The sequence below is a fragment of the Pantoea sp. X-Soil-YNGN-785 genome (assembly GCF_059730585.1).
This window is the reverse complement of the sequence record NZ_AP035943.1, coordinates 568,654-626,110: the sequence shown is the minus strand read 5'-3', so window position 1 is coordinate 626,110 and position 57,457 is coordinate 568,654. Positions and strand designations below refer to the sequence as shown.

50 protein-coding genes and 8 pseudogenes (2 of these 58 running past the window's edge) are annotated in these 57,457 nt (G+C 49.9%); 28 read left to right on the top strand and 30 right to left on the bottom strand.

Annotation, left to right across the window (positions count from 1 at the left end; genetic code table 11):
- Positions 1-597: the 3' portion of a LysR family transcriptional regulator gene (locus tag AC6I8E_RS21580; protein ID WP_497824820.1), read on the top strand. Its footprint begins 312 nt before the window's first position; only the last 597 of its 909 coding nucleotides appear in the window; its start codon lies off the left edge, out of view; its stop codon occupies positions 595-597.
- A gap of 120 nt (positions 598-717) precedes the next feature.
- Here AC6I8E_RS21580 and eptA read toward each other — a convergent pair whose 3' ends face one another.
- A complete protein-coding gene (eptA, locus tag AC6I8E_RS21575; protein WP_312215982.1) occupies positions 718-2,367 on the bottom strand; it encodes a phosphoethanolamine transferase EptA in 1,650 nt (549 codons plus the stop codon).
- 351 nt (positions 2,368-2,718) lie between these two features.
- On the opposite strand from eptA, the gene AC6I8E_RS21570 reads away from it, so the two are divergent.
- Positions 2,719-3,024 (top strand): hypothetical protein, encoded by a 306-nt coding sequence (locus AC6I8E_RS21570; RefSeq protein WP_371265376.1) that lies wholly within the window; start codon positions 2,719-2,721, stop codon positions 3,022-3,024.
- A 105-nt stretch (positions 3,025-3,129) separates the two neighbouring features.
- On the opposite strand, the gene AC6I8E_RS21565 is transcribed toward AC6I8E_RS21570, so the two are convergent.
- The 5 genes from AC6I8E_RS21565 to AC6I8E_RS21545 form a co-directional block, all read right to left on the bottom strand.
- On the bottom strand, positions 3,130-4,443 hold the full coding sequence (locus AC6I8E_RS21565; RefSeq protein WP_497824819.1) for an NAD(P)/FAD-dependent oxidoreductase: 1,314 nt from the start codon (positions 4,441-4,443) through the stop codon (positions 3,130-3,132).
- Between the two features lie 188 nt (positions 4,444-4,631).
- Positions 4,632-5,249 carry a dTMP kinase gene (locus AC6I8E_RS21560; RefSeq protein ID WP_013196017.1) on the bottom strand — a complete coding sequence of 206 codons (618 nt, stop codon included), beginning with the start codon at positions 5,247-5,249 and terminating at the stop codon, positions 4,632-4,634.
- Between the two features lie 364 nt (positions 5,250-5,613).
- On the bottom strand, positions 5,614-6,300 hold the full coding sequence (locus tag AC6I8E_RS21555) for a hypothetical protein (RefSeq protein WP_313677464.1): 687 nt from the start codon (positions 6,298-6,300) through the stop codon (positions 5,614-5,616).
- Between the two features lie 192 nt (positions 6,301-6,492).
- Positions 6,493-7,023 (bottom strand): GDYXXLXY domain-containing protein, encoded by a 531-nt coding sequence (locus AC6I8E_RS21550; RefSeq protein ID WP_013196020.1) that lies wholly within the window; start codon positions 7,021-7,023, stop codon positions 6,493-6,495.
- Positions 7,016-9,226 (bottom strand): DUF4401 domain-containing protein, encoded by a 2,211-nt coding sequence (locus tag AC6I8E_RS21545; RefSeq protein ID WP_497824818.1) that lies wholly within the window; start codon positions 9,224-9,226, stop codon positions 7,016-7,018. The genes AC6I8E_RS21550 and AC6I8E_RS21545 overlap by 8 nt, the downstream gene beginning before the upstream one ends.
- A gap of 381 nt (positions 9,227-9,607) precedes the next feature.
- On the opposite strand from AC6I8E_RS21545, the gene AC6I8E_RS21540 reads away from it, so the two are divergent.
- Complete coding sequence (locus AC6I8E_RS21540; RefSeq protein ID WP_312215974.1) at positions 9,608-10,966, top strand: esterase-like activity of phytase family protein; 1,359 nt, start codon at positions 9,608-9,610, stop codon at positions 10,964-10,966.
- Between the two features lie 199 nt (positions 10,967-11,165).
- Here AC6I8E_RS21540 and AC6I8E_RS21535 read toward each other — a convergent pair whose 3' ends face one another.
- The 3 genes from AC6I8E_RS21535 to AC6I8E_RS21525 all read right to left on the bottom strand — a co-directional run bounded on the left by AC6I8E_RS21535 (position 11,166) and on the right by AC6I8E_RS21525 (position 13,734).
- Positions 11,166-11,729 (bottom strand): TetR/AcrR family transcriptional regulator, encoded by a 564-nt coding sequence (locus AC6I8E_RS21535; RefSeq protein WP_312215972.1) that lies wholly within the window; start codon positions 11,727-11,729, stop codon positions 11,166-11,168.
- 248 nt (positions 11,730-11,977) lie between these two features.
- The gene (locus AC6I8E_RS21530) at positions 11,978-12,679 is read right to left on the bottom strand and encodes a glutathione S-transferase family protein (RefSeq protein ID WP_312215970.1); all 702 of its coding nucleotides are present in this window, start codon (positions 12,677-12,679) and stop codon (positions 11,978-11,980) included.
- A gap of 440 nt (positions 12,680-13,119) precedes the next feature.
- A complete protein-coding gene (locus AC6I8E_RS21525; RefSeq protein WP_312215968.1) occupies positions 13,120-13,734 on the bottom strand; it encodes a protein phosphatase CheZ in 615 nt (204 codons plus the stop codon).
- A gap of 452 nt (positions 13,735-14,186) precedes the next feature.
- Here AC6I8E_RS21525 and AC6I8E_RS21520 point away from each other — a divergent pair, with 452 nt between their 5' ends.
- A complete protein-coding gene (locus AC6I8E_RS21520) occupies positions 14,187-14,612 on the top strand; it encodes a VOC family protein (protein WP_095707993.1) in 426 nt (141 codons plus the stop codon).
- A 192-nt stretch (positions 14,613-14,804) separates the two neighbouring features.
- Here the strand turns inward: AC6I8E_RS21520 and AC6I8E_RS21515 are convergent, their stop codons facing one another.
- The 4 genes from AC6I8E_RS21515 to AC6I8E_RS21500 all read right to left on the bottom strand — a co-directional run bounded on the left by AC6I8E_RS21515 (position 14,805) and on the right by AC6I8E_RS21500 (position 17,004).
- Complete coding sequence (locus AC6I8E_RS21515) at positions 14,805-15,317, bottom strand: GrpB family protein (protein WP_147788973.1); 513 nt, start codon at positions 15,315-15,317, stop codon at positions 14,805-14,807.
- Between the two features lie 31 nt (positions 15,318-15,348).
- A complete protein-coding gene (locus AC6I8E_RS21510; protein WP_312215965.1) occupies positions 15,349-15,594 on the bottom strand; it encodes a hypothetical protein in 246 nt (81 codons plus the stop codon).
- Between the two features lie 375 nt (positions 15,595-15,969).
- On the bottom strand, positions 15,970-16,299 hold the full coding sequence (locus tag AC6I8E_RS21505) for a GNAT family N-acetyltransferase (RefSeq protein ID WP_497824910.1): 330 nt from the start codon (positions 16,297-16,299) through the stop codon (positions 15,970-15,972).
- 402 nt (positions 16,300-16,701) lie between these two features.
- Positions 16,702-17,004: a beta-xylosidase family glycoside hydrolase gene (locus AC6I8E_RS21500; RefSeq protein ID WP_312216303.1), complete on the bottom strand. Its 303-nt coding sequence runs from the start codon at positions 17,002-17,004 to the stop codon at positions 16,702-16,704.
- Between the two features lie 22 nt (positions 17,005-17,026).
- Between AC6I8E_RS21500 and AC6I8E_RS21495 the strand changes: the two are divergent.
- From AC6I8E_RS21495 to AC6I8E_RS21460, 8 genes and pseudogenes are all read left to right on the top strand, one after another.
- Positions 17,027-17,164 (top strand): annotated as a pseudogene (locus tag AC6I8E_RS21495) (peptidase); the annotation flags it as partial.
- A 2-nt stretch (positions 17,165-17,166) separates the two neighbouring features.
- Positions 17,167-18,429, top strand: coding sequence for a translesion error-prone DNA polymerase V subunit UmuC (gene umuC / locus AC6I8E_RS21490; protein ID WP_312215962.1), 1,263 nt, complete (start codon positions 17,167-17,169; stop codon positions 18,427-18,429).
- Between the two features lie 89 nt (positions 18,430-18,518).
- Positions 18,519-18,746, top strand: a complete 228-nt coding sequence (locus AC6I8E_RS21485; RefSeq protein ID WP_312215961.1) for an EexN family lipoprotein — start codon at positions 18,519-18,521, stop codon at positions 18,744-18,746.
- Positions 18,747-18,889: 143 nt separating this feature from the next.
- Positions 18,890-19,375 carry a DUF2778 domain-containing protein gene (locus AC6I8E_RS21480; protein WP_187496589.1) on the top strand — a complete coding sequence of 162 codons (486 nt, stop codon included), beginning with the start codon at positions 18,890-18,892 and terminating at the stop codon, positions 19,373-19,375.
- Positions 19,376-19,377: 2 nt separating this feature from the next.
- Complete coding sequence (locus tag AC6I8E_RS21475; RefSeq protein ID WP_312215959.1) at positions 19,378-19,605, top strand: hypothetical protein; 228 nt, start codon at positions 19,378-19,380, stop codon at positions 19,603-19,605.
- A 650-nt stretch (positions 19,606-20,255) separates the two neighbouring features.
- Positions 20,256-20,990, top strand: a complete 735-nt coding sequence (locus AC6I8E_RS21470; protein WP_110411984.1) for an SDR family oxidoreductase — start codon at positions 20,256-20,258, stop codon at positions 20,988-20,990.
- Between the two features lie 181 nt (positions 20,991-21,171).
- Positions 21,172-21,381, top strand: a complete 210-nt coding sequence (locus AC6I8E_RS21465) for a DUF6434 domain-containing protein (protein ID WP_110332056.1) — start codon at positions 21,172-21,174, stop codon at positions 21,379-21,381.
- Between the two features lie 143 nt (positions 21,382-21,524).
- Positions 21,525-22,442: an arginase family protein gene (locus AC6I8E_RS21460; protein ID WP_312215955.1), complete on the top strand. Its 918-nt coding sequence runs from the start codon at positions 21,525-21,527 to the stop codon at positions 22,440-22,442.
- A 169-nt stretch (positions 22,443-22,611) separates the two neighbouring features.
- Here AC6I8E_RS21460 and AC6I8E_RS21455 read toward each other — a convergent pair whose 3' ends face one another.
- Positions 22,612-23,361 (bottom strand): alpha/beta fold hydrolase, encoded by a 750-nt coding sequence (locus tag AC6I8E_RS21455; RefSeq protein ID WP_497824817.1) that lies wholly within the window; start codon positions 23,359-23,361, stop codon positions 22,612-22,614.
- Positions 23,362-23,612: 251 nt separating this feature from the next.
- Complete coding sequence (locus AC6I8E_RS21450) at positions 23,613-24,158, bottom strand: cysteine hydrolase family protein (RefSeq protein ID WP_312215952.1); 546 nt, start codon at positions 24,156-24,158, stop codon at positions 23,613-23,615.
- Positions 24,159-24,666: 508 nt separating this feature from the next.
- On the opposite strand from AC6I8E_RS21450, the gene AC6I8E_RS21445 reads away from it, so the two are divergent.
- Positions 24,667-25,407 (top strand): SDR family oxidoreductase, encoded by a 741-nt coding sequence (locus AC6I8E_RS21445; protein WP_312215950.1) that lies wholly within the window; start codon positions 24,667-24,669, stop codon positions 25,405-25,407.
- A gap of 264 nt (positions 25,408-25,671) precedes the next feature.
- On the opposite strand, the gene AC6I8E_RS21440 is transcribed toward AC6I8E_RS21445, so the two are convergent.
- Entirely contained in the window at positions 25,672-26,811 is a 1,140-nt protein-coding gene (locus AC6I8E_RS21440; RefSeq protein WP_497824816.1) for an MFS transporter, read from the bottom strand.
- Between the two features lie 48 nt (positions 26,812-26,859).
- Positions 26,860-27,783, bottom strand: a complete 924-nt coding sequence (locus AC6I8E_RS21435) for an aKG-HExxH-type peptide beta-hydroxylase (RefSeq protein WP_312215947.1) — start codon at positions 27,781-27,783, stop codon at positions 26,860-26,862.
- Positions 27,784-28,512: 729 nt separating this feature from the next.
- Between AC6I8E_RS21435 and AC6I8E_RS21430 the strand changes: the two genes are divergently transcribed.
- Both AC6I8E_RS21430 and AC6I8E_RS21425 read left to right on the top strand, forming a co-directional pair.
- Positions 28,513-29,115 carry a LysE family translocator gene (locus AC6I8E_RS21430; protein ID WP_312215945.1) on the top strand — a complete coding sequence of 201 codons (603 nt, stop codon included), beginning with the start codon at positions 28,513-28,515 and terminating at the stop codon, positions 29,113-29,115.
- Between the two features lie 340 nt (positions 29,116-29,455).
- A pseudogene (locus tag AC6I8E_RS21425) lies at positions 29,456-30,398 on the top strand (alpha/beta hydrolase).
- Between the two features lie 490 nt (positions 30,399-30,888).
- Here the strand turns inward: AC6I8E_RS21425 and AC6I8E_RS21420 are convergent.
- Positions 30,889-31,911 (bottom strand): annotated as a pseudogene (locus tag AC6I8E_RS21420) (alpha/beta hydrolase).
- 496 nt (positions 31,912-32,407) lie between these two features.
- Complete coding sequence (locus AC6I8E_RS21415) at positions 32,408-33,154, bottom strand: SDR family oxidoreductase (protein ID WP_095707997.1); 747 nt, start codon at positions 33,152-33,154, stop codon at positions 32,408-32,410.
- Positions 33,155-33,290: 136 nt separating this feature from the next.
- Between AC6I8E_RS21415 and AC6I8E_RS21410 the strand changes: the two genes are divergently transcribed.
- Positions 33,291-34,193, top strand: a complete 903-nt coding sequence (locus AC6I8E_RS21410) for a LysR family transcriptional regulator (RefSeq protein ID WP_497824815.1) — start codon at positions 33,291-33,293, stop codon at positions 34,191-34,193.
- Between the two features lie 247 nt (positions 34,194-34,440).
- Here AC6I8E_RS21410 and AC6I8E_RS21405 read toward each other — a convergent pair whose 3' ends face one another.
- Both AC6I8E_RS21405 and AC6I8E_RS21400 read right to left on the bottom strand, forming a co-directional pair.
- Entirely contained in the window at positions 34,441-34,767 is a 327-nt protein-coding gene (locus AC6I8E_RS21405; protein WP_041456454.1) for a gamma-glutamylcyclotransferase family protein, read from the bottom strand.
- Positions 34,768-34,892: 125 nt separating this feature from the next.
- A pseudogene (locus tag AC6I8E_RS21400) lies at positions 34,893-35,496 on the bottom strand (tyrosine-type recombinase/integrase).
- A 465-nt stretch (positions 35,497-35,961) separates the two neighbouring features.
- On the opposite strand from AC6I8E_RS21400, the gene AC6I8E_RS21395 reads away from it, so the two are divergent.
- Complete coding sequence (locus tag AC6I8E_RS21395; RefSeq protein WP_095707998.1) at positions 35,962-36,411, top strand: GNAT family N-acetyltransferase; 450 nt, start codon at positions 35,962-35,964, stop codon at positions 36,409-36,411.
- Positions 36,412-36,513: 102 nt separating this feature from the next.
- On the opposite strand, the gene AC6I8E_RS21390 is transcribed toward AC6I8E_RS21395, so the two are convergent.
- The gene (locus tag AC6I8E_RS21390; protein WP_497824814.1) at positions 36,514-38,067 is read right to left on the bottom strand and encodes an MFS transporter; all 1,554 of its coding nucleotides are present in this window, start codon (positions 38,065-38,067) and stop codon (positions 36,514-36,516) included.
- Positions 38,068-38,186: 119 nt separating this feature from the next.
- Between AC6I8E_RS21390 and AC6I8E_RS21385 the strand changes: the two genes are divergently transcribed.
- Positions 38,187-39,077 (top strand): LysR family transcriptional regulator, encoded by an 891-nt coding sequence (locus AC6I8E_RS21385; protein ID WP_497824813.1) that lies wholly within the window; start codon positions 38,187-38,189, stop codon positions 39,075-39,077.
- 230 nt (positions 39,078-39,307) lie between these two features.
- Positions 39,308-39,910, top strand: a complete 603-nt coding sequence (locus tag AC6I8E_RS21380) for a LysE family translocator (RefSeq protein WP_201251480.1) — start codon at positions 39,308-39,310, stop codon at positions 39,908-39,910.
- Positions 39,911-40,108: 198 nt separating this feature from the next.
- Here AC6I8E_RS21380 and AC6I8E_RS21375 read toward each other — a convergent pair.
- Positions 40,109-40,933, bottom strand: a pseudogene (locus AC6I8E_RS21375) (LysR substrate-binding domain-containing protein); the annotation flags it as partial.
- Positions 40,934-41,118: 185 nt separating this feature from the next.
- Here AC6I8E_RS21375 and AC6I8E_RS21370 point away from each other — a divergent pair.
- The 3 genes and pseudogenes from AC6I8E_RS21370 to AC6I8E_RS21360 all read left to right on the top strand — a co-directional run bounded on the left by AC6I8E_RS21370 (position 41,119) and on the right by AC6I8E_RS21360 (position 44,733).
- Positions 41,119-43,138, top strand: a pseudogene (locus AC6I8E_RS21370) (TonB-dependent receptor).
- Between the two features lie 14 nt (positions 43,139-43,152).
- Positions 43,153-44,157, top strand: a complete 1,005-nt coding sequence (locus AC6I8E_RS21365; RefSeq protein ID WP_497824812.1) for an ABC transporter substrate-binding protein — start codon at positions 43,153-43,155, stop codon at positions 44,155-44,157.
- 258 nt (positions 44,158-44,415) lie between these two features.
- A complete protein-coding gene (locus AC6I8E_RS21360; RefSeq protein ID WP_497824811.1) occupies positions 44,416-44,733 on the top strand; it encodes an NIPSNAP family protein in 318 nt (105 codons plus the stop codon).
- A gap of 855 nt (positions 44,734-45,588) precedes the next feature.
- On the opposite strand, the pseudogene AC6I8E_RS21355 reads toward AC6I8E_RS21360, so the two are convergent.
- Positions 45,589-45,779, bottom strand: a pseudogene (locus tag AC6I8E_RS21355) (con-10 family general stress protein).
- Between the two features lie 645 nt (positions 45,780-46,424).
- Here AC6I8E_RS21355 and AC6I8E_RS21350 point away from each other — a divergent pair.
- Complete coding sequence (locus tag AC6I8E_RS21350; RefSeq protein WP_049788851.1) at positions 46,425-46,763, top strand: hypothetical protein; 339 nt, start codon at positions 46,425-46,427, stop codon at positions 46,761-46,763.
- Positions 46,764-46,804: 41 nt separating this feature from the next.
- Here the strand turns inward: AC6I8E_RS21350 and AC6I8E_RS21345 are convergent, their stop codons facing one another.
- Positions 46,805-46,948, bottom strand: a complete 144-nt coding sequence (locus AC6I8E_RS21345; RefSeq protein WP_197061521.1) for a hypothetical protein — start codon at positions 46,946-46,948, stop codon at positions 46,805-46,807.
- 423 nt (positions 46,949-47,371) lie between these two features.
- Entirely contained in the window at positions 47,372-49,288 is a 1,917-nt protein-coding gene (locus tag AC6I8E_RS21340) for a methyl-accepting chemotaxis protein (protein ID WP_497824810.1), read from the bottom strand.
- Between the two features lie 877 nt (positions 49,289-50,165).
- Here AC6I8E_RS21340 and AC6I8E_RS21335 point away from each other — a divergent pair.
- Positions 50,166-50,417: a hypothetical protein gene (locus tag AC6I8E_RS21335; RefSeq protein ID WP_095708011.1), complete on the top strand. Its 252-nt coding sequence runs from the start codon at positions 50,166-50,168 to the stop codon at positions 50,415-50,417.
- 337 nt (positions 50,418-50,754) lie between these two features.
- Here AC6I8E_RS21335 and AC6I8E_RS21330 read toward each other — a convergent pair.
- From AC6I8E_RS21330 to AC6I8E_RS21315, 4 genes and pseudogenes are all read right to left on the bottom strand, one after another.
- Positions 50,755-51,960: pseudogene (locus AC6I8E_RS21330) on the bottom strand (MFS transporter).
- Positions 51,961-51,964: 4 nt separating this feature from the next.
- Entirely contained in the window at positions 51,965-52,993 is a 1,029-nt protein-coding gene (locus AC6I8E_RS21325) for a zinc-binding dehydrogenase (protein ID WP_497824809.1), read from the bottom strand.
- A 521-nt stretch (positions 52,994-53,514) separates the two neighbouring features.
- Entirely contained in the window at positions 53,515-53,754 is a 240-nt protein-coding gene (locus AC6I8E_RS21320) for an OsmC family protein (protein ID WP_370422796.1), read from the bottom strand.
- Positions 53,755-53,799: 45 nt separating this feature from the next.
- On the bottom strand, positions 53,800-54,576 hold the full coding sequence (locus AC6I8E_RS21315; protein WP_497824808.1) for an SDR family NAD(P)-dependent oxidoreductase: 777 nt from the start codon (positions 54,574-54,576) through the stop codon (positions 53,800-53,802).
- Positions 54,577-54,752: 176 nt separating this feature from the next.
- Here AC6I8E_RS21315 and AC6I8E_RS21310 point away from each other — a divergent pair, with 176 nt between their 5' ends.
- The 4 genes from AC6I8E_RS21310 to AC6I8E_RS21295 form a co-directional block, all read left to right on the top strand.
- Positions 54,753-55,667 (top strand): LysR substrate-binding domain-containing protein, encoded by a 915-nt coding sequence (locus tag AC6I8E_RS21310; RefSeq protein ID WP_147788962.1) that lies wholly within the window; start codon positions 54,753-54,755, stop codon positions 55,665-55,667.
- A 236-nt stretch (positions 55,668-55,903) separates the two neighbouring features.
- Positions 55,904-56,248, top strand: coding sequence for a carboxymuconolactone decarboxylase family protein (locus AC6I8E_RS21305; protein ID WP_147788961.1), 345 nt, complete (start codon positions 55,904-55,906; stop codon positions 56,246-56,248).
- A gap of 40 nt (positions 56,249-56,288) precedes the next feature.
- Positions 56,289-56,972: a cupin domain-containing protein gene (locus tag AC6I8E_RS21300; protein WP_497824807.1), complete on the top strand. Its 684-nt coding sequence runs from the start codon at positions 56,289-56,291 to the stop codon at positions 56,970-56,972.
- Positions 56,969-57,457, top strand: the 5' portion of a protein-coding gene (locus AC6I8E_RS21295) for a flavin monoamine oxidase family protein (protein WP_497824806.1). It continues 606 nt past the right edge of the window; only the first 489 of its 1,095 coding nucleotides appear in the window; the start codon lies at positions 56,969-56,971; its stop codon lies off the right edge, out of view. Before AC6I8E_RS21300 ends, AC6I8E_RS21295 begins: the two co-directional genes overlap by 4 nt.

Genomic DNA, 57,457 nt, shown 5'->3' with positions numbered 1-57,457 from the left:
CTACTGCCGAAACTCATTAATCTGTTTGTCAGGCAGTTTCCTGACGCGGATATCCATATTACGGAAGATAAATCACACACTCTTATTCCGCGGCTTTTATCGGGGTGGCTGGACGTGGTCCTGATACGCCCTCCTGAACAGGTTGATGCCATGCTGACGACGCGTTTCATCGCTAATGAAACCTGCGTGCTCGCTGTTCCGGCCCATCACCGGCTTGTTGATTATCCCGAGGTCACTATCCGTGATTTTTGTCATGAGCCGGTGATCATGCCAGAAAGGCGTACCCGGCCTCACAGCCATGATCTCACGATGAATGTGTTCAAAGCGGGTGGCTGCACACCTGTCATTGCACAGTATGCTGAAGAGAAACAGACCATCCTGAGCTTTGTTGCCGCCGGTCTGGGCATTGCTCTGGTGCCGTCATCCTATAAAAATATGAATGCTGACGGGGTTAAGTATCTTACTCTTTCGCCAGCCATTGACATTGAGGGGCTTCCGCTCAGTGCGATGTGGCATCAGGGAAACAATAATCTTTATGTCAGCGCCCTGCTGGATATGCTCGCTGATAACCTCGACGCGCTGACACGTGAACTGTAAATATCGATTATTTTCAGGAATAAATTACCGGATCAGATAATTTATTTTTACCTGAGCGATGTACAGTTTTACTGATAGCATCCAGCCAGATAAAAGCCCCAACCAGGGGCTTTATCACTCTTATTTCTCTGCGGGCGTATTGCGGCATGTCGCCAGTAAATCGTCTGCTGCAACATATTCGCGGGTCTGAACGCCGGTCATGCCCAGCATGGTTGAAAAAAGATTATCCTGAGAATATTTTTGCGAAGTCGCCAGCCGGTTCAGGCATGTATAGTCAACGGCATAACGCTGCTGGTAATCGGGTGACAGCCAGATCAGCAGCGGCACGCGGGTCTGAAATTCAGGTGCGATAGCATAGGGCAGGCCATGCAGATAGACGCCTTTCTCGCCCAGTGACTCACCATGATCTGACAGATAAACCAGACTGGTCGTAAACTTCTCCTGATGGGCTTTGAGTAATTCAATCGCTTTATCGACAATATAGTCCGCATAGAGAATGGTATTGTCGTACGTATTAATCAGTTGCTCCTGAGAGCACTCCTGTATCTGTTTCGTCTCACAGGTTGGCGTAAATTTACTAAAGGCTGGCGGATAACGATGATTATAGGTCGGGCCGTGGCTGCCAATCGTATGCAGTACAATAACGCCATTACCCTGAAGCTGTTTGATATAGGTCTCAAGGCCATGGAAAAGCACTTCGTCATAGCACTCGCCTTTGATGCACATTCCCGGAAGATTCAGCGCTGTCATATCCCGATTAGGCACGCGGTCGCAGGCTCCTTTGCATCCACCATCATTCTCATGCCACAAGACGCTCAGGCCCGCCCGCTGAATGATATCCAGCAACCCCTCCTGATGAGTGGCCAGCGCATCATCGTAGTGTCTGCGCGGCATATTTGAGAACATGCAGGGGACAGAGACTGCCGTAGAGGTGCCACAGGATGCGACGTCAGGGAAGTAGACAACGTCTTCTTCTGCCAGCAAAGGGTTGGTGGGGCGTGGGTAACCGCCCAGAGAAAAATTAGCGGTGCGGGACGTTTCCCCTACGACCAGAATCGTCAGGTTCTTTTTCGGGCCGTTAAGCATTTGGGGGCGTTGATGGGCATCTTCACCTATTTTCACCAGAGGAAGATTCGCCCGCTCGCGATGATTATAGTAAGAGAGCGAGGCCGCAATAAAATTAGAAGGGCTCAGGGATTTCAATAGCTGGTGGTTATTACGAATCAGTGATGCATAGTCTTTATAAAAAAACATCGCTATCAGCGCTATTAATGCAACTGAAATAACCAGGCTTAACCCGCGCTGAAGTAATCCCTTCCACACTGGTACCGACTTTTTAAAAGCAGGCCAGAAGGCGAGTGCGGCCATAAAGAAGCCGGTAAAGAAAATGACTACTATCATCTTAGGCGTCAGCAGTGCCAGGCTTTCAGCGGGTGTGGTGTCCACCATATTGGTAATCATTGAACGATCAAGAACGATGCCATAGTGCTGAATAAAGTACTGGGCTATGGCAGCGACAATGATAAACAGCGCAATGGTTATCCTGTCCAGCCAGAAAAAGGAGGCCAGCGTCACCACACTATTTATCACACTAAAAGCGACAATCGGCATGGAAAGGAAAAAAAGCATACTGCTCATCCCGTCCGGCACAATAAGTGACCATGCCTGTTTGTAAAAAGCGAAATTGAGGAAAACAGCGATATAAAGTGAGAATAGCAATATGAACGCGACGCGGGGCAATACGGGCTGACTGACATTAAATCGTGGCATAAAGGTATTCCATAACCTTGCGGAAATAAGCCAATAAAGTTCTTTCTGAAATAATCAGCAAGCGTTAATAAAATTTATATGCCAGCAACTCTGAGCTGAGGAGTTGATGATTGTGATAATGTAAATAACTGCTTTAAAACATCTGTTTAATATCGTTAATAACCTGATGGATTGACGATAGGCTCATTTTCACTCCTGTTAATGTTAAGTAAAAATGAACTTTTTGCTACACTTTGTGCGGTTTATGTAGTTAATTTGTGATGCCGATCACGCCGGTTCGTTTAAGAAAACGCGATTTCAAACCTGACAGGGTCGCGTTGCTTAACGATTGGACAGCTGCAATGGCTCTGAATGAGGACCGGAATTTATAGAGAAAATAGCGTCAGTGCCTGTTTATTCTTTTTCCCCCAGTCCGACAACGACATCTGGATGCCGCCTATTCTGCAGGTGATAAAAGAAGAGGGCGTCAGAGTAGTGGTCTATACCGGCTATGGCGAAAGCGCGATCATTCCAGTATTGTTCCGTGAATTAAAAGAGGCGGATATCATGCTGGAAGGTAATACAGACGAAGGCTATATCTGGCTTGGGACAGGCATTGGCAACATTCGTCGTGTTAAACGTGTCGTGGAAGTCCTAAATGATTTATCCATTCAATAAACCGATTTGAAGTGAAACGAAATCATTAAGAACTAAATTTAACGAAAAGGCGGGCCTGAATAAATATCCTCATAAGCGGTCTGTTCAGGCCCGTTTGTATAAAAATCAAACTTCCTTACGGACCAGATATCGCTCTTTCATCAGCGACAGGGCAATGCCGATATCCAGTGCTGGCGAGGGGGGCATGACATTGGCTTTGCCCAGCGACAGCATATCTGCAATATGCGGATTATCCTGTTTCATCATGAAATCCGCCAGCAGCGTGCCTGCCACGGTCTGCTTTGAAATGCCTGCGCCGTTACAGCCGCCTGCCGTGCAGAGAAACTTGTTCAGCATACCCCATTCCGGCGCGCCGTTACGCGTGACGCTGATGGTGCCAGACCAGGTGTGGGTGATCTTCACACTGCCCAGCGTCGGATAGACTTTCTTAAATAAGTGCTCATGCAGCCGGGCCGCCTCATAAGTTCGTGCCGCATTTACCTGACCCCTGAGCGCGGGTATGACATGCTGGCGAATCAGGAAACGGCGATCTGAGGTAAAACGGAAGGTCGCTCCGGCAATGGCATTAACCGGCGTGAGTCCCCAGCTCTGCATCGGGGGCAGGGTAGCCAGTTGTTCGTCCATCAGCGGATCGGTGATGCTGGCGAAGGTAGCCATAGCAGCCTGACGCGAAAGCCCCGGACGCAGCTCCGGCGATAGTGCATTGGTAGCCAGCATCACTTTTGGCGTTTTGATCACCCCAAATGGTGTAAGCACTTCAGCCATGCTGCCGTAACGGATCCCCAGCACGGGTGTGTTATCGAAGCGCTGAACCTTCTCAGGTAAACACGCGTTCAGGCCGGCAATCAGCTGCGCCGGATTAACCAACACGCAGCCCGGTGTATAAATCCCTTTGCTGTAAAAGCGCGTACCGAGTTTCTGGTACAGCTCCTCGCTGTCTGACATCTGCCACGGCTCGTTCATCAGATCGAGATGGCTGGCATACTCCTTTAAAATAGCGTCATTACCAGGTTCAGCCTGACAGTGATATTTGCCGACCCGTTCCCAGTCGCACTTAAGATGATGCTGAGAAATAACCTGCTCCAGCTGACGAATGCCTTCCTGAAGCAAATTCCGGTATGCGTTTGCCTTCTTTAATTCGGCAGTTGAACTGCCAATATTATGCGGCAGGCCGATAACGAAGCCGGAATTACGTGCCGATGCGCTTTGCTGTGTGCTATGAGCTTCGACGATGATGATTTTCAGGTTGGGATTGATTTCCGCGAGACGGCGCGCAAAGGCGACACCTGCAAATCCTGCCCCGACGATGACCCAGTCTGCAGTGATATCGCCCTGCAACGCTGGCTGTGGCGAAAAACTGTGCTCACCCGCAGGCCAGCCCGGTTGGTTATGATTGAATGGTATTGATGCGTAGCGCAATTCCCTGTGCCTTATATGAAAAATAAAGCAATTTTATAGGGGAAAGCGGTATGCCTGTGCCAGCGGTAATCTGACTAATCTTGATTTCAGACAAGTAAAATAAAGGGTTTTTTCTGTACAACCCAATGCGCGCGGATTTGCGGAGGAAAGAGGATTACGCGCCCACAGAGTTATATGTTTTCTATTCTTCAGGACCGATAAAGCACGCTGTTAATTTCAGCCACCACCTGCATCGTTGCCTCTTCAATGCTCCCTTCATTGCGGCATAAAAACCAGCCTTTATCAGCAACTTCCTGCTCAAACGCGCGGGTGCAGGCGATATGTTCTTCAAGGCGGTGAATTACCGTACTTCCCAGGCCACGCGATCGTGCTGCGGCTCTTTCCCAGGATACCTCGGGCGCAGTGACCACTCCGACATGCAGATCTGGCGCGCGGACGTTGTGCGCACGGTTTAGCTGCAGAATCTCTGTAAAAGAAACCATCCGGCGAAACGCGGCATCCGATGGATACCAGCGATCCATCAGGATAACGCTGTCCTGTGGCTGTTTAGCCAGTACGTTCTGTGAAATCCAGGCGCGGCTGACAGCAAAGCGCTGACAGATTTCCCATTCCAGATCTGCCGAGGGATCTCTGGCGAGCCGGTTAACCAGTGCCATGGATTCCGCCCTGAAAGGATCGCTCTTTTTTTCGCTGAGTCGGATCACTTTCATATTATCTGCCCTCAGCACTTGCGTAATGGCCTCCAGAAGCGTGGTTTTACCGGCTCCCTTGGGGCCATCCAGAGAAACAAACAGCTGACGACTCATGCCCGGAATGACGATTGAGTCAGGATTTCAGTAAAAGGTACATTCGCTAAAAGCATGTTATTTCCTGGTGTGATAAGCGGGTATTTTCCTGAGCCGTCGGCCCTGGTTGCGAGAACAAAATCGAGGAGTATTCACAGACAAGAATGTAACGGCTCTGCCTGGCAGGCTTTATCATCCTCTTTGCGTGTTCATGAATTAAAACCTGCGTCCTGTAGTTTACGGGAACAGCCAGGTAAACGAAAAGATCCTGATTTAGCCTGCTGACGGAGGGTTTGAGAGAAAAACGGACCTGAACCTATGCGGCTATAAGTAAGCTCACACAGATGCAGGCCAAAAATCGTTTCTGACAGGGAATCACATCGCATCAGTTAACCCGTAATGGGTAACATTTTGTCCAGTTGTAGTTGATCTTTGCCAGCGTCAGCTCTCCGGCGACCTCCCCAAAATTAACGGCCTGACGTTCCAGAAAATAGTGACGTAAGGTTGCGGGTAAAAAAGCCGCGTTGTAACGCAGCAGGGTGCTGTGCCAGAAGGGGGGCGGTAATAGGCTGCCCGAATGACGCATCATCAGCTCATTTTTCCAGTCAGAGTTGAGCACCTTTTCGCAGAATGACTGGCGCATGGTTACAGCAGGACTTTCAGGGATCCCTGCGAGCAACAACTGACCGGGCAACGCAACGAGCCGGAGATTCCTGATAACGATTTTCTTCGCCTCAAATCCGGTCCAGATAGCCGTCAGCTGATCCACTTTTTCGGGCAACGGCGCGTTTTCGTGATAGAGCGGCAGGGTCAGAGGTAAGAAGGTAAAATGAAAACCGTCTGCTGGCAGAACATCGGCCAGCGGATCATCTTGGGTAAGTTGCTGCAGTTCACGCAGCAGACGTGAGACATCTGAGGACACAGACGGCTGTATGCCTGCTGCGAGAGCGAGTTTTACCGGATCGTAGTAGTTACCTTGCCTGATATCGCCAATGCCTGCATTTTCCCTCCACATCGCAACGGTATTCTCATTTGCAGAACGGTAAATGTTGTGCAGATTCATCGATTCCATAACAGACCTTTTGCCATTTAAATCTGTTTGTCGCTAAGGATATTTCTGACTGACGCTTCAGGCTACCTGATTAATCCGATGGCCGCAGACCTGCGAAGGCATCGTGATGCGCTGCTACAGAAATCCTTTCAGTAAGAATATTTAGTCCGGCTGTCAGTCTGATCTGTGGACATCAGCTTGCGTCTTGCATAGCTAAGGCTGAATCACCTTTCCCTGCTCATTAAGCAGATCTGTCAGAAGAGCTGTGCCATCGTTCCCCACGCGGAATGCCCCGTAGCGTGCCTGCGCGAAACGCTCGCCATGACCTTCCTGAAAGAAATAAGCGTTGGTGCCGACGGTCAGCGATCCGGAGTGTTGATGGTATTTCACCCGTAGCTGATTCGTCTGTAGCGGCTCACCCTGATCAAACCGGGCCTGAGTTGCATGACGCTGCGCATCGAGATCCACAATCAAGGTCCTGCTGGTGGGCAGGCATGGCGATGACCGGGTCGCGCCGCAGGCCACCGCCTGTTGATACAGTGTCTGCTCCAGCGATCGGGTGAGGGCATAATTCAGGGCCATGTAATCACCCTGCATCAGGGATCGCGGGTCAACTGGCGCAAGGGGTAAAATCATGATCGCGCCCTGTTTAAGCAACTGCTCTTTTTGCCAGATGCTGATATTAACGGTCACCAGCGCCAGCGCTATCACTGCGCCTGCCAGCCATCGGCTCTTATTACGCATTCTCACTCGCACCTCCGATTTGTGCGGGTAACACTTTTGTGACGCCCCACGCCAGCCCCAGCAAAACCAGACCGCCAGCCAGCAGTAACAGCGCTTTATGCAGCAGTAGCACTTCCAGGAAGTAATACCAGCCAATGACATAGAGCACCAGGAACCCGCCACTGACCACCAGCAATCCCGGACTTCCCAGATAACGCGCCATCAGAATTAACCATAAGCCCAGCCCGATACCTGGGGCATAAAGGGCGGCAGCCCCGCAGATAAGGGTGGCGGGCAGCGTGATTATCGAAAACAGCGGCTGACCGCTTCTTTTCTGACTGAGCGCACTCAGCACTACACCTGCCGCAATACCGGTGCCTGTCGCAGACTGAAGCATAGAAAACTGTGCAGAAGACCAGAAGAAATCCATGAGAACCGCCGCGTTTATTCCGGGGAAACTCAGCAGCATCAGACCCGTCGGGATGCCATACAGCAGCGGATGTACGGCTTCAGCATAGGATCCTGCCAGTAATTCCAGCTGATGGCTGACAATCCACAGCCACAAAAACATCACCGCTCCCACCAGCAGGGAAACAGCAACGCGGCCTGCCGTTGGCGACAGGTAGTGCAGGGAAAGTAAATAGCCTGCCAGCACCAGAAAAAAAGTCAGGGCAGTGATGGCCATAAAGCGGTAAGTGCGGTCAGGCATCGCCACCGCCATCGCTGTAAGAATCGGTAATGCGCACAGTGAGCTCAGCATCATAAAGCTGACGTCATTGCTCTGGATTTGTAACACAACGCCGAAAACCAGACCGCACGTCGCCGCAATAGCCCATGCCAGCCCGAGGTGATACTTACCGTCACGATCGCTGCGTAACAGGCCGCGGGCAATCACGGCGAGGACCAGTGAAGGCAGGATAAGGGTGACAGCATTCTGGTCATCGAGCAGGTCGGTGGAATAGAGCACCAGCGCCATCAGTAACAGAGTAATGATCGCGGCGACCCAGCCTCCGACGCTCAGCGCCAGCCTCAGATACCAGGGCAGGTCCGACGCGTGACCACGTTGCTTAATCTCCCTGATCTGTGCGTCGCTCAGCAGGCCCTGCTGACGAAAGGCGTCTGTCAGTAAGGTCAGCCTGGCCGGAGCCAGATCGAACGGCCCCTTTTCAGCCAGTTTGCGCTGCCACTTCAGCAGGATCGAACCATTTGCCGCTACCCAGAAAATCATCAGGACGCCGGTCAGATACAGGTCAGCCGTAACATAGGCCACCAGGAATAACTGCATGATCAGCGCGCAGCCCACAACCGTCAGGCTGGCGATGCCCAGCGTCAGCATGCAGAGATCCACATGGCGATAACGGTACAGGTAATAGCCTGCCAGCAGGGTAACCACCCAGCCGCCCGTGACAAACGTAAAGTGGTTAGCGCCGTGCCCGTCAGAGATATTCCCGGCCACGATGGTGGTCAGCAACAGCAGTAAAAATCCGGCCATGACGCGTGAGAACCAGCGGCTTGCCAGCCAGCTCTCAGGGTGATGCGTTATTGCCCGCCAGGCCAGAACTTCCCTGATAATCAGGCAGGCTGCCAGCAGCGCCAGATAGCCGTGCAGCACTGTCGTCGGGAGCCAGAAGAAGCTGTCAGACACGGCAAGGTCCAGCAGTGACGTGGGCAACGTGGTGGTGTAATAGAGCTGGAACGCCAGGTTAGCGACCAGCCAGCTGCAAAACCACAGGCTGTTTTGCCGGGCAATCAGCGCCAGCGGCAGAAGAACGCATAACCAGGCCCGGAAGAGCTCCCAGCTATCCGCACCCGTCTGATAAATCTGCCCGTAAAGCGCAAACAGGGCACCGAAACTTAATCCTGCTGCCAGCAATGCGCTGCGTGCCAGCGTGCTGTACCAGCGCCACCAGACCACTACCGCCAGCGCGACGATCAGCAGTTCGGCCAGGGCAAATTTCGCCATCTTCGGCATCCAGGCCCAGTTCCAGGCAATAAAAAACACCGACCCGGCAACCAGTGACAGTAATCCCAGAAAGCAAAGTACCGGGATAAGAAACTGACGCCACTGCGCATCTGAGGGTCTGATACCACAGAAAGCAAAGATGCGCTGGCAGGTCTCCGGGCTCAGGCTTCCTGTTTTGACCAGATGCCCGATTTGACGGCAAAGATATGCTGCCGTTCGTGATGGCATCCCGGTTATCTTATCGGCCGTAATCTCCCTCATATTTTCCCTGCCTCTGTTTGCGGTATGACTTTAATGATGACGTTAACCACGGTTCTTCCCTGTGATGGCGCTTTGATGAGCGGCAGATAATTTTGTTGAACAAATGTAAACATCTTTTCCGGGATATAACAGCGTAAATCAAAGGCGGGGAGTGAACGCTGCGCGATCTGTCGCATTGTTATGATCGTGAGCATCGTTAACCAGAAGTACCTCCGTTTACTGATGTCCTGACACGGACCATTTTGTCTGAACAGACAGTTTCATCTCTCTTAATTAACGGGACAATAATCACTCTGTTAACCGCCAGTGTTTCCCGGTGATTTCATTTTTCTGTCATTTTTATTCTCTAGGCTCGTGTCTTTCCTTAACGGATATAAAAATATGAAAATAAAAGCGATTTCTCTGGTTATCGGTTGCGCACTCTCTTTATCAACATTAGCGGCACAGCCAAAGGTCGAACGCTACATCGTCAGTTTCCCCGAAGGAACGCGCGTGAGCTACAACGGTACGTTCGCCAGCGCATTTCCTCAGGGTTTGCCGGTGGGTATCGGTTCCGGTTTGCTGTTTACCGGTAAGCAGGGGGATGCGCTGACCTTTGTTACCGTCACCGATCGCGGACCCAATGCCGACTCGCCTGATGTGGGAAAGAAAGAGGCAAAAATTTTCGTCACGCCGGACTTCGCCCCGCTGCTGATGAATATTCGGGTGCAGAACGGCAAAGCTGAGGCCACAGATGCCCGACCGCTGCATGACGATAAGGGCAACGTTAACGGATTGCCGTTACAGGATGGCGTCATCGGATCAACCAATGAGGTCGCGCTAAGCGATACGCTGAAAGCGCTGCAGGGGGATAACCGTGGTCTGGATACGGAAGGCATCACGCCGGATGGCAAGGGCGGATACTGGCTGTGCGATGAGTATGGCCCGTTCCTGATTAACGTTGATGAGCGCGGTAAAATCCTGGCGATTCACGGGCCGCAGGCCGCCGAAGGGGAGAAGTCCATTGCGGGCGGTCTGCCGAACATACTCAAATGGCGTCAGCCAAATCGTGGCTTTGAGGGGATCACCCGCATGCCCGATGGGCGTATCATCGCCGCGGTGCAGAGCACGCTGGATATCGACGGTAAAAGTAAAAAGAAGGCGCGCTTTACCCGCCTGCTGAGTTTCGATCCTGTGACCGGGAAAACCGCAATGTATGGATATCCGATCGACAGTGAGGCTTACAGTAAAAACAGTGACGCAAAAATTGGCGATATCGTGGCGATCGACAATCAGCATATCCTGCTAATCGAACAGGGCACCGATAAAAACGATGCGATGCGCAACCTTGTTTATAAGGTGGATCTCAGCCCCGCTACCGAGCTTTCAGCATATGATAAGCCAGGTGAATTTCCCGAGTCTGACGACGAGAAAACGCTGCTGAAACGCGGCATAAAGTTCGCCGCTAAAAAGCTGGTGGTTGATTTACGTCAGCTGGGCTGGCAGCAGGAGAAAGCCGAAGGGCTGGCGCTGATCGACAATAAAACGCTCGCGGTCACTAATGACAATGACTTTGGCGTGAAAGCGGTGATGCAGAATCCGGTTGAAGGTAAGAAGCGTAAGGATTATCGGGTGACGGAGCAGGGGGCGCTTACGGTGGATGACAAGCCGGTTGCCACGACCATCGGGCTGAAGCTGCTGAAGAAACCGGAGTCAGACAGTGAATTGTGGATTATCACACTGGCGGAATCGCTGAAATAAATGCTTTCCTGATCCGAAGCTTCACCCCTTCAGCGCAGGTGATGATGCGACACGGCGTAATACATTTGCTCTTGCCGGTCGCGCATTGAGCCAAAGGCGAGAATCCTGAGTGGAAAAGTACAGGCGCTACCGGGCGCCGCTTCGCATTGGTGCGCATGTAGCAAGCTGGATGTTAGCTGAAGTGAGTTGCTGACAGCGGCTATGCCGGCAGAGGTCCGAAGGCGCGATATGAATCCACCAGTGAATCGAAAAGCGAGATATCGGAGCGACTTCTGGCAATAAGCTGGGCACCGGCAATGGCTGTGAAAATTGCACGTGCTCTGGATTCACTCTCCTCTGATTCGCACACCTTTGCCGCCACCAGAAGCCTGTTCAGCCATGCAATGTTGACATCAGCGAACTTCTGAATCTCTTCGCTCATCTCAGGGGGTAAGGTATCTTTTTCCGCACCCATAAAACTGCCCAGGCAGAGACGATTGTCGGCCTCCAGCGATCTTCGGAATATTTCAGGAAAGCGATGCAGGGCATCAATCGGATAGGGACTTTCTGATTCGATTGTTTCCAGCGCGAGCGCACCGTCCTCCCAGTATCGTCTGGCAACCGCAGTGCCCAGAGCGGCCTTACCTGGAAAATGGTAATAAATACTCGCCGCTTTAATACCCACTTCCTGGGCGAGGTCGCGGAAATTCAGACCATTGTAACCCTGGGACTGGGCAATTTTTTTGGCCGCCAACAAAATGGCTTCCCTGGCGTTGACGCTCATCTTGATGCCTTTGGTATTGGGATAATCTCTTAAACTGGGAACGCTAATTTACAGCAAACGCTTACCGGGTGACAGGCAGATTGTCAGTAAGCGCAGTGAGTTCAATGCGTCCAGGATGCTCAGGCAGATGTCGCTCCATCAGGATTCAGCAAGCGACATCGACAGCCGACGCTTTCCGGAAAACCATGCTCACCGGGAAAGTCAGCAGATAACGATCCCGGTGTACCAGCATTTCCAGTAAGAGCGGATTACCGGGCTGGCGAATCCAGCTCAGGAATGCCGCTATTGCCATCGGCGTAGGCTGCCTGGAAAGCGGGACGTTTAGTCCAGCGCTGCCAGTACGCATCTAAGAACTCAAAACGCTCGTCCAGTGGGGTGGCATTGACCGGGAATTTCGAGAAAGCGATCGCGGTTGCCAGCGTAATGTCTGAGAAGGTAGGAGCATTGCCGCCGAGCAGCCATTCGCGACCGTCTGACAGATGACTATTGACCAGAGCGGCATGAGACAACGCTTCCTTACGACAGTGTTCGCCCCAGGCCTCATTTTTGGTCAGTTCCAACTTGAAGCCGAGCCCGGTGTGCAACACGTGGAATGCGGTAACGATGCGGTACAGGATATGCACCCACACCCGGTTATCCCACATATTATCCAGACCCTGTTCCAGCGCGGTCTCCCCCATAATCCTGCGCCCCGGATATTCCTGATCAAGATAACGAACGATAGCAGCCGTTTCGGAAATATAACTACCGTCAGCCAGTTGAAGGGTAGGCGTCTCGCCCCACGGGTTCATATTCAAATGACGCCAGCCACGCTGTTCTCCTCCAGGAGACATGTCATAGATGGTCTCGGCAAACTGATCAGCGATGCCCTTTTCATGCATGAACAGACGCAGGCGCTGTGGGTTCGGAAAGGCCGAAGGCGAGGTGAAAAGCTGAAGTTTAGCGGTCATGGTCGATCCTGTGGGTTGGTGGCTGAGTTGCCTAACAATCGTTAGGTAGATAAACCTTAGCTGCAAGATCGACCCACGTCAATGCCTACCTAACATTTGTTAGGTAAATATTCTGGCAGTACATCTGGTCGGTGTGACATCTCAACGCAGGCTGAGCTGAAGGTGGGAAGAGGATGACGCAGGAGGGTTGAACGAATGCAGATGACGTGCGTGGAGCGATGCAAACAGGTATTCAGGTGCAGTGCTATTCCGCGAAGGTCATGGGGTGAGGTGGTCGCAGTCAGGTGTACCCATGTAGCCGACGGGTATCGGCATCTTAACGGGTTACGAAAACAGGCGGGCGCTACGAGCGGACGCTTAATAACACATCTGTTTTCAGTAAGAACGCCGGATTACCCTGATATTTATTGTCAGTGCTATCCGGGTTTCTTTCATTCGGTTTACATTCCCAGACTGGCCAGCAGGTCGTCTACATCATCCTGACTGGCAGGGGTTTCTGATGGGGAGGCGGGTTTAGACGGCGCACTGGCCGTGCCATGTGAGCCGGTGTTATCACGGATAACCTGTATCAGCTGCTGCTCAGCCTGATTCAGCACGGCCATCATCGCCTGAACTATCTGTCCGGTGAGATCCTGGAAGCCCTGTGACATCATAATTGCGTGCAACTGCTGTTGTGTCAGACCCGTGATACGAGGAACCTCATCCAGCAAGGCCGCGGTATCCACAGCTAGTGCCTGAGCCTGTTCTTTGTCCGACGGATTCCCGGAAGCGGCATCCCAGCGTTGTGTGAGCTCCTCCGCTTTTTCGCCCAGTTCAGTTTGCAGAGGCTGTGTGATCTCTACGCTGTTGATGACGCCCTCTGCGGCTTCACGGGTCATTGTGACCACATAACCCAGCCTTTCACGGGCGTTCGGGATACTTCCCGCCACATCGGCAATGGTTTTATCAAGGCCCAGCTGTTGCAGACTGTCGCGAAGCTGCCGCAGGATGTAGCCAGCACGTGCCGTAATCTCGGTAATTTCCTGCTGCTTACTATGGGTGTCGAATGGTGACATGGATGCTGTTTCCTGCGTACGAAGTTTCGATACCTGAGGTTATCGGCAGCGTCCGGCGGTTTATTAAATTTCCTGTGATTTTTCCCTCAGAACAGACGTATCAGAATGTTAAGAAGACGCCTCGGCGCGGATGTTGTCAGGTCTGGAAAGGGAAAATGTGGCTGAATATCTGTGTTCACACCGCGGGCTGATATGCCTGGAGCATGATGCCAGCGGTTACGTTTGTTTTGATCGGGAAGCGGACTTCAGTTGTGGTTCTACAGCAGAGAACGTTACCGTCAGCAAAGTCACTTATTGAACAACAGGGGGCATGCCAGCTGCCGCCATTAATAAGGTGCTTTTGATAGCCGGTGCTCTGATTTAAAGCGGAAAGTGGCGTGTCAGGTAAATATTCATTGCTGCTGTGAACGGTATAGTATCTGTTGAGACAAACGGCGAGAGGTTGTAATCAAATGCTGACGTATATCACGATGGGTACAAATGACCTTCAGCGATCCGAGGACTTTTATGACGCTATTTTTAACGTCCTCGGCTATTCGCGACAGCCAGCCTGGACAGAGGGCTGGGCAATGTGGGGAGATGACAATAATCCGGATAAGGGGTTCAGCTTTTGTATTTGCCCTCCCTTTGATGGACATACCGCGACGGCTGGAAACGGAACCATGTTCGCATTCAGTGCAGATAACGCGGAGCTTGTCAGACGCTTTCATGCAGCCGGCCTTCTTGCGGGTGGAGAGAATGAAGGCGCTCCAGGCACACGAACCTTATACGGCCCCGACTTTTATGTTGCCTATCTGCGCGATCCTGACGGGCATAAGCTGGCATGCGTTTGTCGGGGTTATTCTCCTGAAGCGGATAACTACACAGTCGAAGAATAGTTACCCCATTTAATAAAATTTCACGATTTTCAGCGATGACAACTCAGCCGTGAACTCCAGCATTTACGGCGAAAAATCTCAATTAAGTTCACGGCTGGCGCAGTGCGATTCCGGCATAAAGCGGAGATACCAGCAGGGTGAAGTCTGCTGAAGGATAAAAGGGGACATGACATCCTGCAATGAACTCATTCCTTATCGTTCTGACTCAGCCTGGGCCAGACGTAAATGATGTGCTATAAAGTTTGCTTTGAGCGCGCTGTAGCGATGAGCATCGTTCCTGCTGAGTCGTGCTGCCGAGTGTTTCAGCTCAGCATACATCCCTGCGATGTGAGTGTTTTTTCGTAAGTAATCGCGGAAAACAAGATGTCTGGGTACCTGCATATCGCCACTAGCAAATGCATGCACCTGATGACTTCGCTGTTCGCCACCCTTAATGAAATATCTGCGCCCTGACATCCCATTCTCACCGCGGATAACATAACCGGCGTGGGCCATTGCACTATTGTATCTATCCAGTTCATGGATGTCGGAGACTTCCAGCAATATGTCGATAATGGGTTTTGCTGAGAGACCAGTCACGGATGTGCTGCCAATGTGATGGATATCTTTAGCCACACCACCGAGCAGTGTCTTTATCAGTAACCTTTCCGTTTCAAACATCTCAGGCCATTTATCATCGTATGGCACAACTATAACCGTCCGCATAAACACATCTCCTCAGCCCTGAGTATGCAGCTCACCCGTGAACCTCTGTGCCTGCCGCTGGCGTTCCCTGGTGAAAAAACAGCATCCACTGGCCTTCATCTGAACAAATCCAGTAAGAGGAACGTAATGAAGGATGGGTGCCATCAGCGCAAAACGTCCGATAGTGAAGCAGCGCGCTACCGCAGCCCATCTCCGTGAGCCGGAAATCGCTGCTGAGAATAAAGGGTTCATCCTTCTCACTCAGCAGCGCCGTAATGGTCTCTGATCGGTTGACCATTACACCTGATCGGGTGATTTCCCGGAACGCAGGATGAAGAATCAGCTCAAGCCACTCCCAATCGTTTCGCCTGTCACCATGAAGGCTGCACTCAAGTAATCTGAGCTTTTCCAGGAGCATTCTGCTTATCCTCAAATGATCATGGCGGACGTCTGAATGACTACAACAGTACGCCTGCATCTTAACTGCCGATGCAGGCAATTTCTGATGTACATAGTCTCTGCAAAGAGCGAACATCGGGTACGATTATAAGCATTGTGTGAGAATTAACTGGAAGCAGATCAATCTCACCAGGTTAAGTTAAGCAACATAGTAGTGGAAACCTAAACAGGATGTCATTTCATTGAATGTATGAGTCGTTTTCCGAATCTCGTCTCATAAGATATTCGTCATGAAAATACCCTTAGCGTAAAGCGCAGCAGTATCAGTGGCCCAGTTAGTGAAACCGTACGACAGATAGAGTGCATACGCGGCATGATTCGTTGTGACGACGGAAAGCTTTATAGTTCTTACTGAGCTTGCAGCTTTCTGCGCAGCCTCCATTAGCCCTGATGATAGTCCCGAGCCCCTCATCCCGGCACGGACATACATTCCCCAGATAGTAGCGACATGACTCAGCTTTGATGAGGTACTCAAGCTCAAACCAATCAGGCCCTGTATGGTGTTGTGAAGGTCAAATCCACCGAAAACATAATTGGTTCGCAATTTTTTCAGCAAAGAATGGTGCTGGCTTCTGGCTCCAGTCTTCGTAGGACGCGCCAAAAGCGTCCGGATGAAGGAGCAATGCTTCCAGCCTTAATCTTCTGGATCGCTCTCATTAATTCGACGCACCGTAAATGCTTTCACTTAAGGCTCTCTCCGGTCTTAAATTTTCACTTCCACTAGATAGCTCAATTTAACAAGAGTTTTGCACCATGTTTTTATAAATACCACGTCATTAATGTCCGCTAAGAGCGAGAAGCGGACTTTAGTAGCCGCGAATTAAGGGCTTTGTGAGGATGCCCGATGTACCTTTTTATGTGCCCGCCTGAGAGCATCTGTTCAGACCCGCATCAGTACACTATTTTAATGCAGCTGCTCGCGGGCTTAAAGGATTTCGCGGGTACATCAGCTGAGTGGCTCATACAGAAAATAATCGAAATCAGCGTGTACGTTTTCGCCGGTAAAATCCTGACAGCAGAGCCCCACAAAGGTGCCGGTAAAACGTTCATGTCCTCTCTCTTTGTAGTATTCATCTGATAACTTGCTGTACTCGACATAATCTCCGACGCTATGCCAGTTCTGTTCATCGAGAGAATAATAAAAAAAGGCGGCGTCAAGCCTGACATCAACCCTAAGATAAACAGGCTGGTCACTTTCAATGTCGATGCCCGGACCGGCAGGGTGTGAAAAAGTGTTGAGATCGTTAATCAGCAGATTAACCGTCCGCTTACCCGCCCATCAGGCGCTGGATACGGACGAGACTGTAACGCTGCTTGACGTGAGCCAGACGCTCCCGGTGTGGGGTGTGGTTGCCTATGCCCGCACCGATGTAGCCGGAGTTGGATTTAACGGACCTGCAGGAGGTTAGTAATGTTTGCGCTGGCCGATGCCAACAACTTTTACGCCTCATGTGAAACCATATTCAGGCCCGACCTTCGCGGCAAACCGATTGTGGTTGTGTCGAACAATGACGGCTGCGTTATCGCGCGATCGGCAGAAGCAAAGCGTTTAGGCGTCAAAATGGCTGCTCCGCTGTTCCAGAACGAGCTTTATTTCCGGCAGAATGGTGTGCATGTGTTCAGCTCCAATTATGAACTGTACGGCGACATGTCAGCGCGCATGATGGCCATACTGGGTGAGATGGCCGCGGGACAGGAAGTCTATTCCATCGATGAGTCGTTCCTGGACGTTACCGGGATTGATAACCTCATCCCGTTTGAGGCATTCGGGCAGCAGATGCGCGAGCGCATCCGGCGTGAAACCGGGCTGATTATTGGCGTAGGGTTCGGACCAACGAAGACACTGGCCAAACTGGCCAACCATGCGGCAAAGAAGTGGACGCAGACCGGGGGCGTCGTGGATTTGTCCAGCAGAATCCGGCAGCGAAAACTACTGCACCTGACCGACGTCGGTGATATCTGGGGGATTGGCCCGCGCATTACCAAACGCATGCACCAGCTGGGGATCACAACGGCTCTGCAGCTGGCTGACAGCAACATCAGCATGATACGGAAAAACTTTGACGTTATTGTTGAGCGCACTACTCGCGAACTTAATGGTGAGTCCTGCATTGCACTGGAAGATGCCCCGCCACCAAAGCAGCACATTTTAAACTCGCGATCTTTTGGCGAAAGAGTCATAAAACTGGAAGACATGCAGCAGGCAATCGTGCTGTATGCCACACGTGCGGCGGAAAAACTCAGGGAGCAGAATTCGCGCTGCCGACATATCAGTGTTTCCATCGCCACCGCTCGTCACGGTGATGAACCGCAATATTCGAATACCGCCTCTCGCATCTGTGATTATCCGACGAACGATACCCGCGACATCATTGAGTCAGCACTAAGCGGCCTCAGCACCATCTGGCAGGAGGGTTACCGGTATGCGAAAGCTGGCGTCATGCTGGGAGATTTTTATCAGTCAGGTGTTGCGCAGTTTGACATGTTCAGTGAGCAGCAGCCGCGAGCGAACGCAGACGCGCTAATGGCAGCACTGGACGGTATTAATCGATCCGGGAAAGGAAAAGTCTTTTTCGCGAGTCAGGGTGATCGCGACAGTTCATGGCAGATGAAACGTGAAATGCTGTCACCTCGCTACACAACGAGATTAAAAGATATCCCAAAAATAAAGTAACTCAGCTTTCGCAGTTTTAGCTTCGTGCACTCGACCGTGCTGCTTGTCTATAATTGACGTCGCAATTAATTCACTAAAAGGAAGATGTGATGAAAACAGGACTGATTTCACTGGGGTTACTGGCTACCCTGCTTACTGGTTGCGATGCTGGCGCGCAGAGCCTTGAGTGGTATAAGGCGCACGATAAGGAGCGCAATGCAAAAGTTGAAGAGTGCAAAAAAGCGTCCGACCCACGCGGCACCGAGGACTGTCGTAACGCCATTGATGCCACTGTACTCGGCGGTTCCTTTACAAAGAGCCCCGCTAAAAGTTGGTAAATCCGACAAGCCGCCGCAAGGCGGTTTTTTATGCCCTTCCCCTGACGATCCCGCGCTCCATTGACATTGCGTTACCAAAAGGCAACATTTAAATTAAGTATTAATTGGACCTACTATATTCGTACATACAGAATGGAGTTCTCATGTCATATAGCTGCTACTTTCTTCTCAATCGGCGCGAAATGGCCCACCTCAATTGCCCGGGCATTGGTACATTTCCTGCTTTCTCTGGTCAAAAAGAAGGCCGAAATAATCCTGAAAAAACAAACGTCCCCGACATAGGGCCGATTGTTCGTGGCCGCTATTTTATCGTTGAGCGACCTACAGGTGGACGACTGGGGCCGTTCAAAGAACGTTTGTTGAAAGAAGTCTACGGAACGGATCGCTCAACGTGGTTTGGGCTCTATCGTGACGATGGGAAAATTGATGACTACACGTTTGTTCAGGGAGTAAAGCGTGGTAATTTCCGCCTGCACCCGATTGGGCCATTAGGACTGAGTGAAGGCTGCATCACTCTTCAACATCCAATTCAGTTCAATTACATGCGAGACATGTTCCTTAAATCCGGCCCGACGTTGAACATTCCTGGTAGCCAGCTCAAAGCCTATGGAACGATAAAGGTATACTAACGATGCGCATTATTTTACTGGGTTTACTGTTTGTTCTTTGTACGATAGCAATCTCAAAGGCTATAGCTGTCATAGTGCCGGTTACATTTTTCTATGCCATCGCAGGTATTTTCAATATCAGTGGCGATGAAGCAACCATCGACTTTGTACTCACAGCCAATATCATTCTTTCTGTCATTATGTCTTTTGTACTGGTGTGGGCGCTGAAAGGTTTGTTCAAAAAACGTTGAGCATGGCTGTATGAGTATCATTGATCAGGAAAGTGACTCTTCTAAAAATCAGATTCTCTTCCTGTACCATCTCCCTACTCGCGGGGTCACTTTTTGAAGACGTCTCAAACGTTTCCAGCCACCAATAAAAAGAACTAAACCGGTTATGAAAATAGCTGCTGCAATGAATGGGCGTCTCAGCCCCAGTTCACTGATGGCCGGAGTACAAAACAATATGATTATGCCCGTCAGCAACGGCAATGCCGGCCTGCATCCCGTTCTCGCTGGCTCCAGTCTGTACTCAGCGTGGCAGCCCGTGCAGACGGTATAATTATCAGGTACGTGTGTACCACAAAATCCACATTTCATTTCCAGACCTGCTCCTTGTGAAAGTCCGGGCAAGGATACATCAATAAAGTATGGTACTGAGAATCTCTTTAAGTAACTTCAGGCGCTATCTTCCAAAATAAACACATCATGCCTTTGGTCATCTAAGGGGCCGCTTTGTGCCAAAAGCGGACATTGCTAATCCCCTGACACACGCCAAACAGTTTGCAGTGCAGCTTATTTCTGTTCCTCATGTAAAAAGAGCATTAACTGAAAGATGACAATTAACTTCCTCATGTATATCTACATCCACACATAGTCATCAGGAAAAGGGATGAATGAAGATGCTGAGAGGTAAAAGGGCTGTTATTACCGGTGGTGGCGGGGGATTTGGCCAGGCGTTGTGCGTGTGGCTGGCACGAGAGGGCGTCGAGGTAGATTTTTGTGCACGGCGGGCTGAAGATATTCAAAAAACCTGCAGCATCATAACTGCTGAAAGCGGCATTGCAAAAGGGTATATCTGTGATTTAACCCGGCCTGAATCCCTTTCTCAGTTTTCTTCACAGCTGTTAATTTCAGACAAGCCTATAGACATTTTAATCCTGAATGCTGCTCAGTGGTTGTCAGGGAGATTAGACGATCAGCCCGACACAGAAATTATCAATACCGTTAGTTCAGGTCTGACAGGTTCGATTCTACTGACTCAGGCTCTGCTGCCCGGGTTAAGACGTTCAGACAATGCTGATATCGTCTCAATTATATCTTCATGTGGGATCCCGAATTTTACGGATTCAATTGCGCATCCTGCTTTTTTCGCCAGCAAACATGGGCTTAGCGGGTTTATCACCAAACTGTCACAGCAGTTGTCCGAAGAAAACATACGTGTGACCGGGTTGTATCCACCCGATTTCGAACTTACAGGATTAGATACGCTTGTCGACAGTGAATTCAGAATGGGGGAACGTCTGATGAATGGGCGCTCAGTCTGGGAAACAATTCGTTTTGTGCTGACACAGCCACGAAGTTGTCATATAAGCAGTATCTACTTTCAAGGTCCAACTCGCGAAGACCTGGGATAAGAGTGGCTAAAAGCCAATAGAGTTAAACAAACATTCATACTTCCGCTCTTCACTCATAGCGGACCTTGGCCTGCCGTCAGTCCGCTTTGTGCCAGAACCGGACTTTGAGAAATTTCAGCTTCTCTGACTAAAGTGGAGTACTAATTTTTATTTAAAACTACTCATTACGGGAGTTAGAAAGATGGAAACTGATTGGCATAGCTCCTCACTAACACGTTCTACAATCGTTGATAAAAATTACAAAAACACACAAAACGTTCGCCGCTTTATGATCAAAGAGTGTGGAGAGAATTTCCGATTCAATCGTGAATTTATGATCTGGATAAGTAATGCTACCCCTAAGAATTTGGGTGATGTCGTGGATAAGTGGAAACGGCGGTATAAACGTTAAAATACGGATGTCAGCCTCTCACTTATAGCGAACCTTGTGCGTTCTGGCACTGGTTAGCACCCCGAATTTTATCTCGGCGAGAAAGCAGTTTCGTAAGATAGCTTAGTTTCTGTGCTAACCAGATCAGTTAAAAACAGGATTTTATGAAAAAAATAATTCTTGTCCCGTCTAATCTTGGTCTCAACCCGCTTTATGAAGGGCACATACCGGGCACATTCCGCGCGCCAGCAGTTCTCATGCACCACGGACTCGATAAAATGTTTTCCTCTTGTAACTTTGTTACTGTTCCCTGCCCTGAATACAGTCCTAAATGTGAGCCAGGTACTGATATCCTGAACGGCCACAAGCTCAGACAACTTAATCTACAATTGGCTGATGAAGTAGAGGCGGCGCATCATCGCAACTTAAAGCCCGTTGTTATCGGAGGCGACTGCGCCATACTGCCCGGAGCCTTGCTTGGCAGCAGGCGTCAGTTAGGGCAACTTGCCCTTGTGCATATTGACGGCCACAGCGATTTCCGTCATCCCGGAAACTGGAAGCGAGAACCAGGAGCACGACCAGGCGCTGCGGCCGGAATGGATTTGGCACTCGTTACCGGTCGGGGAGAGCCATTACTGACTGCATGGCCCGGTATCGAAGGATCACTGATTCAGGATGACGCAGTGATTCAACTGGGAGAGCGTGAGTCGCTCCTTGAAGATTATGAATGGCCTGACATTGATGGCACTGATATCCGGCGTATAACTATTTTTGACGCGCTTAAGTTGTCTGATCATCATCTCATCAATGTGATATTCGAGCGGCTCAATCTTTTTCCTGAAATGCCCTACTGGATTCATCTTGATATGGATGTCCTGGACAGTTCTGAAATGTCTGCAGTTGATTGTCCCGGCATTCCCGGTTTGTCTTCTGAAACACTTGTAAATGTCTGTCGCGAACTTTTCAAAAATATGCGCTGCTGTGGCATTACAGTGACCATTTATGATCCTGATTTAGATCATGAAGGGACAGCAGCAAAGCTCATTTTGGACATGCTCAGAAGCATAACTAACGATATCTGACCCACTTACAATCAATGCGGTTACTACGTCCGCTTCTCGCTCATAGCGGACCTTAGCCTGCCGTCAGTTCGCTGTGTGCCATGAACAGACCCTCCGTTATCGCCCGCCCCGTGTGTGGTGTAAGGCGGCACAAAGCCCGTGAACCTCAATTGCGGCCTGAATTTTATTGCTATTCATTGGCAAAATTTGACAGTGCATGAGAAAGTGAACCCGGTTGTTCCCATGACATGCAATGCCCACAATCATCAAGGATTACCGTTGAAACCCCTGACTTGTCTAAGTAATCGACATCGTCGTCTGGTAACGACCATGCACCGAAGATAAGTTGTTTGCGCACTGGTAATTTAATAAATCGCTCAAGCCAGTCACCGCCTGCTATCAGACTGGCAGCACCTCGCCAAACCGCCCAAGGTGCATTAACTGCGAGGCTTCCCGCCCAGGGGCCTGATTCGTTTTCAATCATGTGTTGCCAGTGTCTGTTTATGAACTCCTCTTCACTGTGGCTGCATATCTGCCGACTGAAAAAACCACCCCCGGGTCTGAAATTAGGTTCAGATACCACAAGTCCCTCCATGCGGTCTGTGATTAAGTCTGCCGCTTCAATACTGATACTTCCCCCCATACTGTGTCCGTAAATAAAACATTTATTCAGCCCTAAATGCCGTACTAACTCCGCCACCACACTAGCCTGGTCAGTGATTGAATAGCTGTAATCACGGGGCTTTCCACTGTAGCCACAACCAGGCAAATCTATAAGAATCGCACGTCTTTTATTAAAAAGAGGGTCGGTGACGATACGCGGATACTCGTACGAAGAAGCGCATCCTAGTCCGTGCACAAATATCAGGGGTGTTCCGCTGCCAGGTAGATCCTGCCAGCGGACGAGACAGTTTGCAGTGGAGGAAAAGAAAGATTCCATAGAGTTATCAATACTGACTGAGTATAAAAACATCAGTATCTTTGCATTGAAGCCCGCAGACAAGGCTCAGATGCATAGGTTTCAATTATTCAATATCTATTGATGGCCGTGCTTTGACCTGCTCCCTGTTAACGAATACACGGCTATGGAAGTAAAATCTCTAAGTGTAATAACAACTACAGATGTCCGCTTTTCGCTCTTAGCGGACTTTTTGCACTTCAGCCGCCCGGCGGGCGGCTCTCAGTTTTAACTCATTTCTCAGAATAAAATTGCCAGTCCGCGGCTGTCGCAAGCGTCACAAACGGGCCTGCCAGGGTGGCGTTGTGATGGTTGATGATTTCGTTAGCTGCCAAATAGCCGTTATCCATTGTGGTGTGCGCATCTGAAATCAGTACGGTCCTGAACCCCAGCTCAGGCGCTGCACGACAGGTAGTGTCCACACAGAATTCTGTTTTCATCCCGGCGATAACAAGTTGTTTTATTCCGCGCTTGCCAAGCTGCAGCTGAAGGCACGTATCCCGGAAACAATTGGGATATTTTTTGATGAAAACGATATCGAACTCGGCATTTACCCTCATTTCGGGTATCAGTTGTGTTAAGGGACTTTGCTCAGAGAAGGGGGAATCGTCAGGTCCGGTGTGGCGGGCAAAAAATACCGGCACCTGCGCCTTCCTGGCTTTTTGTATAAGCAGGCAAATGTTTGACAAAACTGAGTCTGCGGAATGGGGCAAAGAGGGACCTCGGAATAACCCCTGCTGCATATCGATAACTAAAAGTGCATTTTCAGATGAAATCATGATGTCTCTCAATTCAGTAAGTCATGAACGGAGAGATTTTCTTCCCCGTCCGGTTGGGCGGGGAGTCAGAATCTGTTTTGTCAGAAGTCAGTCACAGATGCGCACACGCCGCCGAAGGTTTCGGTGGTGGTAGCGGTTGTCACTGGCTTAGCTAACTTAATCATTTTCAGACGTGCTCTGTTGAGTTGATAATTAGTAAATACTAAACATCTTTGAACATGCTCTTCATCTTGTAACATCGGAAATCAGGGATTTCAACGGATATGTTTCCTGATTGATGACCTCCCCTGTTGGCATATCACGAACTCACAAAAGACAATACTGGCTTCCGCTATTCGCTCGAAGCAGACCTTCCGCTCAGTCAGATTGTCCACTTTGTGCCAGAAGCGGACGTCCAAGTCGCAATCCATGCATTCCCATGGTTGGTTACTTAATGAAACAGATGACGAATAGTGTTTTGTTTACGTAAGGTAAAAGCTGATTCCGCAGCTAAATAAAGGAAATAAGCATGGGAAGATTTCAGGGTAAACGTATACTGATCACGGGCGGCACCAGTGGCATCGGGCTGGCAGGGGCTCAGCGTATTGTTACAGAAGGTGGCAACGTAGCCATTACAGGGCTTAATGAAGAAAGGCTTGAACGTGCACGCAGCTTGCTTCCTGCGACATCACTTATTTTAAAAAGCGATGCCGCAAGCGAAGCTGACATAAACGTACTGGGTGAAGCTATCAGAGGCTGGGGGTCACTTGATGGATTATGGCTTAATGCCGGCTTTGCAGAGGTAGGCTCTCCGGAGTCTGTAACGGCAGATTCTTTCAATGATATGATGAATGCTAATGTGCGCGGTCCGATGCTACAGCTGGCCGCTCTCTCCAAATCACTTAATTCAGGCGCGTCCGTTCTGGTGACGTCATCCTCATCTGTATATGAAGGAGCGGCGATGACAAGCCTGTATGCAGCGACGAAAGGCGCCGTTATCGCTATGGTCAAAAGCTGGGCATCTGCGTTTGCTGAACGCGGTATCCGCGCCAACACTTTGGTACCAGGTCCGATTCAAACTAACTTCAGGCACTTTATGCCAGAAGAGTCTCGTCAGCAGTTTGAAGATTTTGTGGTAAGCCAGGTTCCTTTGGGTCGTGCAGGAACAGCAGAAGAGGCCGCTGCAGTTGCACTTTTCCTTCTGTCCGATGAAGCATCCTATGTTACCGGCAGCCAGTATGCTGTAGATGGCGGTCTGGCACATTACTGACCGCTTCCCAAAGTCACGAAATTAACTGAAATTAATCGAATATCGTCCGCTGCTCGCTCTTAGCGGACGCTCATCACCTGCAACCAATGCGCGCCTTTGAAACACCCTTCCTGATTGACATCAAATACCACTGCTCACCCGTTCCCCGCCGTGCGCGGGACATTCGGTCTGCTCTTCATGTGCGTGCGCTTTCCGATAGCAGGGCATATCTCACAGGTGCAATTGTGGACAAAAAAATTTCAGCACCAGCGAAAACAGCTTCCATTAAGCGAGCTTATGATCTGCACCTCTGACCAAAACCAAGCTCATAACAAACAGTGTCAGAACAAAAGGGATAAACATGGCGGGATCACCATAAACTGCAGCCGCCAAAGCTGCTCCGGCAGATAATGCAATACTTGAGATACCATCCAGTAATGCAATTTTATTGTCATTTTCGGCAGATGCAATTACGGTATCTATCCCCGCGCCGTAAAACATTTCTAATAGCGTAACGCCAACTACAATCAGCAGCAGTCCGGACAGTTCTGTAAATTGCAGAAACCAAGGTATAAACAATAAAATACAGAATGCCGTCGAAAAAAGAAGAGCATTAATCACACCAAGTTTTTCAGTGAAATACTTATAAACGGGGATTTGACCAAGAATAATGACGCTGGTATTGCATAACATGATGGGCCCAACTAACTCTTTTTTTCCAGACTGGACCAGCTCCAGAGGAACGATTGTCTCAAAAGTGTAATACAGCATGGCAAACACAATGCTAAGGGTTGCTACTACGGCAGACTCCCTGCTAAGCACTCCGGCCAGATGCGGTAATCCAAAAGATTTCCCTGGAGACCTTTTGCACCGGGTTAGGCCAGCGGCCATCAACACACCAACGGTGTAAAGTACGATCAGAATAAGCAGAGCAGGGCGAAACGGAATATGGAAAAAGACCAAGGCACTGATAACCAGTGGCGATACTGCAGCACCAACGTTACTGAGCGTCATTCGGGCTGAAAAACTTTCACTGATATTATCAGAAGTTGCCCGAACATAAATCTTAGAGGCCGTAGAGAAAAATGATGACGCCAGGCCATTCGCCAGCATCACAGCCATACAGATGATAAATCCCTGCCCGGTAAATAGAACTGCTAATGATATGAGTTTAAAAAACAAGGAAAAAAATATCGTATTCTTAACGTCGAGGCGATTAGCAAGAGGAATAATAAGAAAATACGAAAGTGAAAATGACCAAAATTTCATTGTGCCTAGGTACAGAATATCTTTTGCACTTAGGCTATTGCCTGCCAGATAGAGCAGAGCTAGGGGCATCAGAAGTGTAGAACCAATAGAGTTAAACAAAAAGCACAAATTGATATTACGACTTTTACGTTCAAAAAGATGTCGGTAAACTTTCATTTCTAAAGCTCCATTAAAACAAACAGCACCGTCACGGTGCTGTTTGTTTTAGTTCAGTTTCCAGAGCTTGCAGATATCTTCATAGATAGTCTGCCCGGCTTCGGTAAATCGTCCGTGCTCTTTTACTATTTCATATGTATCATTTAGTTTTTTAAACGCGACCGAGAATCTTTCCTTACATTCTTCGACATATTCACTGGTTCCACGCTTAATTATCCTATCGAAAACATAGCAGATTCGCGAAAGAACGAATAATGCATGAAATATTCCGATCATTGGTCTGTTATCCACGCGTAAGGGTGCAACAAACGTATCGTTTGGATTGTTGATAACCAGTTCATCGAATGAATTTATAATATTGAGTGCAGTGTGCCCACACTCATGGGCGAGAATATCAATATAGTAAGGCACGGTATGTTCTTCATGAACATACGTAAACATCATTCCCCACATATAAAAGTTAGTTCCGGAACGCATGAAACGAGAACCGTCACTGGTTTCACGAGTGAGATGTACTGAATGTATAAACGTGTTTATCTCTTCATAGGCATCAGGAACATTTTCTTTAATTACATCAAGAGCTTGAACAACCTTTTCTGCTTCGATTGCAGCAAGGTTTTTGTCATCACAAAAACCGAAACCAAGTTCTTTATCATCATGGATGATCTTTAATATCATTTCCTTGTCAAAAGATTTATCACTTGATGTTAGTGGTGAGACAACAATGCCTTCTGGAACAGGAATTGACTCTATATATTTTAAATATTTTATTGCTGAATCATGATCCTCGGACTCAGCCGACTTAGCGGCAAGATAGTGTGCTGCACACATTTGCCAGGAAAGAGGCGGGGACTTTTTAACACCGTCCAGTTCATAGAAATCTATGAGATAGTCGACAGATTCGTGCAGGCTTTCAGTGAAAAATTTTCTGGCAGCTTTGTGATCATAATCTGGGGAAGCGATATTCAACATAATAATCTCCACAAAAAAATCACGCTCCAGTGAGCGTGATTTTCCAAATCTACTTGTCAGTAATTACTTGCTGAATGACCAGCCAGACAGTGGAGATTTGATTTTCAGCAGTTTTGATGATTCAACTTTTTTCATTTCACTTTCCTTTTAAAATTAAAGTTAACATTCTAAAAACATTCTGTCCCGGAACAATTAACAATTAACAAAAAGTTTCTTACCGCTACAATACCCTCTTTGAAAAAAAGCTAAAAATTCTGCTTTAAAACACTCCCGCCATTTTTAATTCTATAAGCAAGATCCTATCAAGAACTTTATTAGCTTAGTTTTTCACCAGTGGGAATGGATAGGATAGTTTTCCTAATGTTTTTTCACGAAGCCCTGTTTCACCTGCATCTGAAAGATACGATATACGGTCATTTTGTGACCGCCTGTTGTCTGTGCGCGGATACTGCTGCTGCTGCGGTTTAATCCACAGAGTTACTGACCGGATATGCACCAGGGCTGTGGACAGAATGAAATAAGATACCCTCTTAACTTGCAAGCGGAGAGCAGGATTAAAAAGGCCATTTTCGAGGGACAGGGAAAAGTGAAGGTCTGCTTTGAGCGAAAAGCGGACGTCAAAATCATGGCGATGGAGATGGAGATGTTATGCCACATTAGACCTAACATCCCTGTTGCGCAGTGCTTCGACTGGCAACATAGCAAGGCGTCACTTACTATCTTAAATCTATGGATATGAACCTTCTTGGCTTTATGCCAGCGCTTCTCCCTGTAGCACTGTCACCGGGAGCAAGCTTCACTCTTGTTATGAGCAGTGCTATTGCTGGCGGTCGTAAGGGACTGCTCAGAACTCTTGCCGGGACAGCTTTGGGCATATACACCCATGCCGTTCTTATCGGGCTTGGTATAACCGCAGTGATCATATCCTCTCCGGCAACGTTTGCTGTGTTGAAAATTTCAGGGACCGTTTATCTTCTCTGGTTAGGAACAATGCTCATTCGCAGCGGTATAAGGGCAGGCCATCGAGACCTTACTGATACAAAGCATTCGGTAACGCTGAGAGAGGCGTGGATAGCTAACGTCTTAAACCCCAAGGCCATCATTTTTTACCTGACAGTTGTTTCACAGTTCGCAGGAAAAGAGGCGGGCATCAGCAACTATCTGACGCTGGCATCAGTACATATAGCGGTCATGTGCGTGTGGCTTTTAGTTGTCAGTCGAACGCTGGTCTTTTCAGTAAAAAAAACCGATCCCTTATTGCTTAAAAAATACGTCAATATTGCTGGCGGGATACTGCTTATTGCCTTTTCCGTACACGCTTTTGTCCATTAATAAAGCGGCTCACTGCCTCGCTTTAACATAAGAGTTCTTGCCCCCTCTGAAAGGTCCTCAGCACGATTCTGGCTTATGCGGGCCTGATCACTGTCCAAAACACTGAAAACGCCCCTGATGATTTGTGCACGGCCGCATGGCTATGCACTAAAGGTGAATGATGGCCGGTCAAGACCTTGTATAAGGGTCAATACGATCTGTATGTGGCGTTACCAGTAAATGACATACTTTTCACATAAAATTACAGTACAGCGTGGCAGGTAATAGAATCCTCAAAAAGTCTCCACTTATAGTTAGTATGTTGTGATGACAGTTCAAATTTCTCTGAGAAAATCACATGATAAATCGTCGTCGGTTTATTGCATTGTCGGCATCAGCTTTGATGGCCATTCGGACCGGAAACGCTTTGGCCAAAAATCCCCTTGCTCCGGGAGCATTTCCATCAGGGGAGAGACTTTCCGGTAACTGGGACGATATGGGACTATGGCAGGGAGTCCCCCCCGGGGGGGGAGGACCAGCCGGAAATGAGCTGCTTTCTGCCACAGGAGGCGTAAGCAATGTCGTCCGTCCTTCGTTGCGTGTATTCCGGCCAGAGCATCCGTCAGGGAAGGCCGTTCTGATAGCCGCAGGGGGCGGTTATAAACGCATCGAAATGGGAAAGGAAGCCTGGCCTGCTGCCCGGTGGCTGACGCGGCTGGGTTATACCGCTTATGTACTGACTTATCGTTTGCCTGCAGAAGGCTGGCATGACGGCAGTATGGTCGCCCTGCAGGATGCCCAGCGGGCGTTACGGATTGTTCGCAGTCGCGAAAAAAACGTCAGCGTTCTGGGTTTTTCAGCAGGCGGGCACCTGATGGGCATGGCGACGACCCGGATAGATGTCAGATCGTATCCGGAACAGGATGAACTCGACAGGACTCGCGCTTATGCAGACCGTGCAGCACTGATTTATCCAATTATAACTCTTGAGAGACCCTATACCCATACTTCAACGCATAATGTACTGGTGGGGCCACATGCGAGCGAGAAGGAAAATGCTAAGTGGTCCGTACAGAATTTTGTCACTCCACACACCCCCCCCGGTATTCCTGATTCAGGCTGAAGATGATCCCATATCTGATCCACATAACACGCTGATCATGGCGACAGCATGCCAACATGAACATGTGCCCGTGGAGATGTACAGATACGCATCAGGAGGACATGGTTTCGGCATGGGCAGACCCGGAACCCCCACGGTAGAATGGCCGGTGCATTACAGGAGGTGGCTTGGTGAAGTTTAAAAAGCGCTTTGCAAATTCCTTTTTCTGATAAGAGGGGCATGACTTCCCGATTTGCTGTCAAATGCCAAGTAAATGTGGGGCATCAATACGGTCTGTATGTGGCGCTTACCCTCAGTCAATGGTTGCACAACCTTACCTGCACCGTGCTGCCATAGCAGTCGGGCGTAAAGTGGAGCAGGAAGGGGCGACACCGGAAGCCGCACGCGCCGCCGAAGCGGACTGAATGTCCCGCGCACGGCGGGGAACGGGTGAGCAGTTGTGTTTGAGGTCAACCTAAGAGGGTGTTTTGAAGGCGTATAGTGGTTGCAGGTGATGAACGTCCGCTATGAGCGAACAGCAGACGTTTTTTCCGGCGTAATAGTCTTTCGGGATGAAATGTCTGATTTGGGGTTATATCTGTGATTGCCATAACCGCACTGATCTACGGCATGAAGAAGGGTTCAGGAAGAGTAAAACCGGGCTGGTCAGCATTCTGAGCAGCCCGCTAAAACTATTTCAGATGCTCGCGAAGCAGACTACCCGCCTGAGTCAGTGAGGCCTGAACTTCAGGAACTTCGGCGAGAGCATTCAGCAGTCCGTAATCATGTATCATGCCGTTATAACGCACCTGAACCACGTCCACGCCGGCTGCGTTAAGCTTACGGGCGTAAGCTTCCCCTTCATCCCGCAGCACATCGTTCTCTGCCGTCTGTACAAGCGCTGGCGGGAGACCTTTCAGCTGGGTTTCTGAAGCACGGAGCGGTGAAGCGTATATTTCATTACGCTGCGCATCGCTGGTTGTGTAATTATCCCAGAACCATTTCATCATATTCCGGGTCAGGAAGCGCTTTGTCGCATATTTTTCGTAGGAGGCTGTGTCAAATTTTGCATCGGTTACCGGCCAGAACAACACCTGGTAACGCAGGTCAGGTCCGTGTTTTTCTTTTGCCATCAGGCTTACCACTGCCGCCATGTTTCCGCCAACGCTGTTTCCCGCGACCGCGAGGCGCTTACCGTCGACACTGATTTCATCGCCATGTTCAGCGACCCACTTCGTGGCACCGTAGGCCTGGTTTATGGCAACCGGATAGTGTGCTTCCGGACTGGGGGTATAGTTTACAAAGACGGCCACCGCACCGGACGCAAGGACCAGGTCCCGGACCATGCGCTAATGCGTCGGGAAATCTCCCAGAACCCATCCTCCTCCGTGGAAAAACATAAAGGCCGGCAGCTTTCCTGAGGCATTTTCAGGCCTGACGATGGTCAGTTCTACGGGCTTACCATCGACCTGAATGGTTTTGTTTGAGGTTGTCACGCCGGAGAGGTCAACTTTCACTGAAGACTGTGCACCGGACAGAACCTTGCGGGCTTCCTCCGGCGAAAGTTTCTTAATGGGTTTTCCATTACCGCTGTTCAGCTGGTCAACGAAAGACTGCGTGTGATGCTCCAGATGAACATCGTTTGAGGCCGCGCCGGCCGCACTCATAGCCAGAAAAATACTGCTGCTAATCAGGGCAGAGGTCACTTTATTCATGACATATCCTTAACAATTAACTGTATCAGGTCAGTGAAAAACCATCCGTACGAATCCAGATGATGAAACCTGATTATAGTTTAAATGCCAGATACACCCTGAATTTAAGGTTTTTTTTGTTGAAGGCATGAAAATATGGAAAGGATGAACGTCACAGATTAAATGAAAATATTTTATATATTTTGGATTGCGAAGCCAAATTTAGTCAGACCTGAAACTGAAGAATCGCTTGCGTCCAGCTTCAGGGCAGCCACTGCAGTGCCGGGCTGTCAACGTCCGCTTCTGGCACAAAGCGGATATACGTGCTGCAAGCTCCGCTGTGAGCGAAAAGCGGAACTCTGTATTTACCCTCACCACGGGCTTATTACAAAGCTGCACCAGGGTTGATTAACCAGGAGCAGGACATTGGATAGACATCTCAGACGCCAAATAGAATGAAAGCCCGTCGCTATAAAAGGTGACGGGCTTGATTAATAGTAGATATTATTTTTGGGGCTTAAATCAAAACGCCGCCGTCAATGATGATTTCTGAACCAACAGTCCAGGCAGACTCATCAGAGGCGAAGTAAAGCACTGCTTGCGCTACTTCCTGAGGCTTACCAAAACGACCTGCAGGAATGGTTGCAACGATATCTTTCATTACCTGATCATGATATTCGACCGGTATCCCCGCCTTATCGTAAAGCGGTGTGTCAACAGGGCCAGGGCTCACTGCGTTGATACGGACCCCACGGGAAAGCAGCTCATTAGAAAGTGTTTTCGACATGTTCAGTAATGCTGCTTTCGTTGAGCCATACACAGAAGAATTCACGGGGCCTGTGTGAGCATTTACTGATGTATTAAAGACCACCGATGCAGAGCTGGCGAAGACGGGCAGCAGAGCCTGCATCAGGAAGTAAGGGCCTTTGACGTTGATATCATAAATGCGGTCAAACAGCTCCTCTGTCCATAGTTCAATTGGCATATACATCGATATGCCTGCATTCAGGAAAGCGATATCAAGCTCACCAAAGTGTTCCTTTACCGCCTGAGCCAGCGCTTTTTGTGCGGTTACATCAGCGGAATCAGCGCTTACTACTAACACTTCATTACCCAGTTCTGCTTTTGTCTTTGCAATTGAATCCGGGTTTACCCCGGTAACAATAACGCGGGCACCTTCTGCAATAAACAGCTTCGCTGTTTCAAGACCAATACCACTAGTTCCGCCTGTGATCAGTGCGCGCTTACCCTTTAATCTGGACATCTTAAAATCTCCTGCTGGATTTAACGACGGATCAGAGAATGACCGACAGGGAAAAAATATATGCTCATGCAAACTGAGTGATAAGATTGTATATTTGAATATATTTCATGCTTTAAAAGCATAGATGGGCAACAAAATGGATAAACTACTTTTGATGACATGTTTTGTCCGTACTGTTGAAAGAGGCAGCTTTTCCGCTGCTGGCAGGGATTTAGGTTTAGGGCAACCGAACATCAGTCGTCATGTAGCAAACCTCGAAGAACATCTGCAGACCAGATTACTTCACAGATCGACCCGCAAGCTCTCATTAACGCCTGAAGGAGAACGTTATTATCTGGAAGCAAGGCGAATTCTTGAAGCCGTCGAAGAGTCAGATTCTTCTTTCAGAGAAAATGTCAGTCCAACAGGGCTGTTACGCGTTGCCTGCCCTACAGCACTGGCTCATACATTCTTAGTCCCGCACATCCCGGTTTTTTTAGAACGCTACCCTGAGCTGGAACTTGACCTGCAGATTAATGACCGCTATATCAATCTTGTTGATGAAGGGGCTGAACTGGCTATACGCATTGGCCACCTGGAGGACAGTGCTATGCGTGCCCGCAGGCTTGGGATGTTTGTGCGAGTCTGTGTTGCCAGTAACAAATACCTGGCTAAACACGGAACCCCTGATACACCAGAAGATTTAAAAGAACATGATTGTTTGATTTATACCCTGCTGACGACAGGAGCCACCTGGAGATTTCAGGATATCAGTGTTCCTGTTTCTGGCCGGCTCAGGGTCAATTCACCTGAAGCAATACAGAAATTTGTCAATGCAGGGACTGGGATCGCACAGGGTCCGGAATGGTTGTTCAAAGAGGGACTGGAAAATGGCGAATTACAGTTATTGCTGACTGATTACACTGCTTCGCCCGTTCCCATCCAGGCCGTTTATGTTGCCAATCGACTTTTGCCAAAACGGGCGACTGTATTCATGGATTTTGTAGCTGAAATTTTTGAAAAAAATCCCGCCTTCAAGGCTTACAATTCGGTGAAATGAAACTGAGATACCTGAGATAACTTAACCCTCAGTAAAATTCAGTCATTCTCAGGAGGTTTCTCTTAACCTCAAAATCGCCTGGGAAGAGCGCGATGGCACGCGGTTTAACTATGCTCAGGCAGTTCCCAGCGTCCGCTCCTGGCACACAGCAGATTACATGCAGTCAGGCGTCCGCTATGAGCGAGGAGCTGACGTTATAAAAGGGTTTTTAGAGAAGATAGCCCGCTGATTAGCGGACTTAATGCCATTATTTTTTTAACATGTAAATGTATGAACTGGCGGTTTCCCCATCACTCATAGTAACCTTAACAGGCACGCGCTCATATTGACTACCTTCAAATTCATCAAGTACATCCCAGTGATGCTGCAGATTATCTGACGTAAAAAGGAATCCTTGCACGCGATTGCCTGAGTTATCCAGAATAATACCGGGATAGCCCATTTCGGCTGCCCAACCTTCATTGATGAGGGAGCCTGCGACATGCCCTTCGCGCCATGTACCACCTATCTTTTCGAGAATATGAGCGTTAGGACGGCCTGGCCCCAGCGTTCCATAAACAAACAGACTTTCCATGCATCCTCCTGTTGAAAAACAATAATCAGAATATCTCACTATAAATTTTTTTTTCCACAGTTAATGCGAGGCAAATTCATAAATGTCCGCCTCTGGCACAGGGCTGCTGTTGCAGCCCCCACAAATTAAACTTCAATAGACTCAGATATCTCCAGTGCATCATCCACTTCATACCGAGATAACGGACTGTACTTTCGAGTTTTTTGTGACCAAACTGTAGCTGGATCACTCAAAGATTCTTCGTTTTTTTATAGATCAGATATGGCTTGGTTCTTCGCATAGAATGCCTACTGTACAGAGTCCCGTTGAGACCCAGCGTATCAATCCATCCATGAAAAATACGGTTATATTGCCTGGCTGAGATATGCCGTGAAGAACCAATGCGGGACTGGAACAGATAGTCGCTATTACGCAGATGAGCCATTTTGATCCATGCTGCTACAGCCTCTCTTGTTCCCTTAGTCAGTTCAAACTGAACGGGGCTTCCCGTTTTTTTGCTGCAGCACTGTCGCTCGGCCCGAAACAGAGTGCCCACAGGCCACATCAGAAACTTTTAGCTTAATCAGATTACTGTCCCGAAGTGTACTGTCCAGAGCCATGTTAAGCAGAGCTAAATCGCGCACTTTTACTTACAGCTCAAGTCTGATACGGATTTCCCAGATATGAGAGATCTGAAGAAGCCGTTTCTGGCCAATAATACCGTCCTTATTCCAGCGGGGAAGTTGTCATGCTCAATCTCCTTTGGGTTAGGAGATGTGATTATGGTTGTTTCATATGAGCGAACAGCGCACATAAGAGTGATATGTCGGGAAGCATTGAAATGAAAATCAAAAAACGGATGCCATTTCCAGTGAGAGAAAACAATTGCCAGACCTGCAATCAGCCAATGAGTAAAATACCAGACACATTGAATTTAGACTGTGGCGGAGATTGTTTAAGTTGCATGGCCTGGCATGGTGATCCAGACGCAATAAAGGTGGTTGAGAGACTTACTGGCGAAAAAGTTGATGTCTGTGGAAATCGATAACGTTCATGTGAGATTGAAGGTCGCTATGAGCAAGAAGCGGACGTAAAGGCATTTCCGTTCAGGCGATTATGCTGCAAGCTATCTACTCAGCATCATTATTTGAAGGATGACGTTTTTGTCATCATCTGCTTCTGGCCTGACGAATATTATTTGAAAAGGATACTGGCATGATAACAGTAGAGAAATCAGATCCACTTTCTCCAGACTCTCGTCACTTAATCGACAAACTGTCAGCAGAACTCGCCTCTATTACCGGCAATAGTGGCAAAAGCAACTTCACAACAGACTCAATAAATGAGAACAGAGCTTTGTGGGCACTGGCACGGGACAGCAGGGGAAAAGCGATAGGATGCGGAGCTGTTCGACCGTTAACTGAAAATATAGCTGAACTTAAAAGGATGTTTTCGGACCGTAGCTTTCCCGGTATTGGTAACGCCTTGCTTACCTTCCTGGAAGCAACCGCGAAGAGCATGGGATATAACGAACTCTGGCTTGAAACGCGCCATGTTAACCGTAAGGCTGTAAATTTCTATGAGAAAAACGGATACATACGCATAGAGAATTACGGACCATACGTAGGTCGGAAAGAGGCGGTCTGTTTTGCGAAGTCCTTGTAAGGCTGACATAAATTTGTTCAACCTAAGCTCGGCATGCTCCTTGCAGCTTTTAGACCGCGTATCAAAGTCTGCTTCTGGCACAAAGCGGACACAGCACTCATGTCAGTATTCTATGTTATCGTCTCTGGAATCAGTACTGGCCGTAGCTGAATCAAAGGCCTTATGGCCCAGCATGACCCAGACAGTAATCGCACAAACAAACGTTAGTGCAGCCAGGACCTGAAATAGCAATGAATATGCATTGTCATAACTGACCTGGACTACCTCACGCGGCACGCCGGTTAGAAGGGTGATGGCCTGCTGAATATTACCGCCTCCCAGCCAGGATGCTGCAAGGTGAATCTCCTGTGGCGAAAAACCATGCACGGTTTTGTTAAGGTTCAGATCGTTCATCTCAGTGAGAAACGCGGATACTATCGCAAGAGCGATACCCTCTCCTGCAACACGAACGGTGTTGAACAGGCCCGCCGCCATACCTGCCTTTTCAACCGGAACGGAAGAAATGGCCAGTCCATCCATCAGTCCCCACGGTAATCCCGCTCCAGCCCCCGTTATCAGCATCGGGATGAGAAGAAGAGTTGTGCTGTTACCGCGTAACGCGGGACTGAGGAAAAGTAACCCGGCAGAGGCGAGCATCAGCCCTGAGGCTGATAATACTGCCGGCGAAAACCAGCGCGTCAGCAGGGCTGCGAAGTAAGGAACGACCAGCATTGGAGACGTGAGTGCCATAAGATAAATCGCGCTCTGAGACTCGCTAAATCCACTCCCGCCCATAAAATGCAGCGGAATAATGATTAACAGAACAACGTAGCAATAGCAGGTGGCTAACGGCAGCAGCAAGACCCCGACAAAGCGCGGACTTCGGAACAGGTGAATATCCAGGACAGGATTGCTCACGCGCAGGCATCGCACGATAAACCCGCTGAAGAGCAGTACAGAGCTGAGTAATAAAGCGAGTGTGAGAAGTGATAAAAACCCTTGTGTGGGCAGCAGCATAACCGCCGTGGTAAACACCATCAGCGCCGCCGTAAACAACGCCAGACCTGTTTTATCTGAAGGGGACAGACTGCTCTGCTGTGACAGAGGCAAAAACATCATACCGGCGAGCAGCACGCATCCTGAAAGTACAGCAAACAGAATATAGACCCAGCGCCAGGTGAGCGCATCCGTAACGAGCCCAACCGCCAGGGGGCCGAATGCCAGGCCAGCGCCAAAGACGGTGCCCAGCAGGCCGAACATGCGGGTCCGGGCAGCGCCGGTATAGAGCCTGGCCAGCAGAGCGCTTCCGCTGGCCAGTAACATGGCCGCTGCCAGTCCCTGCACACACCTGAGAATACCTGACATCATCAGGTTATTCGTGAGGACGGTGAAAATACTGCTGAGACAGAACAGCACTGCGCCGGCGATAAAAACCGGTTTTCTCCCGATGGCATCTGCCGCTATGCCTGCTGCCAGCAGAAAACTGCCGAACGTCAGCATAAATCCATTCGTAAGCCATGACAGCTCGCCGGGTGAGCCACCCAGCATGCGCTGTATGGCTGGCGTTGTTACCACGCCGCCGGTAAAACTTAACGGCAGAAGCGTAGCCGCCATAAAAATGGTAAGGGCTGCTGCGGTTCTTTGGGTGCGACAGAACGTGCTGGCTGCAAATGTCATGATGTGACCTTAATTATCCGGACAGCTGATGAATGAAAACTGCTGTGATGTTATTGCGGACAAAAGCGCAGATAAATAGACTGCAGTTACCTTCTGAGCAGACATAAAGTTAATAATTAATGGACAGCCTGACTTCTCTTACCTCCTTTGTACGGACAGCTGAAACGCTGAGTTTTGTGGAGGCTGCAAGACTGCTGGGTGTTTCAGCGTCAGCGGTCGGTAAAAACGTTGCCAGACTTGAACATAAACTGGGCGTACGGCTTCTTAATCGCAGCACAAGAAAGGTAAGTCTGACCCCGGAAGGGGCGGCACTACTGGTCAGGTGTAAGCATATTCTTGAGCAGCTTCATGAGGCCGAATCAGAGCTGACGAACAGTGCTGCTGAACCCGTGGGAAAACTTCGGGTTTCCCTGCCCGTAGTAGGCTACAGGCTTCTGCTTCCCGCTCTTTCCGCATTTAACCGACGTTACCCGCAGGTCGAAATGGACCTGGATTTCAGCGACCGTCTGGTGAATATCATTGATGAAGGGTTCGATGTGGCAATACGCAGCGGCGAGCTGGCTGACTCCAGACTGACCGCCAGAAGGCTGGGTGAATTCAGCTTCACTCTCTGCGCCAGTCCAGGCTATCTGGAGGAAAAAGGCGTGCCGGCGTCACCTTCGGAGCTGGCGGCGCACAGGTGCATTCTTTTTCGCTTACCCTCAACAGGTATGCTGCAGCCCTGGGAACTGAACGGTCTCCGCCCCGGGGTTGCGCTAAGCGCTGCGTCGGTTCTGACGGTGAATAATATTGAAGCTGCCATTGGCCTGAGCCTGGCGGGTACGGGCATTAGCTATCTGCCCGACTTTATAGTCCGCGAAGCGCTGGCAGGAGGACAGCTCAAAGAAGTGATGAAAGGGTACTGTACAAAGCAGGGGCATTTCTCCGCCGTGTGGCCATCAGGCCGCTACCTCTCACCCCGAGTCCGCTGCTTTATCGACTTTATTGCTGAGTCGGGTTTATCTGTGTAGGCCGCTCACGTGATGCAGACTATCGGGTTAATAGTCACTTCAGGTGCGAAAATGAGTTTTTATATGTCTGCTTTGGCATAAAACGGACTGACGGCAGGCGAATGTCCGCTATGAGCGAGAAGCGGACGTTTGATACATCACGATTACCTGTTTTGCTTGGCTGAACATTACGATTTTGCGAAATGTCTGGACTGGCAATTTCAAAGAGTGCCAATTAATATCCTGAATCTATGGATGTGAATATTTTTGGCTTTATGCCAGCACTACTCCCTGTTGCATTGTCCCCGGGCGCAAGTTTTACCCTCGTTATGAACAGTGCTCTGGCAGAAGGCCATAAAGGCCTGTTCAGGACTCTCGCTGGAACAGCTCTGGGTATATATACCCATGCTTTTTTTATAGGGTTCGGTATCACGGCTGTGCTCATCTCGTCGCCAGCAGCGTTTACTGTGCTTAAAGTTGCCGGAACTGCCTGGCTGCTTTGGTTAGGTGCTGTACTCATCCGTAGTGGGATAATGGTAAGTTCAGGCGGGTCTACTGATGCAAAGCATTACGTGACTTTAAAAGAAGCCTGGCTGGCTAATCTTCTGAACCCTAAAGCCATACTTTTTTATCTGACAGTGGTTTCACAATTCGCAGGTGTTAAAGGCGGCGTTTGCAACTACCTGATGCTGGCATCCGTTCATATAGCAGTTATGAGCGTCTGGCTTTACGCGCTCGCTCAAACGCTGGTATTCTCATCGAAAAAAATTAATCCATCGACGCTCAAAAAATACGTTAATATTTCCGGCGGTGTGTTGCTCATTGTTTTTTCTCTGCATAATCTCATCCATTAATTCTTCGGCTATAAATTTAATGATCGCTACTGCATTGTTGGCAACTGAGTCCGGCACTGTCTGCTTTGAGCGGTAATCGTATACCTTCAGTTTGCCTGCGGCAGAACACCTTTGCTCAAGTCAAAAATGAACTGGCATGTACAATAGTCATGCTGTGTGTACGGTTACAGCAGACAGGCCTTATTGAGCGAGCCTTGCTCAGGAAATTTTTTTTTCATCAATATTAAGGTATTTCAGGTTCTCCTTAGGAAGCTGAGGTATATGGCGATTAAGCCAGTTCAGCAGTATTTCAACATTCTGCTTTACGGGAGAATTTTCCGGCCACACCAGATAATATCCGTCACCGGTTGCCACCGCCTCCGTGAAAGGAAGTGCTAGCAGACCACTTTTTAATGCCTCGCTGCTCAAAAGCAGGTCACCAACAGAGACGCCATGTTCGCTCAGGGCGGCAAAGTTTCCCTGCTCCAGCGTATCAAATACTTTTTCGCTACTGATGCTGAGCCCCTTGAAACGCCCGGTTCTCTACAGCCACCTCCGCATGTCACGACGGTCCGGGGAGGGATGGATAAGGTCACAGTCAGGAAGAAACTTCCTTGCGCTGACGAGCATCGCAGGAGAACAGGCCGGTATCAGCCGCTCGCTGAAAAGCAGCCTGCTCTCTGTACTCTCCCCAAAATGACCGTTGCCGGGCAGAATTGCACAGTCGTAAGGTTCGCGGCTGAAGTCCACCTCGTCCATATCCATCCAGACGCTGGTTATCTCGATTCCGGGAGTGGTGTGGTTTTCACGGAAATTGTTGAGCACGTCCAGAAGCCATCTCATGCTAAGCGTAGAGGGAGCTTTGAGACGCAAAAACTGACTGTGACTTCTGAAGGCATTACAGGCCCGCTCTATGCTCATGAACCCCTCGGTAGGCTGACCGGCCAGGGTACGACCCGCATCGCTCACTCTTACGCGCGGCCCGTTTCGCCTGAAAAGTTCACAGTCAAACCACGCTTCAAGTGTTCGGATGTACCGGCTAAGGGTCGATTAAATTACAATAATCGTTATATAATCCTCAATACAACGATAAGTGGCTGTGCCTGCCCCGTCGACAGTGTTCTGGAAACTTCATGTTTATTAAACGTCCGACCCTGGTGAAAACAACGTTCACCAGCGCAATGTTATTGTCTGCTTTTCCTGTGTATGCCGCGAACGAACAACCAGCCATGACCGTTAACGCTCTGTCATCCGACGCACCTGCCGAAACCGATAAGAAAGCAACCCTGGGAAACCTGGGTGCCCAGGAAGTTCGTAACACCCCGTGGGTCAGTTCAGACCATTCCCCCCCAGCTTATGAAACGGCAGCAATTTAAAAGTGTGAGCGATCTCTACCGCTACCTGCCTTCCGTTCAGGGAGAGGGGGCTCGTCCTCAGACACGTGGTATGCAGGGAAGCGTTGTTCAGAACAGTATGATTGATGGGCTCAATGTCGTGTCGACCACGGACTATGCAGCCGAACAGTTTGACCATATTGAAGTGCTCAATGGCCTTGCTGGCGCGTTATATGGCCCGGCCAATCCGGCGGGCTTATTCAATTTTGTCAGCAAGCGCGCCAGTGACACACCTCAGAGAAGCTTCACCCTGGGGGCCGGTACAGGCCCGACTCATCAGGTCGCGGGTGATTTCAGTGGTCCGGTGGATGCAAATGACCGGCTACTTTACCGGCTGAATATGCTGGATGATGAGGGCAATGGCTATGTCAGCGGCAGTAAGAAGCGGCGTCAGCTTTTCAGTCTGGGACTGGATGCGACCCTTAGCGACCAGACTGTGCTTGAAACTAATTTCAGCTATTACCATTTTTATGAAAAGGGTCTGCCGGGGAAATTTGCGCTGGGTAAAGGCTTAACATTTCCCGCATCGCCAGACCCGAAAACAGCACACCTGGGGCAATCCTACGCGGTAAATGATAACCACACGCTGACTGCCGGTGTCCATCTGAAGCATGATTTTGATGGCAACTGGCTCGGTGAAGTCGGCGTGCTGCGTCAGATCGCCGATCGCGAATCGACTGCTGTGACTAATACGTTTACCAGTAACCGTGGCGATTACACGACCACGACGTCATCAGCGACAGCCAGCCGCTTCACGATTAACAGTTACATGGCTGACTTAAATGGTGAGGTTGATACTGGTCGTATTCATCATCAGATAGCCACCGGCGTGCGGGGCTTTGTCTGGAAAAATTACAACCCGCGAAATGGTGGCACTTTAACATTGGGCAGCGCTTCGCTGGACAATCCACAGGCGTTCAATGAGCCTGATTATCCTGATTTCACCCATCGCTACCATTCTGCAACAGCCACCCAGCACGCTTTTCTGCTGAGCGATACCCTTCAGTTTTCTCCACAATGGAGCGTACTGTTAGCGGGCAGCGAAAGCCTGCTCAGCTCATCCAGCTATGCCAGAACGGGCCGCCGAAGCAGTAACGCCTCAGACAGTGGCTTTAGCAGCTCTGCCAGCGTGATCTACAAACCAGTCGATCCGCTGACGCTTTACGTGACCTACGCCGACAGCCTGCAGCAGGGCGACACCGCACCCGCTACCGCCAGTAACGCCGGAACAATTCTGGCTCCATACCGGAGTCGCCAGATCGAGACGGGCAGCAAACTGGCTATTGATAAGCTGCTGCTTACTGCCGCGCTGTTTGAGATTAAACGTCCATTCGCTTATACCAACGCCAGCAGAGATTACGGGGTGGATGGTGAGCAGCGTAACCGCGGCGTTGAACTGTTAGCCGATGGGGATGTCACCGATCGTCTGCACCTGTTTGGCGGCATGACCTGGCTGGATCCCCGCCTGGTGAAAACGGCCAGCAGTCAGACTGCTGATAAACAGATCGTGGGTCTGCCACGTTACACGGCCAGCCTGTTCGCGGCCTATGACTTACCGATGTTCAGCGGCACGGATATTCACGGTGGCATTCACAATGTGGGACAGCGCACTACTGATAATCAAAATCAGGGCTGGGTAAGCAGTTACACCACACTGGATATGGGGGCGGCATATCAGACCCGTCTGTTTGAGACCGCTACAACCTTTCGTCTTGATGTTACCAACCTCACGAATCGGCACTACTGGACCAATATAGTGCCGGGCGGTCTGAACGGCTACAGCGGTGCCGGTTATGCCAGCGCCTCTCTGGGGGAACCGCGCATGGTGCAGGTTTCCATGCAACTTAGTTTCTGATGGGGTAGTCAAAAATGAAAAGCCTGCAATGGGCAATACCGCTGCTGATAGTCAGTGCCCTGGCGTCGGCTCAGACAGTAACTGACGACAGTGGAAACCGTGTAGAGATAAATAAACCTGCCCAGAACATTGCCGATGCCTGGTTTGCCCATCACTCTCTGCTCATGACGCTGGGTGCCGGCGATCGCATCGTGGCAACTGTAAACCATCCTGCAGATCGACCATGGATGTTTAAAGTGCAGCCATCGTTAAACCGGGGGCTGCAGGCACATGGCAGGACCTTTAACAGTGAAGCACTGGTAGCGCGAAAAGTTGATACTGTTTTCGTTCCCGCCAGCGACCCTGATGCAGGCTCCTATCGTCAGGCTGGTCTTCCCGTGCTGGCAATGAATTTTGATGATTTTGACTCAATGAAACGCTCGCTCATCACCACGGCTCAGGTGGTCGGCACGCCAGCCGCGGCAGCCCGCGCGCAGGCATACAATCACTATCTGGATAATCAAATTGCAGATATTCAGGCTAAAACGGCGGCACTCACGGACATACAGCGTCCGCGAGTACTGCATATCCAGTCGTTGCATCCGCTGAAAGTGGATGGCCGCAATACCCTGATTGACACCTGGATCCGTCTCGCCGGCGGTCGGAACGTAGCGGCATCTGTTAATGGCAACATGCGGCCTGTTTCTCCGGAGGAAGTCATTCGCTGGAACCCGGATGTGATTATCATCGGAGCCGGAGCGGGAACACTGGCAGACTCAGAATTCGGGACGCTGTTTGCCAGCGTAAAAGCCGTGAAGCAGCACCAGGTCTGGCAGAATCCATCAGGTGTATTTCCATGGGATCGTTATGGTACTGAGGTCGCACTGCAGATCCAGTGGGCGGCAAAAAAGCTGCATCCGGCGCTATTCTCAAAGCGGGATCTGCGCAAAGCCACACAGGAATTTTACCGGACATTTTACGATTATCCGCTCAGCGCAAATGATGCGCAGCGTATCCTGCAGGCTTTGCCTCCTGAATAAGGCAGACAGTTATCAAAGCCAGTACCAGTAGATTTGTCATCTTCGTAATTGATAAATGACACCTGTTTTTACTCAAGCCACATCGAAACCTGTCAGGAGGATAAGCATTACTCCTGACAAATATCAGCCGTGTGTACAGGACTTGCTGCTTTAAGCGAGAAGCGAACAATCAGAATTGATACTATTTTATTGCAGGCGCTGTGATGAGAACTTGAATAGTGTATAAAAACAGCGTGTTATTTCACATGAGGGAAGAGAATGATCACTTGTCACGTCAGATATGTTATTGATCCATATCAATTAAGCGATTTCGAGAATTATGCTTTAAACTGGATGGAAATTGTGGAATCTATGGGTGGCATCCATCATGGGTATTTCCTTCCATCGGAAGGTGCAAATAACATAGCCTACTGTTTGTTTAGCTTTGATAGTCTGGCGCAGTATGAAGAATACAGAATAGCCATTTTAAGTAAGACTGAATGTGTCAAACTTTTCGATGAAGCTAACCAAAAAAAGTTCATCCTTAGCTATGAACGCAGTTTCATGAAGCCGTTGCTATCTGATAAACAGCATTAACCTGTTATAAGATGCTGTGAAATAAATAGACGAGCTAAGCCAGGCGAAACTGCTGAACTCAAATAATATCCGTTTCTGGCACTATGCGGACATGCGTATGGCGTAAGGTCATCGATGAGAGATGAGCGGACATCAAAATGATTACGGCAAGCAAATTCAGCCAAATTAAACGTAACGTAACGTAACAGCCCAGACAGGAATTCCTGGCATGGTCAGCAGACAGGAGTAAACAAAAGGTTTTAAAGGTAAAAAAACCGCCGTTAAGGCGGTTCAAAGAGGATTTCGTGACTTTTTCTTTTATGGTAATCGAGCGGAGCCGCCGCCGATTGGCCTTAATGATAAAAGGCTTCAACAGGACAACAAGCGTAAGCGGGGATTTTATTTTTTCGGCAGACAGTGTTGGATTTTGAGGCACCCAAGCAAAACCATTTCAGCGTCCGGGTACACCGAAGCGATATTTGACCTATCCCGTATATCAGCTCTGCCAGACAGGAAGAGCGCCCACCGCTGACGGCTATGCATGTTCAAAAAAGAAGTAGAATGTTTGCCCGATAAAATAATGGGTGAAGCCGTTATCATGTTGCTTAATGAGGGAGGACCCGTAACCTGCGCTCAGCTGCATCTTAAGCTCCTCTCCTTCATGCCCCTCACAGAGGAAACAGTGCGCGAGGCTGCAATACAGGTCGCTGTCCGAAGTGTCCGGACAGCCATTCTTAAGTGCGAAGGCACAATACGATCGCAAGCGTCAGATATGCTCTGAACTAAGTACAATATATCTCAACTGCCGGGCATTCTGATTTAATCGCATGGCCATGTTCCAACGTTGAAAAGCCCTCCGGATGCAGGCTTTTTTCATCAAACATCAGGAAGCAACTGCGTCTGAACACCTTTTTTTCTTACCAGACCTCCTTTGAGGCCCGCTTCACTGGCTCGCTCAGGGCTATTGTGAAATTCCCTCCGATTAACTGACCACCTTTCCGTCCGGCCTCTGCCGCGCGCTCCGGATTCTCAGCAAAATTACCGGCTCCAACACGTTTTGCTGCCATAAAATCTTCACTTTGGGTTAAGTATTATCATCTTTAAGTATAGGAGCCGCCGTTCTTCTGGCCGTTTTACAGCAATCTTTATGAAGGTATGGAAAGACTGAAAAAAACGTTATTTTCATTAATGTTACAGTGAGGTGCTTTTTGCCTCACGCGAATTTACCCTCCGGATTCAAACCGTGTGGTTTCGAGATTTTTAAATCTTTAAGCGTTTTTTGGATTTCGCATAAAAAAAGATCTGCTTATGGCGCATAAAATTTAATAGCAGACAGCTCAAAAAATCATACATCTTCACCAGCGCCATTCAGCCTTAGACAGCAGACCTCATGCATCCTTCGACTTAATAACATCACACGATGCCATCAATATTTGCTCCTGGCACAATAGAGACTTAATGAGACTCACACGCACAATAGTTGAACTAGCAGAATGCTCATCACCCCTATGGTGGTGGAATAAAAGGTGCGCCCAGGCTGGTGAAACATCGGGCAGACTGGTCCCACTCTGTTACACTCAGGGCAGGTATGATTTCACAGTTTCAGCCAGGTCAGAGCTGCTACTGAAATCAGACAAAGGTTATAGCCGCTCAAGAGCAATACTGCTTGTCCGCCGCGACGGACTTTACCGCCAGGCAACAGGAAGTTTGATATGTTCAGAAGTGAAGAAGAAAAGATCAATATCGTTATTGGCGAAGCAATATTAACACTGCTTGAGGACGAAGATGTCTTCAGCGCTTTCACCCTCTCCCGACAGCTTAAACAGATGCTTGAGGTGGAGACAGAGGCTGCCCGTCGCGAAATCATCAGACAGGCAATCAGGCAGACCAGCAGGCTTCTCGCCACAGCCCTCTGTTTCGGTAGTTGCAGTACTGAAATAAAGCGAGTTCACGCGAGTTTTCTTGCCAGCAGAGTATCGGGCACGGGTGTTTATCCGGTATTTTTATCGCACCGATTACGTTCTGCCTTACTAAGTCAGTGTACCCGGTGACTCAGCATCCGACTCGCCCTTGTGCTGTTTTCCCGCACACGTCAGTCCGTAGTGCTTTTGCTAAGCAGTTCCAGTGCATTTATCAGTTCATCTTTCCCTACCGTGGCTTTCTGGCTGAGCAGCCTGCGGGCCATGCTACCAATGAGATCCAGTGTTTTTTCATTGTAATTCTCGCCCGAATCCATTAATCCTCCGTTAAATGAACCAGCTGTAAATATAGCATTGTGTCAGACGGGGGAAGGTAGCAGTGTCCGTAACGGTGAGCTTATAACTTCATAAGCCCCGAGAATCAAAGAGAGCAGATTTCAGGCAGCGATTCAAGCCTATGACCTGCTCCCCGCAAACGAACATACCATGATACAAGCCTCGTTCGCTTTTGGCACAAAGCGGACGCTATCCGGCCCAATGTCCGCTATGAGCGAATAGCGGACATTCGGAATTGATGGTATACAACAATCAGAGTGGTCAACTGATATCAGTGCTTATTAGTTAACAGGGAGCACATCAGACTGACCCAGCATAAAAAGGCTTCCATCACCTTACCGATACAATTAACGGAAGGATACAGCCAGATGAGGTTAAATCCACATCTGGCTGCCGGATAGATATCAGAAAGTTTCCCAGTTGGTTTCTGATGCCCTGACGGACAACTGAGGTTTTAACACACGCGTAGCCATCTGAACCTTCGGCATCAGTAATGCGGACGCCGGCACACGGAACACGGCAACGGTTCTCTCAAGCTCGAGCGCCTGCTCTTCGAGACTGCTGGCCGCTGCGGATGACTCCTCTACCAGCGCAGCGTTCTGCTGGGTTGTCGTATCCATTTCTGTCATAGCCTGCGCAATCTGAGTAATCCCGCGGTTCTGTTCGTCCGACGCAGCGGCGATTTCGCCCATGATGTCCCTGACCTGCGACACGGACCTGACGATATCCTCCATGGTACTGCCGGCTCGGTTAACCAGCTCGGTACCGTTACTCACCCTGCTCAGAGACTCACTTATCAGTGTCTCAATTTCTTTTGCAGCCAGAGAACTGCGCTGGGCAAGGTTGCGGACTTCACCGGCAACCACGGCGAATCCACGTCCTTGTTCGCCGGCCCGTGCCGCCTCTACCGCGGCATTAAGCGCCAGAATATTTGTCTGGAAAGCGATACCGTTTATGACGGAGATGATCTCACCGATTTTACCTGAACTCTGACTTATTCCGCCCATTGTGCTAATCACATCACTGATGATATGCCCGCCGCGACTGGCATTGTGTGACGCGTCGGTGGCCAGCTGGCTGGCGTGATGAGCGTTCTCCGCATTCTGCTTAACCGTGGATGTCAGTTCTTCCATGCTGGCCGCAGTCTCAACCACGGCAGCAGACTGCTGTTCTGTTCGTGATGAAAGATCGGTGTTACCCGCCGCAATTTCAGAGGAGGCGCGGGCGACGTTATTCACACCGTCCCTGACCCGGGAGATGATATCTCGCAGGCTCTGGTTCATGGTGCCCACAGCAGTCATCAGTTCGCCAAGCTCATCGGTGCGGGAGCTGGTGATTTCTGACGTCAGGTCTCCTTCAGCAATACGCTTTGCAGAAGAAAGCGTTTCTCTCAGAGGGATGGTGATGCTTCGCGTCATTCTCCAGGCAATAACGAGGCTGAGAATAATACAGGCAAGGGTGGCAAAACCAATCTGCCAGAGTGCGGTTTGAATATACTTCTGAGCCAGCTCTGACTGAAAGAACGCGAGGCCTGTAATTGAGTTATTCAGTTTGCCTGCTGCTGCAGTCATTTCATCTGAGGCCAGGCTTTCAGCCCGCACTGAAAGAAGATAATTATTTAACAGGACGGAACCCGATAGTGTTTTTTGGTCTACTTCCGCCAATATTGCAGCGAGTGCATTGTCAGAAGCGCCCTTAAGCTGGTTAACAAGCGGAGAAATCGTGTCGCTGATCCCAGTGAATTTATCCAGCGCGGCAGAATCCGGCTTTCTGATAAAGGACTGGACATTAAATGCAGCCTGCTGTGTTTTGAAGCTGAGAGAAAGCAGGGGCGCAGCAAGTTCAGCTGAGACAGAAGCCTGACTGGAAGCCAGTTTTTCAGCCAGTGAAGCCAGGTCCAACGTTTGTATTTGACTCAGCGCGAGTGCGGCCCTTTCATTGCTCTCAAGAAAGGCCCGACGTTTTTCCTGATACTGCTTCAGAATCACGCCCAAGAGAGAAAGCCTCTCCCCCCCCTCAACTGACCAGGAATATTTATCGAGACTGGTTCGTAAATCAAAGAGCTGATTCATCGCCTCGCCGTTAATGTCGATAAACTTTTTATCCCGTGTGTACTGAAAAAGCGTGCGGTTAAGCCTGGCTTTTGCCAGCGTGTCCAGCATCTGAACGGTGATATCCCGCTTGGCTGAGTTTTCCTGAATGCTTAAAAAACAGCGAAACGCCAGCACCGATATGATAACGGAGGCCATTATGACCAACGTGAAACCTAGTCCCAGTTTTCCGCCTATTTTTAAACCCGTAACTTTTTTTATAATGTTCATCTTAATAATCCCAGTGTTGAGCTATCCTCTGTTCCTGATATCTTCTCAGGATTGAATACTGTATCGGTCAAAAAGGTGCTTTATTTATGCCTTTTATAAATATTAGTGAAAAATGTTTTATTATTGATCGTGATTAATTGTTGGTTTTCAGTAAGCCAGCCCTTCAAATTAACGAAATTGATTATACTTACAGTTATCGTTTGGTATCTAACTTGTTTTTTTAGCGAAACGGTATTTTTTAAATTAACTTAGTATGCATTGTGAAATGTGCCTGATGATATTTACTCCATAAACTTAAGCAGGTATAAACAGTTAAGTTCGGATGAAAAAAAGAAGACAGGCATTAATCATGCCCGCCAACATTTTTCACCAGAAAATCCACCGTTAACCAATTGAAATAAATAGCCAAGTCACATTGATATTATAGCCAGCCCCTACTCAATTACCGCTCGGGTTGAAATCGTGAATGTCTGTAATGTCAATATCATCGCGATATTTTCCTTTATACATACACAAGCCTTTTATAGTGATAGTTAAAAACGTTGGATTTACCTTAAAGTATTGAGGGGGTTATGACGATAAATTGTTAGAGATAGACATGAAGCAGGAATCCTGATGAAAAAATCAGATAAACAGTTTCATTGATACGGTGCTTTCTTGCTCCTTTTTTAAACACATGGCTCCCTTTATTTCCGAAAGAGAGTTTTTTATAAGTCAGTTCCAGAGTGTTTAGCGAGAAACATGCTGAAAATAGAGCAGGCTAATTAAGCTAATCATTTTCAATTTGTATGAATTTCCAAATGCTGTCAGGAAAAAACATTTCCGTAATCATGACGATGAGTAAGGGTATTGCTGAATTTAACCTGAGGAGATGACCATGTTACTAAGAGATGAAGACAGAGGGCACGTCATTATTAGCGAAGCCGCACTGCATCTGGCTCTGGCTGAAAAGGAAATAAACATTAATTCCCTTTTAAATGAACTGAGACTTATGGCAGCAGAAAACTGCCAGGACGACCGCCTGACTAAAATCTGTGCAGCCAGAGCATGGCTGAGAGAATTTTTTATTCCGGAATTTGCGAAACAGCGTGCACTTTACTTGCAGCTCCTCACTGGCCTGAATGAATAAAGGAACTGTTAATAACGCTAAATCCGGTTCTGGTACTATGACACCGGGCAGAAATGATTCCATCCGACTCAGGCGGCTTTACCCTGACACGGGATAAAAGTGTCATACTTTTGACGTACACTCGCCGATTAGAACATCCCGGTTTTAGCTATGTCCGCTTCTGGCACAAAGCGGACGCTGTGCAAGCTAACGTCAGCTAAGAGCGAAAAACGGACGTTTATGAGCTCGTGGGGCTGAGGGCATCGACAGGTATGCCCAAAATCATGTGCTTTGATTTTGGGCTTTAGATATTTTTCACATCAACATAACCCGCTTCCTGAAAGCTGATAAAACTGCCTCAGAAGCTGAGTTTATCCTGCTTTTTTGCCCGTAACTCCTTAATAATACCTAAAAAGGCAAGCCCGATGGGAATAAGAGACCCCCATAGCACGGCGTTCCAGCCGTAGAGACTGAGCAGAGCACCTGAAGAAAATGACCCGACGATCATCACCCCAAACACCACAAAATCGTTCAGGGACTGGACCTGGGTTTTCTCTTCAGGACGGTGATATTCAATAATTTCCGCCGATGCGCCTGTGAAGCCAAAATTCCAGCCCAGACCCAGCAAAATCAGCGACAGCCAGTAGTGGAAAATACCGTTCCCACTGAGTCCGGCCAGGACAGAGCACGCAGTGATAAGCAGACCCGCAGCGGCGATACGCATGGCCCCAAAGCGGTTAATCAATTTACCGGTAAAAAAACCCGGACCGTACATGGCAATAACATGCCACTGGATGCCGAGATTGGACGCCTGCTGAGAAATGCCGTGCATGTGCATAGAGAGTGGTGCTGCCGTCATCAGGAAGTTCATGACCATATAGGTCACCGCACCGCTGAATACGGTTCGCGCAAATCCTGGCTGGCTGGCAATTTCGCGTAAAGGCCGTCCACCTGTTCTTATCGCACCGGCAGGTTCTGTGGTTTTCACGCCTTTGAGTATGCATGCCGAAATGACGGCCACGAGAGCCTGGGCAAGGAACGTGACGGCGAAGGTATGAGGCGGCCAGAGATGCATCGTTCCTGAAACCAGCATGGGACCAATCACGCCAGCAATCACTCCGCCCCCCATAACCAGCGATAAAGCCCGGGCCCGGCGCTCGGGCGTGACGCCATCCGTCGCGGCAAAACGAAAGCTGAGCGCAACGGCCGTATAGGCACCACCCAGAAATGCAGCAATTCAGAACAACAGGAATGAGCCCGCGATGACGGCGAGGGCTGCAGTCAGGCCGGTAATAACGCCGGCTCCGGTGCCGGCTATGAATGCGGCTTTACGTCCCTTTTTCCGCGCCAGTGAACCTAATGGCAGGATGCAGGCCGCCATCCCTGTAACAAACATGGTGATGGGCAACGTTGCCAGCGCACCGCTCGGGGCGATAGCGTTGCCGACAATGGCACCCGTGGCGTAGAAGACCACCGAGTTAGCGCCGGCGAGAGCCTGAGCGGCCGACAGACGAATAATATTATTTTTCTGCTCTTCTACAGGCAGGAAATGTTCTGCGGGCATGTGATTAATTATCCTGATTCATGGTGAGCACTATCCGGTAGCGGGCCTGCCCCATCCTGATTCTGTTGAGAGCCTCGTTTGCACGCTCAAAGGGCAGCTGTTCTGTAACGGGTAAAGTCTGAAAGAGGTGGCTGAACTGCAGCGCGCGCTCGGTTTGCGCCGGTGTGCTGACGAAGGATCCTGTCAGGGCACGTTCAGCGCCGATCATCATCCCAGGCATGACCTGCAGCGGAGTTTGTCCGGTACCCAGCAGGACAGCTTTTCCCCTGGGGGTCAGAGCGGACAGAAGGGCTGATACCGTTTCTGAAGCTGGTGCCGTTGCCACGATAAAATCTACACCGCCGTCATTTTTCAGGCGTTCTGATGCATTTTCTTTAAGTGTATCGATGTAATGATGCGCGCCCAGCTCAAAAGCAGCTCGTTCTTTTTCGTTATTCCGCGCAACCACTGTTACTTCAAAACCCATTTTACGGGCGTACTGGATGGCCAGGTGGCCAAGCCCCCCCATCCCGAGAATCGCCACTCTGTCGCCTGCTCTGGCACCTGAATTGCGCAGTGCGTTAAAGGTCGCGGTTCCGGCACAAAGGATCGGGGCGGCATGCACGGAAGAGAGCGCTGAGGGAATGGCTATCAGTGCGGTATGTCGCATGACAACGTACTCTGCGTAGCCACCATCGATGCTGAGACCCGGTATAAGCTGGTTTTCACAGAGATGAAAAAGCCCGCTGCGGCATGACTTACAGTTATGACAATACCCCCCCAGACGTCCGACGCCTGCCCGCTGACCGGTTTGCCATATATCGGGTACCCTGTTCCCCTTTCCGGCAATAAATCCGACAATTTCGTGTCCCGGTATGCGGCCGGGCTGGCCCTGCTGTGGTGCTTTTTCCGCGTCCCGGAGGTCGGCACCGCATACCCCGCACGCTTCTATCCTGATGAGCACCTCATCCGGACCGGGAACGGGCAGGGGCCGCTCTGTCATTTGCAGCACCCCGGGAGCAACAATCTGCATAGCGCGATATTTTTTATTCATAAATTACACCGGAAATTAAGGGGTTATCAGATTGCAGGGGCGACGAGAGAACGGGATCCCCTGTTACAGGTGGCGACAGCGACAACTGCTTCCACAGTTTCTTTTTCGCCAGACAGGCTTTTCTCAGGTGATATCAGGCCAATCCCTGTCAGTTCTTCGCCGGGCCGACGGGCCTTTATCGCGTTGAGAAGATCGGCGTCAGCTGGCCCTTCATCCTGCCAGGGAGTTACCCTGGTGTGGTCATATCAGCTCTTCATGTTGAGTGGAACAATCCAGTCGCGTCAGCCCAGATTAAGTCACCTTCGATTAGCATGTTCCGGGCCAGTAACCAGCGGTTCAGGGAGTAGTCAATAACCCGCTGATGGATCCCTTCAAACTGATGCATCGTGCCGTCGCCGCTTACACAGATGACATACTGAAGCCTGCCGGACGCATCCTCTGCCGGTCTGTCAACGGAGCCCGGTATACCCTTCGGAAGATGCCCGTCAGTGTGTATTTCAAGCTGTGTAAGGGCGAGACCTTCAGCCCTGACTTCCTATAAAGGCGGCCATCATGCAGGCATTAAACGCAGCGAGCATCAGCTCCCGGGGGTCAGGAGCCAGCCCTTCGCCACCCAGTGAAACCGGTTCATCGGAGTCAATAACATGACTTTGCGGGACAGGGGCAGCGTTGTCTGCGGAAAAGGACTGGCAGAGCGTCCGGCTGGTCATGCCTCCCTGCCACGAGGTGACAAGGTCATAATGCGCGGTCTGGATTTGCATAATCCCTCCGGTGCCGCACGCGGGTAAGCGCGTGCGGCATGGTCATCAGGCGTTACGGCCAGCCATGACGCCGCCATCAATATCCCAGACAGCGCCGGTGACCCAGCCAGTCTTGTCAGAAAGCAGGAAAGCAACGGTTTCCGCGATATCGGCTGGGGTACCTACGCGGCCGATCGGGTGGAAGCTGTCAAAGCTGTTCATCACGCCCTTCACGTCGTCTTTCGGAATGAAGCCTTCGTAAATCGGCGTGTGAACAACGGCCGGAGAAATCGCATTCACGCGGATCCCCTTTTCACCGAGTTCAATGGCCAGGTTTTTCGTCAGCGCATGCAGACCCGCTTTTGCCATTGAGTAAGCTGAAGACGGAGTGGCGCCGATGGCCTGCTGCGCCCACATGGAGCCGATATTAACAACAGAGCCTTTGATACCGGCTTCGACCATATTGCGCACCACGTCACGGGTGATAAAGAACGTCGCGCGATTAATGTTCATGTACATGTCATAGTCTGACGCTTCATGTTCGGTGAACGGTTTCGGGAAGAATACGCCAGCCGCATTGACCAGCAGGCTGATATCTTTGTGTTCGGCGTTAATGGTGTTCACCACGTGCTGCATACCTTCTTCTTTCATCAGGTCGGCAACGATGATGGCAACCTGACCATCTGCAGCGAGCGCCTGACGGGCCTGTTCGGCTTTGTCCTGACGATTACCAACCAGTACAACGCTGCCGCCGTTCTTCAGGACCAGCTTCGCCGTTTCGAAGCCCATACCGCTTGTACCGCCGACCACTAACAGTTTTTTACCGGCAAAAGATGCGTTCATCACTAACCTCATTTAATTCATATGGTTGTCATTGATGAAAAGCCGAGCTCCTCATCGTGTGGAATCAGAATGCCACCCGGCTCTCTGATTGACGACTGAGAAGAAATTGCGATTCAGGAAAGAAAATCTTTCTCGCTGACGTATACTGAGGAAAATAATGAATCAGGATGACCACTATGCGATCGCTAAACCGGCTTAAATGGCTGCACGCTTTTGAAGCCACAGCCAGACACGGCAGCTTTACCGGTGCGGCACAGGAGCTGGGCGTAACGCCTGCCGCAGTAGGCCAGCTGGTACGTTCGCTGGAAGACTGGGTCGGACACCCGCTTCTTCACCGCACCCGCTCAGGAAAAGAGCGACTGACGCTGGTTGACGAAGCGCAGGAAGCGTTGCAGGACATCACTCAGGGGCTCGACAGACTCGAAACCGGGTTAAACAAGCTTCGCGGGCGCCGGTCGCGCTCGGTGGTGGTGGTGACGGCATCGCAGGTGCTGATGATGAACTGGCTGATGGATCGCCTGAACCGCTTTTCGGAAACGTACGAGAATATCGATCTGCGGCTTAACGTCACAGAAAAGCTGATGGACGTGTCGCACGGCGAGGCGGATATCGGCATTCGCTGTGGACAGGGCGACTGGTCAGGCGTGAATAAAACCTGGCTGATGGATGAAGAAGCCGTGCTGGTCTGCAGTCCGCGCCTGATGCCGCCCGGGAAAATGGCCTGCAGTGAATGGCTTGCCACGCAAAAACTCATACACGATGATACGCCGCATCCCGGGGCGGATTTTCCGTCATGGGATGATGTCCTTATGGCGGTCGGTGCACCCGAAGAGCTGGAAAGCGGACTGCATATTAACTCCACCTCAGCAGTGATCCTGTCCGCCCTGAGCGGCAGGGGAGTAGCTATTGTCCGGTATGCTCTGGTGAAAAACCTTATCGAAACCGGGCAACTGGTTCAGTTGCATCCCGACCACCGGTGGCCACTCAGATGGTCCTATTATCTGGTCACCCCGCAGCAAAAAGTCATGCGTGATGAAGTAAAAGTTTTCCATGACTGGCTTCTTCAGGACGTCGTCTCAGACCATTCATAAACTGACGCCTCAGGCAATACGCCGCCCCGGCAGTCACCCGGGCGCGTAATGCTTATTCCACGATGTGCTACGACATAGAATTTCTTCTCTGCTCCGCAAGATTATCTGATTTGTTGAAGCAGTCAGGCTTACTGATAATCGCTCTCAACGGCAATGAATACAGGCCATTTTTTAAACGGATGTATTTACGACGTCATGTAATTAATGATTTCTGAGACAATAAACCGGAGTTTTGAATGTTCTTAAACTGGAACGAATATCGCAGTGGTCTGCTCGCCACCATCGGTAAATTTGCCAGACTGCAGCCAGAGTTTATGAAAGGTTTTCAGCAGATGGATAAGGGTGCATCTGAAAACAAGCATCTCGATCCAAAAACCCATGAACTGATTGCACTGGCCGTGGCCGTAACCACCCGCTGTGACGGTTGCCTGGCCGTACACGTCGACGCTGCGGTTAAGCACGGTGCCACGCGTGAAGAGATCGCCGAAGCGCTGGCCGTTGCCATTAACCTGAACACTGGCGCCGCGCTGACTTATACCGCGCGAGCTCTGGATGTTTACGATAATCTGCCAAACAAATAGGCCTTCGGACGGTCCCCACAGGGCCGTCTGATCACTGACTATGATGTTACTGAACTCTGATTTTTCGCAGCGTGCTATCGTTACCCCGGATGATTATCAGTGGATACCTTCTCCCCAGGCCGGCGTAGAGCGCGTAATGTTTGACCGGATTGGTCATGAGCAGGCCCGCGCAACCAGCCTTGTCAGGTATGCGCCCGGCTCCAAATTTCCCGCACACAGCCATCCCGGCGGCGAGGAGATTCTGGTACTCGCGGGGACGTTTACCGAAAATGGTGTCAACCACCCTGCCGGCTGGTACCTGCGCAGCCCGGACGGTTCTTCTCACCAACCCTCAAGCCGAAACGGCACAACCATTTTCGTCAAGCTGCGCCAGATGTCTGCCGAAGAACGCCAGCCGGTCAGGATAAATACCCGGGAGGCAGCTAACTGGCATGGTCAGCCGCAAAGACAAATCTGTCCTTTATTCTCCGGCACACAGGAAACCGTGGTGCTTCAGAAGCTGGCTCCGGGCGAGCGGATTTTCTGTGCGCCACTTGCTGGCGGAGCAGAACTTCTTCTTCTGAAAGGGCAACTCGGGGTGCCGGAGGGTTGCTATGAGGCAGGAAGCTGGCTGCGGTATCCGCCAGGTGATATGCCTGCCCTGATGGCTACCGCCTCTGGTGCACTTTTTTATCTGAAAACGGGACATCTCAGCCCTGCAACTCTGACCGGAGCGACATTATGAAGCAGAGCGTAGTGATCATTGGTGCGGGCATAAGCGGCCTTTATGCCGCCACGCTGCTTGAAAAAGCGGGTGTTGATTATATGATTCTTGAAGCCCGTGACAGAACGGGCGGCCGCGTGCTGTCAGGCCCGGAACTGGCAGGCATCTCCGCAGGCATTCATGCAGATATGGGTGCAGCGTGGTTCTGGCCCGATATTCAGCCGGACTTCGCGCAACTTATCGAGCGGCTTAACCTTCCGGTCATCGCGCATGGCCGTCCGGGTGACATGCTTTACGAACGCCAGCTGAATTCGCCCCCCGAACGCTACCCGGCATGGGAGAGCTCCCCGGCGTCTTTCAGGCTGAAGGGAGGAATGCAGGCGCTGGCGGCGGCACTTAAAAGTCAGATCCCGGCTGAGAAGATTAAAACCGGCCATCAGGTGGTGGCGATTTCCCGGGCTGGCAAAGAAGTGGAGATCCATACCAAGGCCGAAGGCAGTAAAAAA

Excerpts from the sequence above, each read along its gene's own strand:
- AC6I8E_RS21310 (WP_147788962.1), top strand. The coding sequence starts at position 54,753 with ATGCGATCGCTAAACCGGCTTAAATGGCTGCACGCTTTTGAAGCCACA.
- umuC (WP_312215962.1), top strand. The coding sequence starts at position 17,167 with ATGTTTGCGCTGGCCGATGCCAACAACTTTTACGCCTCATGTGAAACC.
- AC6I8E_RS21570 (WP_371265376.1), top strand. The coding sequence starts at position 2,719 with ATGAGGACCGGAATTTATAGAGAAAATAGCGTCAGTGCCTGTTTATTC.
- AC6I8E_RS21465 (WP_110332056.1), top strand. The coding sequence starts at position 21,172 with ATGGAAACTGATTGGCATAGCTCCTCACTAACACGTTCTACAATCGTT.
- AC6I8E_RS21545 (WP_497824818.1), bottom strand. The coding sequence starts at position 9,226 with ATGAGGGAGATTACGGCCGATAAGATAACCGGGATGCCATCACGAACG.
- AC6I8E_RS21325 (WP_497824809.1), bottom strand. The coding sequence starts at position 52,993 with ATGAATAAAAAATATCGCGCTATGCAGATTGTTGCTCCCGGGGTGCTG.
- AC6I8E_RS21300 (WP_497824807.1), top strand. The coding sequence starts at position 56,289 with ATGATGTTACTGAACTCTGATTTTTCGCAGCGTGCTATCGTTACCCCG.
- AC6I8E_RS21365 (WP_497824812.1), top strand. The coding sequence starts at position 43,153 with ATGAAAAGCCTGCAATGGGCAATACCGCTGCTGATAGTCAGTGCCCTG.
- AC6I8E_RS21530 (WP_312215970.1), bottom strand. The coding sequence starts at position 12,679 with ATGACCGCTAAACTTCAGCTTTTCACCTCGCCTTCGGCCTTTCCGAAC.
- AC6I8E_RS21430 (WP_312215945.1), top strand. The coding sequence starts at position 28,513 with ATGGATATGAACCTTCTTGGCTTTATGCCAGCGCTTCTCCCTGTAGCA.
- AC6I8E_RS21555 (WP_313677464.1), bottom strand. The coding sequence starts at position 6,300 with ATGGAATCGATGAATCTGCACAACATTTACCGTTCTGCAAATGAGAAT.
- AC6I8E_RS21485 (WP_312215961.1), top strand. The coding sequence starts at position 18,519 with ATGAAAACAGGACTGATTTCACTGGGGTTACTGGCTACCCTGCTTACT.
- AC6I8E_RS21350 (WP_049788851.1), top strand. The coding sequence starts at position 46,425 with ATGTTCAGAAGTGAAGAAGAAAAGATCAATATCGTTATTGGCGAAGCA.
- AC6I8E_RS21315 (WP_497824808.1), bottom strand. The coding sequence starts at position 54,576 with ATGAACGCATCTTTTGCCGGTAAAAAACTGTTAGTGGTCGGCGGTACA.
- AC6I8E_RS21390 (WP_497824814.1), bottom strand. The coding sequence starts at position 38,067 with ATGACATTTGCAGCCAGCACGTTCTGTCGCACCCAAAGAACCGCAGCA.
- AC6I8E_RS21470 (WP_110411984.1), top strand. The coding sequence starts at position 20,256 with ATGCTGAGAGGTAAAAGGGCTGTTATTACCGGTGGTGGCGGGGGATTT.
- AC6I8E_RS21550 (WP_013196020.1), bottom strand. The coding sequence starts at position 7,023 with ATGCGTAATAAGAGCCGATGGCTGGCAGGCGCAGTGATAGCGCTGGCG.
- AC6I8E_RS21475 (WP_312215959.1), top strand. The coding sequence starts at position 19,378 with ATGCGCATTATTTTACTGGGTTTACTGTTTGTTCTTTGTACGATAGCA.
- AC6I8E_RS21480 (WP_187496589.1), top strand. The coding sequence starts at position 18,890 with ATGTCATATAGCTGCTACTTTCTTCTCAATCGGCGCGAAATGGCCCAC.
- AC6I8E_RS21540 (WP_312215974.1), top strand. The coding sequence starts at position 9,608 with ATGAAAATAAAAGCGATTTCTCTGGTTATCGGTTGCGCACTCTCTTTA.
- AC6I8E_RS21460 (WP_312215955.1), top strand. The coding sequence starts at position 21,525 with ATGAAAAAAATAATTCTTGTCCCGTCTAATCTTGGTCTCAACCCGCTT.
- AC6I8E_RS21450 (WP_312215952.1), bottom strand. The coding sequence starts at position 24,158 with ATGATTTCATCTGAAAATGCACTTTTAGTTATCGATATGCAGCAGGGG.
- AC6I8E_RS21535 (WP_312215972.1), bottom strand. The coding sequence starts at position 11,729 with ATGAGCGTCAACGCCAGGGAAGCCATTTTGTTGGCGGCCAAAAAAATT.
- AC6I8E_RS21440 (WP_497824816.1), bottom strand. The coding sequence starts at position 26,811 with ATGAAAGTTTACCGACATCTTTTTGAACGTAAAAGTCGTAATATCAAT.
- AC6I8E_RS21385 (WP_497824813.1), top strand. The coding sequence starts at position 38,187 with ATGGACAGCCTGACTTCTCTTACCTCCTTTGTACGGACAGCTGAAACG.
- AC6I8E_RS21455 (WP_497824817.1), bottom strand. The coding sequence starts at position 23,361 with ATGGAATCTTTCTTTTCCTCCACTGCAAACTGTCTCGTCCGCTGGCAG.
- AC6I8E_RS21380 (WP_201251480.1), top strand. The coding sequence starts at position 39,308 with ATGGATGTGAATATTTTTGGCTTTATGCCAGCACTACTCCCTGTTGCA.
- AC6I8E_RS21305 (WP_147788961.1), top strand. The coding sequence starts at position 55,904 with ATGTTCTTAAACTGGAACGAATATCGCAGTGGTCTGCTCGCCACCATC.
- AC6I8E_RS21515 (WP_147788973.1), bottom strand. The coding sequence starts at position 15,317 with ATGCGGACGGTTATAGTTGTGCCATACGATGATAAATGGCCTGAGATG.
- AC6I8E_RS21335 (WP_095708011.1), top strand. The coding sequence starts at position 50,166 with ATGTTACTAAGAGATGAAGACAGAGGGCACGTCATTATTAGCGAAGCC.
- AC6I8E_RS21560 (WP_013196017.1), bottom strand. The coding sequence starts at position 5,249 with ATGAGTCGTCAGCTGTTTGTTTCTCTGGATGGCCCCAAGGGAGCCGGT.
- AC6I8E_RS21445 (WP_312215950.1), top strand. The coding sequence starts at position 24,667 with ATGGGAAGATTTCAGGGTAAACGTATACTGATCACGGGCGGCACCAGT.
- AC6I8E_RS21405 (WP_041456454.1), bottom strand. The coding sequence starts at position 34,767 with ATGGAAAGTCTGTTTGTTTATGGAACGCTGGGGCCAGGCCGTCCTAAC.
- AC6I8E_RS21345 (WP_197061521.1), bottom strand. The coding sequence starts at position 46,948 with ATGGATTCGGGCGAGAATTACAATGAAAAAACACTGGATCTCATTGGT.
- AC6I8E_RS21510 (WP_312215965.1), bottom strand. The coding sequence starts at position 15,594 with ATGGTCAACCGATCAGAGACCATTACGGCGCTGCTGAGTGAGAAGGAT.
- AC6I8E_RS21410 (WP_497824815.1), top strand. The coding sequence starts at position 33,291 with ATGGATAAACTACTTTTGATGACATGTTTTGTCCGTACTGTTGAAAGA.
- AC6I8E_RS21320 (WP_370422796.1), bottom strand. The coding sequence starts at position 53,754 with ATGCAAATCCAGACCGCGCATTATGACCTTGTCACCTCGTGGCAGGGA.
- AC6I8E_RS21415 (WP_095707997.1), bottom strand. The coding sequence starts at position 33,154 with ATGTCCAGATTAAAGGGTAAGCGCGCACTGATCACAGGCGGAACTAGT.
- AC6I8E_RS21395 (WP_095707998.1), top strand. The coding sequence starts at position 35,962 with ATGATAACAGTAGAGAAATCAGATCCACTTTCTCCAGACTCTCGTCAC.
- AC6I8E_RS21520 (WP_095707993.1), top strand. The coding sequence starts at position 14,187 with ATGCTGACGTATATCACGATGGGTACAAATGACCTTCAGCGATCCGAG.
- AC6I8E_RS21435 (WP_312215947.1), bottom strand. The coding sequence starts at position 27,783 with ATGTTGAATATCGCTTCCCCAGATTATGATCACAAAGCTGCCAGAAAA.
- AC6I8E_RS21340 (WP_497824810.1), bottom strand. The coding sequence starts at position 49,288 with ATGAACATTATAAAAAAAGTTACGGGTTTAAAAATAGGCGGAAAACTG.
- AC6I8E_RS21360 (WP_497824811.1), top strand. The coding sequence starts at position 44,416 with ATGATCACTTGTCACGTCAGATATGTTATTGATCCATATCAATTAAGC.
- AC6I8E_RS21525 (WP_312215968.1), bottom strand. The coding sequence starts at position 13,734 with ATGTCACCATTCGACACCCATAGTAAGCAGCAGGAAATTACCGAGATT.
- eptA (WP_312215982.1), bottom strand. The coding sequence starts at position 2,367 with ATGCCACGATTTAATGTCAGTCAGCCCGTATTGCCCCGCGTCGCGTTC.